We start from the raw sequence: 57,671 nt of genomic DNA, 5'->3' as shown, positions 1-57,671 counted from the left end.
CGTGTGCCAGTTCCGAGGAGACCGTCGCATCGGCAGCCGAGACCGCAGCCTTTGTCGCGGCTTGCTGCGCGGAGGCTGCAGCACCTTGTGCAATGCGCGCAGACTCGGCGGCTTGAGCAGCCGAGGCGGCCGCATCCGCTGCCGACTTACTGGCCTGATCGTCGTAATAGTCAGCAAGATCCGAGGAAGCGGCGGCTGCGTCTTTATACTTCTGGGCATCCTGCGCTGCTTTGCGCGCCAGCGCTGCAACCCGATTTGCCTCGGAAGCGTCCGCTTGGGCGGTTGCTGCCACGCTGGTCGCTCCGAAGATCAACCCCTGAATTTGAGCTACGTGTGTGGCGCTCAAGAGGTCCTTGCGAGCAGCCATGTACTGACCGGACTCGATGAAGTTGTGCAGAAGCTCCGCCGGCCCTTCCAATGCGATGCGGGCAGCCGCCTTCAGCTCGGACCCGCCGCTGGAAACGAGCTGGGCTGCTCGAACGCGCTCATCCTGCTCGCGAGCGACGGTTTGCCCACTACCCAAGAAGTCGCGGTATGCCTGGAGAGTCCCCGCAGCGAGCGCCGCCTGCCCGGCCTCCTTGAGTACGGGGCCCCCGACTGAAGCCACTTGCGCGATGCTGACACGAAAGTCTTCTCGGCCGGCTTCGTACTGACCAGAGGCGAGGAAGGTGGAGATCGTAGTGGCGTCGCCCATGAGCGCCTCCTCCGCAGCGTCACTCACCGATGTGAGAGGGCTGTCCACGGACAGGCGCTCGACCTGGGACCGGTCGTCCGCCTCAGCTGCCTCCGTCCAGCCTGTGCGAACGTATTCCGTAACGTCCTGATCCGTTCCGGCCACGGCTGCTTCCGCCGCTGCTCGGCTCCACGGGCCGCCGTCCTGCATCACCAGAACAGCCAGCTTGCGACCACCCCTTACCACTGCGGTGGGGTCGGCGTCAGGCTTGGCCGCTTCTGTGGCCAAGCGCTGTGCCTCGGCCACGCGGTCCTTGCCCCGCTGAATACTCGCGGCGCGAGCAACCTCGCGGGCTTCGTCTTCTTCCTTGAGATCCTTGGCCCGCTCGATACCGGCGTTCGTTCGTGAGAGAAGTTCAGCCGCCTCAACTTCGCGCGCCAGAGCGGTCACGGACTTTGCTTCTTCGACTGCCGCGAGTGCGGCATCAGCAGCCACCTGGGCCGCTGTGGCATGTGCAGTGGATTTCGTCGCTGCGCTGGCAGCATCGCCCGCGTGGTCCGCCGCTTCATTGGCCGCCGTTGCCGAAGCGCGGGCATGCTTTGCCGCAGATGTGGCCGCATCCCTTGCTTGGCCCGCAGCGACGGCGGATTTGCGGGCCAGTGTCACAGCTGCGTTGGCCGCGCGGGTCGCTTCCTGCGCGTGACGACGCGCTGCTGCTGCAGCTGCTCGGGCCGCAATGGCTCGGCTGTCGCTTTGATCCGCGTAGCTGCTTGCCTCCGTTGCCGCGTTGGCCGCGGCCATCGCGTTGGCCCCGGCGCCGGCAGCAGCCTGGGCAGCGTCACCGGCGGCAGTGGCAGCGATAGTGGCTTGGTCGGCTGCCGCAGCACCCACTTCCGCGCTGTGCGCCGCGGCATTGGCTTCTTCCGCGGACTTTCGAGCTGCTGCGGCCTTGGTGGCGTCGGTAGCAGCGGCGGCAGCGGCGCCCCGTGCGCGTGCCGACGCCCGGGCTGCGCCGGCGGCCGCTGAGGCTGCTTGTGACGCTGCATTGGCGGCGGTGCGCGCAGAGTTGTTCGCTGCTTGCGCAGAGGAAATCGCCTGCCGCGCAGCGGCGGCTGCTTGGCCGGCAGTTGTAGCTGCGCGTGCCGCTGCGCTCGCAGCCTTGTTGGCGTCGCTACCGGCCATGGCAGCCTCGGAGGCTGCTTGAAGCGCCGCCGCCTTGGCCAGTTTCGATGACTCGACTGCACGTGCTGCGGCGTCCGTGGCCGCTACGGTTTCTGCCGTAGCCTGACGTCCTGCCTCTTGGGCCAGTTCGGCCAACTGAGAAACGGTCAGGTGCTCTTGATCACGTGCTCGGGCTACATGTTGGCCCACTTCAAGGAATTCCCGAATCTCATCAGGGGAACCACTCAGAGCGAGCCGACCCGCTGCTTGGACCGCCGGCCCTCCCGTGCTCAAGATCTGAGCGACCTGTATCCGCTGATCCTGATCGCGTTGCGCGTACTGTCCATCGGTCAAAAACTTTCTTACATCTTCGGCCGTGCCATTGAGGGCGGCCCTACCAGCTGTCTGGACACCGGGTCCACCTTCGTCGATTATCTGAGAAGTACGCACTCGCTCGTCCTGCTCGAGAGGGTTCTTCCAGCCGAAATCGAGGAACAACTTTAGGTCTTCTGGCGTTCCGCTCAGCGCCTGCCGGGCTGCTTCGATGGTGTTCTGGCCGCCAACGCTTGCAATTTGGGCGGCATAGACCCGGTTGTCTTGATGTGCATTGTTCGACAACTCGTCCAGGAATCGCTGAACATCTGTATCATCGCCTGACAGCGCCACCTCTGCGGCTGCTTTTACGCCAGGACCGCCTATTTTCCAGAAATTGAGAACACGCCCGCGGTCGGTCGGCTCCACTGAGGTGAGTTCAGTGTGTGAATTAAGTGTGGATTCCTCGGCGGCGGCGGGTGCCGTGCCGATTAGTCCTGAAACGAGAATAAGGGGAAGCAGAGTGAGGGTAATCGCATGAATGGCGCTTTTTGTCTTTGCCATAATAGCCTTGTGGATTGCATGTCTTTGCGAGGCTTGATTCATCTCATCACCTGACGATTGTTCGATGTGGGAACGTGGATTGTGGCCACTTGTTGAGTAGAGGGGTCCTTGTGCAGCCTCTTTTCCCGACGTATTCAGGATTCGCAATGCCTTCAGCCGTGGCTGAGGGTGCAATGATTCTTCGGGCGACTCATGGCAGGCGAGATCCGGCTGGTGGTTTACGATGTGCCGCCTAACCCTCAAGGCGTTGCTCCTGCTGATGCAGTCAGAAGGGGGAACGCTGAGCTGACCTCAGGGCGGCGCACCGATGGTGTCTGGTTGCCGCCGACAGCACTGGTGCCCGGCCGGCGACGGGAATTGCAGGTGTAGTCCAAGCAGTCAGGACCCCGCTGGCCATACGGTGCGGCCGGCTGCGAGTTCTCCAGTGCCATCACCGCGATACAACCGGAAGTTGTGCAGCGGCCATGGCGCGGGAATGGGGGACGGGAATTACTAGTACCCGGTCAAGTCACCCTTGCCATCACCGTCGAAGTCGCCGCTGGTGATCGCTTCCATTGCCTTCCAGCTGCCATCCGGCCACTTGCATTTCCGCTGTATAGATCGAGCCCGCCATCGGGGCTCACTGCGGCGATGCCGTCGCGACCGTCGGAGTTGAAGTCGGCATTTGCGAAATGGGTCTTGACACCCCACATACTGTCTGACCACATCTTTTTCTTGGTGTCCGTAAGAGCGCCGTTGGTGCCTGAGGTGTAGGCGTACAAGGACCCATCCCCCCGGCAGCTGTCAGGCCATCGCGTCCCGAACCGTCCGCCGTGTAGCGCGGTACATGCCTCATGGTTTTCCACGATGCGTCATTCCACATCGGGCTCCGGGGCCCGAGTTGTCCCTCTGATGTACCACAGCCATCAGTGATGCCCCGGCAGCTGTGACAAGTAGCGTTCTGAGAGTACGAATGGCCATCAGAAGTCCTTCCGGGCGTGAAGCCTACGCATCCGGAGGCCCCCACCGAGATGTAATGAACAGGAAAAGAGTTCGCTGAATCCTACTCGTGACCTGAAGAGTGGTCAATGACCGCCCGATTGGCTCCATTTGGGGCCAAGGGTATCCATTTGTGGTGGCACCTTTTGGGGGTGCTATGTCGTATACAAATGCTTTGCTGTGCGTGTTCTTCGAGTAAGCCCTCATGGGGGACTTGGGGTGCTTTGAATGCGTTTCTGATCTGCGAAGAATGTAATGCACTGGTGAATGTCTGGTTTTGGCTCTCGTGGCGAGATGGCGCGGGTGGGCCGGCGCCCAGGGGAAGGGGGCTCCTGGACGTGAGAGAGGGCCGCACCCCCTGCTTGGGGGTGCGGCCCTCTCAGCGCTTAAGAAAGTACCGAATGGCTCAGTAGAGCAGCCGGTAGGTGCTCCAGCCGCCACCGATCTTCACGCGCGCCTTGTACGGGGAGGCCGCGTTGCCGGTGCCGGAGTAGCGCCAGAGGACGCCGTCCTTGTCACGGGCAAGCAGGTCGGCCCTGCCGTCGTAGTCGAGGTCACCCGTCGAGATGAGCACGTTGTACGCGTTCCACCCCGCCCCGACCTTGGTGCGGGCGCCGAACGGGGCCTTGTAGTTGCCGGTGCCCTTGTAGAGCCACAGGACGCCGGACTTGTCCTGGGCGACGAGGTCGTGCTTGCCGTCGCCGGTCAGGTCGCCGTTGCCCGCGATCTGGTTGTACGTGTTCCAGCCGCTGCCGACCTTGTAGCGGGTCGTCAGCTTGCCGTTGCCCGTACCCAGGTAGAGGTAGAGCACGCCCGAGCTGTCGCGGGCCAGCAGGTCGCCGGCTCCGGCGCCGCCGAAGTTGCCCGCCGAGACGATCTTGTTGTAGATGTTCCAGCCGCTGCCGACCTGCGACGCGGCACTCTCCCAGGGGAGGTACATCAGGTGGCCGTAGTAGTCCCGCGCCCACAGGCCGTCGGTCTGGTCGTCCGTGTTGTTGTTGACCTGGGCGAGGTCCTTGACGTCGGACCAGTTGTCCTTACTGTTCGACTTGCGGGCGAGGAAGCCGCCCTTCTGGTCCTGCGTGTAGCCGTACGAGTTGCCCGCCTTGTCGATCCCGTACAGGGCGGACGACACGGTGACGGCCGCTGCTGCCGCGGCGGGCTGCTGAGCGGAGTTGACCGCGCTCGGAGCCACCGGGCTCGGGGAGTCGGCGGCGACGGCGGAGGTGCCGGTGCCGACGAGGGCGGCGGTGATGGCCGCGGCTGCCACGCGGGCGGCTATGTGTCTGTGCTTACGGCCAGAGGTTTTGGCCACGAAGTACTCCATGGATCTAGATGAAGAGTGGCCCGCCCGACCCAGAAGGAAGGGCAGGCCACGGGTTTCATCCGAATCGTGTCATGACTTCGGTTGCGAAACCTTCACTTTTTGATCAGAAGACAAGACGGTAGGTGTTCCAGCCACCGGTACCGATCTGCACGCGGGTTCCGTACGGCGCCGCGGCCTTGCCCGTGCCCTTGTAGAGGTACAGCGCACCCTTGGCGTCCCGGCCGACGAGGTCGGTTGTGCCGTCCAGGTCGATGTCGCCGGGGGCGAAGACGGTGTTGTACGCGTTCCAGCCACCGCCGACCTTGGTGCGGGCGGTGAACGGGGCCTTGTAGTTGCCGGTGCCCTTGTAGAGCCACAGGACGCCGGACTTGTCGGCGGCGACGATGTCGTTCTTGCCGTCGCCGGTCAGGTCGCCGTTGCCCGCGATCTGGCTGTACGCGTTCCAGCCACCGCCGACCTTGTACCGCTGCGTGACGGTGCCGTCCCCGTAACCCAGGTACAGGTACAGGTTTCCGGCGGCGTCGCGGCCGAGGAGGTCACCGGCCTCGCCGCCGCCGAGGTTGCCCGCGGAGACGAGCTTGTTGTAGATGCCCCAGCCGTGACCGACGTTCTTGAGGTCGGAGTTGTCGTTGGCGCCGTAGTGGAGGGTGCCTGACGCGTTGGTCTGCCAGCGGCCGTTGGCGAGGTTGTCCGCGTCCTGGTCCACCCGGCCGACGAACTTGACGTCCTTCGCGTCGGCACCGAGCCAGCCCGCGTCGAGCTGGTCGCGGGGCTGCAGGCCGCCCTCACCGTTCGGTGCGTAGAAATTCACGGCGCCCGCGCTGTCCACGCCGGCGATGCCGTACATGGGCGCGTCGCCCGTGTCCGCCGCGAAGGCGGAGGTGCCGGTGCCGATGAGGGCCGCGGTTATCGCGGCGGCGGCGACGCGGGTGGCTGCCCGCCCGGGCAGACGGCCGGAGATCTTGGCCACGTGTGTTCTCCATGGGTGGTGGGTCGAGGCGTGACGCGCCGCGGGATACGGGGACACGCCACGGAATTGAGGGTGATCCTTTCACGAGTCCCTCACGGCTCCAAGGGTTTGACGGAAAGGCGTCAAAGCGACATCTCCGCCCGCCCGGCCGGGCGTTGCGCCGAGGTCCCCAGGTCAGGGACGGGTGATGGAACCGGCCGCCGCTGGTCCGGCGGACCGCTCTGTGGTCAGCCGGTGAATGCCGTGCAGCTGCGTCATCACATCCCGCAGCGACCGGCAGTCCCGCGGACCCGGGCCCGGCGCAGGCCGGGCGGTGCGGTGGCCGTCCTCCAGTGCGTCCGCCAGCACGGACAGAGCCGTCGTCACCCGCTCCGCCTCACCGGACGAGGGCCGGGGCACCCCGTTCTCGACCCGCAGCGCGCACGCGGTCGCCGCGTCGACGACCAGCTCGGCGGCCACCGTCACCGCCGACCAGTCGTGGTGCCGCCCGCCGAACGGGCCCGGCAACTCGGCCGCCACGGTCTCCGCGGCGGCCCGTGCCTCGGCCAGCGCCCGGTACGCGGCGCCGCGCAGCGCCAGCCCCAGCGCGTCGTCCCGCTGCCGGTTCGCGGCGTCGCCCGGCAGACGTGCGTACCTCGCGTCGCCCGGCAGCCGTGCGTACCTCGCGTCGCCGGGCAGCCGTCCGTCCCCGGCCGGGTCCGGAGTGTCCAGGACATGGCGCAGATACCGCTCCGTGCAGCGCAACGTGACGGCGAACCGGTGGCCCACCCGCACCCGGGGGTCGGCCACCAGCGGCAGATGGCCGACGAGCAGCACGATGACGCAGGCCAGGAAGGTCTCCAGCAGCCGGGACGCGGCCGCCTCGGTGTCGCCCGCGGTGTGCACGAACGACAGCACGAGCACGGTGATCACCGCGGTCTGGAACGCGAAGTGGCGGGTGGACAGGGGCACCAGGGCCCCGGCCACGACGACCGCCGCCACGACCACCGGCGCACCGAGGCCGCCGAGCGCGGCCATGAGGGCGACGAAGGCGAGGACTCCGGCGACGGTTCCGGCGAACCGGTTCACCACCCGGGAGAACAGCGGGCCCATGTCGGGCTTCACCAGGAACGCGGCGGTGGCGGGCAGCCAGTACCAGTGGTTCTCGTGCAGCAGCAGCGCGACAGCCGCCGTGACGGAGACGCAGAGCGCCACCCGCAGCCCGTACTCACGCCCGGCGGAGGTGAACAGACCCGGACGGGGACCGGGGCGCGGGCCCGCAGCACGGGCCTGCCCGGGGCCCTGCGGGGCGTGCCCGGGGTCCTGCGGGTCCTGCCCGCGGTCCTGCGGGGCGTGCGCGCCTGCCGTCGTCCGGTCGAAGACCACCGCGGCCTCCAGCACCGCCCGGTCGAAGGCGAGCCGTTCGACGGTGTCCGGCGGCGGGCCCGGCAGCGTACCCGCCGGTCCGCCGGAACGGACCGCGGCGGCGAGTCGCCGTGGGCCCTCGGCCACCGCGTCCGGGACGGGACGGCCCTCCCACAGCAGCGCGATGCTCGCCTCGCAGAGCGCGACCCCCACGCCGTGGCGTTCGGTGAGGGCGTGCTCCGCCCCGCCGGACCGGTGGGGCCACGGCATCAGCCGCATCAGCCGCAACGCCTCGTCGGCCTGCTGCTGCGCGGCGACCAGGGCACGCCGGGCGGAAGCCGCACCGGGTCCGCCAGAGCCGAGTGCGCCCAGCGCGTCCGCGAGCGCGTCGAACACGGCGGCGACGGCCTCGCGTTCACCGCTCCACCGCGTCGCGCCCGGCGAGCGCGGGGCGCGCAGCAGCAGTCGCAGGAGGACGAGCCAGCCCGCGCCGGAGAGGAAGCACAGCGCCTTCAGCCACGCGGGACCGGCCAGCGGCATCCCCATGCCGATCGTCGTGGCGACCAGCATCTGGAGGGCGGCCGCCGACCACACGGCACCCCGGGCGCTCAGTGCCCCGGAGACCCAGCCCACCAGGAAGAGCGCGGGGACCGCCGCCCACCGCCCCGTCGTGTCCGCGACCAGTGCGCCGACGAGCAGCCCCAGCGCCCCGGCCGCGGCCGGGGCCCCTATGTGGACGAGCCCCTTGCGGCGGGTGCCCGGGCGGTCGTTGACCCCGGCGAGCATCGCCCCGAGCGCGGCGAGGACACCCGGACCCGGCCGGCCGAGGGCGATACCCGCGCAGAGGAGGGGGCCGGCGCCGAGCGCGCCCCGCACCATCGCCGTGCGGGGCACGGGGGCCCGGCGCAGGCGCAGGACATGGGTGAGCCAGGCGGGCGCGTGGCGCCGCGGCCTCGTGCGGTCGGATCGGACGGCCGGAACGTGCACCGCGGACCTCCTCGTTCACCGGCCGGACCACGGGTCCGGGGGGCGGGTGGAGCGGGCAACGGCGGCCGCGTACACCGAACGTAACAGGGGGACTTGTCGGGCGGGCTGCGGTGGTGTTTCGGGCGTGTGATCCTGCCGGGCAGGGGGCCGGAGCGGACGAAACCCGCAGGTCGTCCGCGGGTGCGCGCGCGGCGTGGAACGCCGAGGGCCTACGCTCGAAGGTCTGATGACGACGATCCGACCCACCTCGCCCGGCGCCAAGGCCGGAGCCGAGTCCGTGCGCCGCAACAACCTCGGCCTGGTCCTGCGTGCCGTCCTGGAGGAGGGCGAGGTGACCCGCGCCCGGGTGGCGGCCCGCGTCGGGCTGACCCGGGCCGCGGTCTCCTCACTCGTCGAGGAACTGCTGGCGCTCGACCACCTGACCGAGTCCGGCAAGACGTTCAGCGGGAGCGCGGGACGCCCCGGGACCGTGCTGAAGGTGTCGGAGACCGGCCCGGCCGGGCTCGGCGTCGAGATCAACATCGACTACGTCTCCGTGTGCGCGGTCGGGCTCACCGGCACCGACCGGGTCCGTGTCACCGAGCACATCGACAACCGGAACACCCCGCCGGCGGAGGTCCTCGCCCACGCCGCCCGGCTCACCAACCGGGTCATCACCTCGACCGGCGAGCAGGGGCTGCGCGCCGTCGGCGTCGAACTGGCCCTGCCCGGCCTCGTCTCCGGCGGCATGGTCCGCCAGGCACCCAACCTGGGCTGGTACCGCGTCGCGGCCGAAGGAATCTTCGGCCAGGCGCTGAGTACGCTGCGGCCGGCGGGGCGTGCGCTGGCGGTCAGTTCCGACAACGAGGCCAATCTGGCGGCGCTGGCGGAGCTGTGGTTCGGCGGCCTCGGCGACGCCCGCGGCTTCCTCTACCTCACCGGTGAGATCGGCGTCGGCGGTGCGCTGGTGCTCCGGGGCGAACTGCTGCGGGGTGCCCACGGTTTCGCGGGGGAGGTCGGGCATGTGGTCGTCGACCCGGACGGGCCGCTGTGCGGGTGCGGCGCCCGGGGCTGTCTTGAGCAGTACGCCGGGCAGGCGGCCCTGCTGCGGGCCGCCGGCATCGACCCGGCCGCGGGGGTGCGCGGACTCGGGGAGCTGGAGAAGCGGGCGAGATCGGACGACCCGGACACACGGGAGGTGCTGCGGGCGGCCGGGGACCGCATGGGCGTGGTGCTGGCCGGGGCGGTCAACCTCTTCGACCTGGACACCGTCGTCCTCGGTGGCATCTACCGCGACCTGATGCCGTGGCTCGCCGGGGCGGCCCAGGCACAGCTCGCGGACCGGGTGGTCTCGGGCCGGTGGCGCACCGACGGCGGCGGGCTGCGGGCCTCCTCGCTCTCCGGCGACGCGGCGCGCGGCGCGGCGGCGCGGGTGGTGCGCGGGGTCCTGGCGGACCCGGCGGCGTACGCGGCGCGCTGAGGCGTCCGCGCAAGGAACCGCCCCCGTCCGCAGCAGGGCGAACGGGGGCAGGACCGGACCGGATCGGACTACTTCCGGTGCGCCGCGATCAGCTCCTGATACCAGCGGTAGCTGTCCTTCGGCGTGCGCTCCAGCGTGTCGTAGTCGACCCGGATGATCCCGAACCGCTTCGCGTACCCGAGCGCCCACTCGAAGTTGTCCAGCAGCGACCAGACGTAGTACCCGCGCACGTCGACGCCCGCGTCCATCGCCGACCGCAGCGCCGTCAGGTGCGTCCGCAGGTACTCGACGCGGTCCGCGTCGTGCACCGAGCCGTCGGCGTCCACGGTGTCGAACTCCGCCGAGCCGTTCTCCGTGATGTGCACCGGCGGCAGCGCGTCCCCGTACGTCTGCTTCAGCGCGGTCAGCAGGTCGGTGAAGGACTCGGGCACGACCGGCCAGTTCATCGCCGTCTTGCGGACGCCCCGGTACTCGCCCTCGCTGTACCGGTTGTCGGTGGCGACCCGCAGGGCCGGGTCGGCCTCGCGGTGCGGGGCGGCGGCGACCACGATGGGGCGGTAGTAGTTGATGCCCAGGAAGTCCATCGGCTGGGAGATCAGCTCCAGGTCGCCCTCGCGCCGGAAGTCCTGCGCGGTGATGAGCTCGCCCCAGGTCTCCTCCTCGGTGGACGGGTAGCGGCCCGCCAGGATCGGCTCGGTCCACACGAGGTTGTGCTGGGTGTCCGCGCGGACGACCGCGGCGAGATCGGCGTCCGACTCGGTCGCCGGGACGTTGCGGTCCAGGTTGAGCGTGATGCCCGCCTCGCGGACCCCCGCCGCGCGCAGCGCGGTCATCGCGTGGCCGTGACCGACGAGCAGGTGGTGCGCGGCGGCCAGGGCGCCGCGGCCCTCCTTCGCGCCCGGCGCGTGCCGGCCCACGGAGTAGCCGAGGAAGGCGCTGCACCACGGCTCGTTCAGCGTGATCCAGCGCGGCACCCGGTCACCCAGGTGCTCGGCCATGATCGCCGTGTACTCGCCGAAGCGCTCCGCGGTCTCGCGTACCCGCCAGCCGCCCTTGTCCTCCAGGGCCTGCGGCAGGTCCCAGTGGTAGAGGGTGGCGGCCGGCTCGATGCCCGCTTCGAGGAGTTCGTCGACCAGCCGGGAGTAGAAGTCCAGGCCCTTGGCGTTGACCGCCCCGGCGCCCTCGGGCTGGATGCGTGACCAGGCTATCGAGAACCGGTACGAGTCCACGCCGAGGTCACGCAGCAGGGCCACGTCCTCGGGGTAGCGGTGGTAGTGGTCGCACGCCACGTCGCCCGTGTCACCGCCGTCGGTCTTCCCCGGCGTGTGGCTGTAGGTGTCCCAGATGGAAGGCCCGCGGCCGTCTTCCTGCACGGCGCCCTCGATCTGGTACGAGGCCGTGGCCGCGCCGAAGACGAAACCGGGCGGGAAGACCGGGAAGTCACTCATGGAAACCCTTACTTGACCGAGCCGCCGGTGATCCCGGCGGCGATGTATTTCTGGGACAGGACGAGCAGGACCGCGGCGGGAACGGCCGAGAGGACCGAGGCCGCCATGACCGAACCCCAGTCACCGACGTGGGCGCCGATGTACTGGTAGATGCCCAGTGTGATCGGCTTGACGTCGTCCGTGGTGTTCAGCGTCAGGGCGAACATGAAGTCGCTCCACGCGTACAGGAACGAGAACAGCCCGGCGGTGATCAGTGAGTTGCGGCTCATCGGCAGGACGACCTGGATGAACGTACGGATGCGGCCGGCGCCGTCGACCTCGGCGGCCTCGATGACCTCGCGCGGGATGGACACCATGAACGAGCGCATCAGCACGATCGCGAAGGGGATGCCCAGCGAGGCGTCCGCCAGCATCAGACCGAAGTAGGAGTTGACCAGGCCCATGTCCACGTACGCGCTGTACAGGGCGTTCGCGATGACGATGCCCGGCACCATCTGGGTGATGAGCGTGCCGAAGACGATCGTCTTTCCGCCGCGCAGGTTGAACTGCGCCAGGCCGTACGCCGCCGGTGCGGAGATCGCCAGGCAGATCGCCACGGCGCCGAGCGCCACGGCCAGCGAGGTCAGCAGATTGCCGCCCTGCTCCGTGAAGGCGGAGGTGAAGCCGGAGAAGTCCACGCCGGTCGGGACCGGGCCGACGTCGACCAGGCTCGCGTCCGGCTGCAGCGCGGTGTTGATCATCCAGTACAGCGGGAACAGCATCACCGCGAGGATGACGACGCCGAGGACGGTCGCTCCCCAGCGGCGCTTTTGCCGGTGGACGGCGGGAGCCGGGGCGGCGGGGATCTGGGTGGTGGTCGCCATGCCGGTCACTTCCCCTCGTTGCGGTTGACCCGCAGGTAGAACACCGCGAAGACGGCGGAGATCAGGATCAGGATGTTGCCGACCACGGCACCGGCCCCGAAGTCCATCTGGACGAAGGAGTTCTGGTACGTGAGCGTGCCGAGCGTCTGGGTGGAGTCGGCGGGCCCGCCGTCGGTGAGGGCGAGGACCAGGTCGAGGATCTTCACCGTTGACATGAAGCCGAGCACCAGCACCACGGTGATGACGGGCTTGAGCATGGGCAGGGTGACCGAGCGGAACGTACGCCAGGCGGACGCGCCGTCGAGCGAGGCGGCCTCGTTGAGCTCCTTGGGGACCTCCTGGAGGCCGCCGTAGAGGATCACCATGTTGAACGGGATGCCGATCCAGATGTTCACCAGGATCACCGAGATCAGCGCCATGCTGGTGCTCGTCAGCCACGGCGTGTCACCGGGGAGGCCGATGGTGCCCAGGAAGGAGTTGAGGACACCGGTGTCCTGGTCGAAGATGCGCCGCCACACGATGCCGGAGACGACCATCGGGACGAGCCACGGCAGCAGGATCAGCGAGCGCAGGATCCCGTTCAGCGGGAAGCGGCGGGTGAAGAAGACGGCGAGGCCCAGGCCGATGCAGAACTGACCGACGAGCGATCCGACCGTGAAGAGGATCGTCTGCCACAGGGCCTTGCCGAACAGCCCGTCGTTGAAGACGTTGCTCCAGTTGTCGAAGCCGTTGAACGGCGCCTCGCCGGTGAAGAAGGTGGACGGCGAGTAGTCCTGGAAGCTCATCACGATGTTGCGGACGAGCGGGTAGCCGAAGAACAGGGCCATGAAGATCACGGCGGGGGCGATGAACCCCCACTGGGCGAGCGTGCGGCGGCGCTTGGCGCTCCGCGGGTTCACCGGCTTCTTGACCGCACCGGCCGCGGGGGCCTTCGGGTCGGCCGGCAGCGCGGCGGCCGAGGCTGTGGTGGATGACATGGTTCGTTACCTCAGTTCCCGCTCGTGACCTGCTGCTGGGCACGCTTCAGAGCGGCCTCGCTGGACTCACCGGTGAGCGCGGACTGGAAGGCGCTCTGCAGGGCCAGCGACACGGACGACCACTGCGCGCCGAGCTTGGCGGTACGCGAACGGGCCGTGGCGACCTGGTCGGCGAGGGCGGCCAGCTCCGGCGCCTTCGTGCGCCACACGGCGGCGGCCTTCTCGTTGGCCGGGACCATCCAGCTGTTGATCGCGTAGGTGATCTCTTCCTGCTCGCCCGACATGCAGCCGATGATGCGGGCGGACATCTTCTCCCGCGCCTCGTCACCGGTGTTGGGCACCGTCAGCACGCCGCCGCCCAGCGGACCCACCGAGTCGTCACCGGCCTTCGGGACCGGGATCTGGGCGATGCCCCAGTTCAGCCCCTTCTTGGAGTTGAGGGTCTCCACCTGCCAAGGGCCGTTGATCATCATGGCGGCGTTGCCGGCCATGAACTGGTCGTTCACATCGGCCTGGGTCCAGTTGACCGTCGACTTGGACAGTGAGCCGTCCTTGAGGAGGCTCTTCCAGTAGTCCAGCGCCCCGGCGACCTGTGGGCTGTCGAGCTTGGTCTCGTCGCCGCCGTTGGACCACATGAACGGGGTGAACTGGAAGACGCCGTCCTCCGCACCGCCCGCGCTGAGCGCGAGCCCGTACCGCTTGCCCTGCGTGAGCTTCTTCGCGGTCGCCTGCATCTCGGCCCAGGTGGTGGGCACCTCCAGGCCGGCCTTGGCGAGGGTGTCCTTGTTGTAGAACAGCGCCAGGGTGTTCACGGTGCGGGCCGCACCGTAGTACTTCCCGTCGTACGAGCCGAAGTTGACGATGCCCTCGGGGATGTCCTGCGTCGTCAGACCGAGGTCCTTCAGCGGGATCAGCCCGCCCGCCTCGGCGAACGTCGGCATCTCGGAGGCGTCCAGCTGGAGCACGTCGGGCAGCGACTTCGACGACGCCATCCGCAGGGCCTTCGTCATCACCTGCGAGGCGGGGACACTCTGCTGCTCGATCTTCACCCCGAGCGTCTTGCTGCACCGGGCCAGCGTCTGGGCGTCCCAGCGGTGGTAGGACTCGTCGGTCGACGAGTTCATGACGGTGTACACGTCCGCATCCCGCTGCTGTCCGCAGCCGGACAGGACGACGCCGCCGACCAGCGCGGAGACGACGGTGAGCGGGACGATGACCCGCCGGTGATGACGGCGGCGCGGCTGGCGCACGCCGTCCGGAGAAGGTGCTGTCACGATGGTGCCCTTGCGTGAGAGGGGTGCCGGGCCCGGGGGGACCACTGTGTCCCGACGAGGTGGATCCGTCCGCCCGGGCGCGGGTCCGGCAGGCCCGCGCGCGGGGAGAGTGGGGTGTCCGACGGCGAAGGTCCGCGCCGGACACCCCGGTGGGGTCAGCTGACGCCGAGCAGGTGCTCCATGGCGAGCTGGTCGAGCGCCTCGAAGGCCATCGAGCGCTCGGCGGCGCCGTCCACGTCGAAGTCCTCGAACGCGGAACGGTCCGTGAGCAGGGCCTTGACGCCGTCGGCGGCGGTGGGCTGTGCCAGCTCGTCCAGACGGGAGGCGGCCAGCGCCTCCTGGACGGCCGGGTCGGCGCGGAACGCCAGCGCGCGCTCCTTGAGGATCAGGTAGTTGCGCATGCAGTTCTTCGCGGACTCCCACACCCCGTCGATGCCGTCGGTGCGCACCGGCTTGAAGTCGAAGTGCAGCGGGCCCGCGTAGTCCGAGCTCTCCAGCAGGTCGACGAGCCAGAAGGCCTGGCGCAGGTCGCCGGCGCCGAAGCGGAGGTCCTGGTCGTACTTGATGCCGGACTGGCCGTTGAGGTCGATGTGGAAGAGCTTGCCCGCCCACAGTGCCTGCGCGATGCCGTGCGCGAAGTTCAGCCCGGCCATCTGCTCGTGGCCGACCTCGGGGTTCACGCCGTACATCTCCGGGCGCTCCAGGCGCTCGATGAACGCCAGGGCGTGGCCGACGGTCGGGAGCAGGATGTCGCCGCGCGGCTCGTTCGGCTTGGGCTCGATCGCGAACTTCAGGTCGTAGCCCTGGTCCACGACGTACTCGCCGAGCAGGTCGAACGCTTCCTTCATCCGGTCCAGCGCGACGCGCACGTCCTTGGCCCCGCCGGACTCGGCGCCCTCACGGCCGCCCCAGGCGACGTAGGTCTCGGCGCCCAGCTCGACGGCGAGGTCGATGTTGCGGATGACCTTGCGCAGCGCGAAGCGGCGGACGTCGCGGTCGTTGGCGGTGAAGCCGCCGTCCTTGAAGACGGGGTGCGTGAAGAGGTTCGTGGTGGCCATGGGGACCTTGAGACCGGTGCGGTCCAGGGCGCCCTTGAAGCGCGCGATGATCGCGGCGCGCTCGCTGTCCGAGGACCCGAACGGAATCAGGTCGTCGTCGTGGAACGTCACACCGTGCGCGCCGAGTTCCGCGAGGCGCTCGACGGACTCGACCGGGTCCAGGGCCGGGCGGGTGGCGTCACCGAAGGGGTCGTTGCCTCGCCAGCCGACGGTCCAGAGCCCGAAGGTGAACCGGTCGGCGGGGGTGGGGGTGAAGCGATTCGACATTCTGCTGCCTCTTCGACATGGCCCGGGCGGCTGCTCTGCCGTCCGACCGATTTGTTTGCTGGCAGTACTAATACGGCATCTCGGCGTTTGTTTCTAGACCACTTCTGTGACACATGCGTCACATAGGGACAACATGGCAGCCTGTGAGGGGGTCGTACGGCCCAGGCGGGGCGGGGTGTGGGCGGCTTCTGCGTCAGTCGAAGCGCTTCGAAGAATTATTTGTTTTGTGTACGATCAAAATCGGGACCCACAGGAACGAGGTACGACATGCCGTCGCGACCAGCCAGAAACCCGGCCACGGCACCGGTATCGGCCGTCATAGGAGTGGACAGCTCCACCCAGTCCACCAAGGCCGCCGTCGTCGACACCGCGACCGGCAGGCTGCTCGCCGTGGGCCGCGCCCCGCACACCGTGACCGGCCAGGGCGGCGCCCGCGAGAGCGACCCCGAGCAGTGGTGGCAGGCCCTGTGCACGGCCGTCGTCGCCGCCCTCGCCGAAGCGGGCCTGGACCCGGCAGCCGTCACCGGCATCGCCGTGGCGGGCCAGCAGCACGGGCTCGTGACGCTCGACGCCGACGGCCGCCCCCTGCGCCCCGCCCTCCTGTGGAACGACACCCGTTCCGCCCCGCAGGCCGCCGCCCTCACCGCCGCACTCGGCCGGGATGCCTGGCTGGACCGCACCGGCTCGGTCCCCGTCGCCTCGATGACCGCCGCCAAGTGGATGTGGCTCCGCGAGAGCGAACCGGCGACCGCCGCCGCGACCGCCGCCGTCCGTCTCCCGCACGACTTCCTCACCGAGCGGCTGACCGGCACCGCCGTCACCGACCCCGGTGACGCGTCCGGCACCTGCTGGTACGACCCCGCCACCCAGGGGTACGACCCCGAGCTGCTCGCCCTCACCGGCATGCGGGCGGACATGCTGTCCACGGTCGCCGCCACCGGGGCCACCCGCGCCGGACACCTCACCGCCGAGGCCGCCCGCGCCCTCGGCCTGCCCGCCGGCATCCCCGTCGCCGCCGGCACCGGCGACAACATGGCCGCAGCGGTGGGCCTGGGCCTGGGTGCCGAAGGGCTCCTCGACCACCCCGTCGTCAGCCTCGGCACCTCGGGCACCGTCTTCGCCGCCACCCGCAACCGCCCGCACTCCGCGCTCCTCGCCGGATTCGCCGCCACCGACGGCACCCGCCTCCCGCTGGGCTGCACCCTGAACTGCACCCTCGCCGTGGACAAGGTCGCCGAGCTGCTCGGCCTGGACCGGGAGGACGCCGTGCCCGGCGGCGAGGCCGTGCTCCTGCCCTTCCTGGACGGCGAACGCACCCCGGACCTCCCCGCCGCCTCCGGGCTCCTGCACGGGCTGCGGCACGACACCACCCGGCAGCAGATCCTCGGCGCCGCCTACGAGGGCGCCGTCGTCGCCGTCCTGCGCGCCCTGGACGAACTGCCGCTCGACGCGCCCGACGCGCCGCTGCGCCTGATCGGCGGGGGAGCGAAGGGCACGATGTGGGTCGAGACCGTGCGCCGGCTCTCCGGGCGTGCGGTGATCCTTCCGGACTCCGGCGAGCTGGTCGCGCTGGGCGCGGCCGCCCTCGCCGCGGGCGCCGCCACCGGCCGCGACCCGGTGGCCCTGGCGACGGAGTGGGGCACCGGTGAGGGCCGGGAGCTGCCCGCCGTGCCCCGGTCCACGGCCACCTGGGACCGGGTGACCTCGGTCCTGGACCGGGCGGCGCCCGCACTCCTGACGACGCACTCCTGACGACGTACCCCGCACACCTCCCCGTACCACCGGCCAAGGAAGACCCCCCCCATGAAGTTCACCGACGGCTTCTGGCAGATGCGAGACGGTGTGAACGCCTCGTACGCCACCGAAATCCGCGACCTCCGCCTCGACGCCGACCGCCTGACCGCCTACGCCGCCGTCAAGCGCGTGACACGGCGCGGGGACACCCTCAACGCGCCCCTGATCACGGTGGAGGCGTACGCCGCCGCCGAAGGCGTCATCGGTGTCCGCGTCACCCACCTCGCGGGCAAGAGCCGCCCCGGCCCGGACTTCGTCCTCCCCGGAGTCACCGAGGACACCCCGGCCACCACGCGCGACGACGGCCCGACCGCCGAACTCACCAGCGGCCCGCTCACCCTGCGCCTGCCCACCGAGGGCGACTTCGGCCTGGAGTTCCTGGACGCGGACGGCCGGCTCCTGACCGCCGCCGGCCGCAAGGGCACCGCCTTCGCCACCGTCCAGGACGGCGGCCACCACATGCTCGCCCAGCTCGGCCTCGGCGTCGGCGAGACGATCCACGGACTCGGCGAGCGGTTCACGCCGTACGTCAAGAACGGCCAGGTCGTCGACATGTGGCAGGCCGACGGCGGGACCAGCAGCGAACAGGCGTACAAGAACGTCCCGTTCTACCTCTCGTCGCGCGGCTACGGCGTCTTCGTCAACCACCCCGGCAAGGTCTCCTTCGAGGTCGGCTCCGAGGCCGTCGGCCAGGTGCAGTTCAGCGTCGAGGACCAGGTCCTGGAGTACTTCGTCGTCGCGGGCCCCACGCCCAAGGACGTCCTCACCCGCTACACCGCGCTCACCGGCCGCCCGGCCCTGCCGCCGGCCTGGTCGTTCGGTCTCTGGCTGACCACCTCGTTCACCACCAACTACGACGAGGCGACCGTCACCTCGTTCGTGGACGGCATGTCCGAGCGCGGCATCCCGCTCTCCGTCTTCCACTTCGACTGCTTCTGGATGCGCGAGTACCAGTGGTGCGACTTCGAATGGGACCCGCAGACCTTCCCCGACCCGGAGGGCATGCTCGCCCGGCTCAAGGACAAGGGCCTGAAGATCTGCGTCTGGATCAACCCGTACATCGCGCAGAAGAGCGCCCTGTACGCGGAGGGCGCGGAGAAGGGCTACTTCGTCCTCACGCCCGAGGGCGACATCTGGCAGTGGGACAAGTGGCAGGCCGGCATGGCGCTGGTCGACTTCACCAACCCCGAGGCCACCGCCTGGTTCCAGGCCAAGCTGAAGACCCTCCTGGACCAGGGCGTCGACGGTTTCAAGACCGACTTCGGCGAGCGCATCCCGACCGACGTCGTCTGGCACGACGGCTCCGACCCGGAGCGCATGCACAACTACTACACGCACCTGTACAACAAGGCCGTCTTCGAACTCCTGGAGAAGGAGCGCGGACAGGGCGAGGCCGTCCTGTTCGCCCGCTCCGCCACCGCCGGCGGCCAGCAGTTCCCCGTCCACTGGGGCGGCGACTGCTGGTCCTCCTTCGGCGCCATGGCCGAGTCCCTGCGCGGCGGGCTCTCCCTCTCCCTCTCCGGCTTCGGCTTCTGGAGCCATGACATCGGCGGCTTCGAGGGCACACCCGACCCGGCGGTCTTCAAGCGCTGGCTCGCCTTCGGCCTGCTCTCCTCGCACAGCCGCCTGCACGGTTCCTCGTCCTACCGGGTGCCGTGGGAGTTCGGCGACGAGGCCGTCGCGGTCGCCAAGCAGTTCACCGAACTGAAGCACCGCCTCATGCCGTACCTGTACGGAGCCGCCGTCGAGGCCCACCGCACCGGCGTCCCCACCATGCGCCCGATGCTGCTGGAGTTCCCCGACGACCCGGCCACCCGCACGGTGGACCGCCAGTACCTGCTGGGCGCCGACCTCCTCGTGGCGCCGGTCTTCAGTGAGGACGGCCAGGTCGAGTACTACGTCCCCGAGGGCACCTGGACCCACTTCCTGACCGGCGAGACCGTCACAGGCCCCGCCTGGCACCACGGCACCCACGGCTTCGACAGCCTCCCGCTGCTGGTCCGCCCCGGCGCGGTCCTCCCACTGGGCGCCGACGCCTCCCGCCCCGACGGGGACTGGACGCAGGACCTGGAGCTGCGCGTGTACGCCCCCGAGGGCCTGGGCGACTTCGCCCGCACGGTGACGGTCCCCGACCTCACGGGCGCCCCCGCCGCCACGTACGAACTGGTCCGCGAGGGCGGCACGCTCCGCGTCACGGCGGACACGGACCGGCCGTACGGGGTCGTGGTCGTCGGCGACGCGGCACTGGAGGTCGTCAAGGGCTGAGAACGGGGCCGGCCCCTTCGTTCGCCGCGCCGGATGCGCCCGGGCGGAGGGGCCGTCCGCGGGGTGCGTGGAGGCGTACCGCAGAGTCCCGCTGCTCCGACCGGGCGGTGCCGTTCACGCGGTGCCGTCCTCGGCGCCGAGCGCGGAGAGCCGGGCGAACTGGTCGTCGGAGAGCCGTAGCCGCAGAGCGGCCAGGTTCTCTTCGAGGTGTTGCGGCGAGGAGGTGCCCGGTATCGGCACCAGGGTCGGCGAGCGGTGCAGCAGCCAGGCCAGGGCTGTCTGGGCGGGCGTCGCGCCCAGTTCGCCCGCCACAGCGGCCACCGGGCTCTGCGGGCCTGCGTGGCCGCCCATGGCGACAGGGAAGAACGGCAGGAAGGCGATGCCGAGTTCGGCGGTCAGGTCGACCACCGCCTCGTTCTGCCGGGCGGTCAGGTTGTAGAGGTTGTTCACCGCGGCGATCGGAGTGATGGCCACGGCCTCGCGCAACTGCCCGGCGGAGGCCTCGGAGAGCCCGATGTGCCGGACCTTGCCCTCGTCCTGCAACTGCCTCAGCGCGCCCAACTGGTCGGCCAACGGGTATGCCGGGTCGATCCGGTGCAGCTGGAGCAGATCGATCCGCTCCACCCGCAGCCGGCGCAGGCTCAGTTCGGCCTGCTGGCGAAGGTACGCGGGGTGCCCCAGAGGCACCCACTCGGCGGGACCCGGCCGCACCACACCGACCTTGGTGGCGACGGCCACCCCGTCGTACGGGTGCAGGGCCTCGGCGATCAGCTCCTCGCCCGCGCCGAGGGCGTACGCGTCGGCGGTGTCGATCAGGTCGACGCCCTGCTCAACTGCCCGGCGAAGTTGCGCAATGGCTGCGGTCCGGTCGGTGGGGGCCCGCCAGATGGCGGCGGCCGCGGGGTCGGAGCCGGGGGTTGCGGGTCCGTCGGCCAGACGCATGGCGCCGTAGCCGATCCGTCGGACGGTCAGGTCGCCGCCCAGGTCGAATGTGGTCCTGATGGTGGTGGGGCTCTCGTTCGTCATGGCTGCGACGCTACGATCTGACACCGATGTGAGATTCAAGCAGATGTGAGGGGGGTCACATGAAGATCGGAGATCTCGCCCGGGAGACCGGGGTCAGCCCGCGGCTGCTGCGCTACTACGAGGAGCAGGGACTGCTCGTCTCCGAGCGTCCATCCGGGGGGCACCGCAGATACGGTCCGGACGCGCCGGAGACCGTACGCCGGATCCGCCACCTGCTGGCGGCCGGCCTGCCGACGGCGGTGATCCGCGAGGTGCTGCCCTGTGTGGAGGGCACGGGGCCGGACGACGCACCTGCGCTCGCCGCCTGCACCTGGGACTACTTGCGCGGGCAGCTGACCGGTGTGAACGAGCGGATCACCGACCTGGAGCGCAGCCGCGCCTCGCTGGTCGCCCTGCTGGACCTCAGCGAGCGCACGGCGGTCTGACACGCGGCCGGATCCTGTCCCGCTCTCATCGCCGACGGCGACAGCCGTCGGCCGGTGTTCCGGAAAGGCGTTGACGGGCGGATCCCCGCCGAGGTCGTATGTCCGCGGACCAGGGAGACCTCTTGATCCGGAAGGTGTCGATGAGCGGGGGCAGGATGCACGCCGACGAGCCCGAGACCGACGACGCCCTCGTCCGCCGGCTGATCACCGCGCAGTTCCCGCGCTGGTCCGGCCTCCCCGTCGAGCGCGTGGGTGCCGCCGGTACCGCCAACGCGATGTACCGGCTCGGCGCTGACCTGGTCGTACGGCTTCCCCGTACAGCGGGCTCGGCCGAGGACACCGCCAAGGAGCACCACTGGCTGCCGCGCCTCGCGCCCTCGCTCCCGGTCGCGATCCCCGCACCGCTGGGCGCGGGCGTGCCCGGCGAGGGCTACCCCTACCCGTGGTCCGTCTACGGCTGGCTCGACGGGAGCTGCCCGACGGTCGGCGACACGGCCGAAGCCGCCCCGCTCGCCCAGGACCTGGCCCGCTTCGTCACCGCGCTCCACCGCGTCGACCCCACCGGCGGGCCCCCGTCCTACCGCAGCGAGCCGCCGGCCGCCCGGGACCGCGCAGTCCGCAAGGCCCTCGCGGACCTGACCACCGAGATCGACACCGCGGCGGCCGTCGAGATCTGGCGGACGTCCCTGCGCGTACCCGCACCGGCCGGTCCTCCCGTCTGGATCCACGCCGATCTGCAACCCGGGAACATGCTGACGGCCGACGGCCGGCTCACCGCCGTCATCGACTTCGGCTGCCTCGGCCTGGGCGACGCCGCCGTCGACCTGATCGCAGCCTGGTACGTGCTGCCCGCCGGGGCCCGCGACACCTTCCGTGCCGCGGCGGAGGCGGACGACGCCGCTTGGGCACGGGGCATCGGCTGGGCGCTGTCGATCGCACTGATGGAGCTCCAGTACTACCGGGAGACCAACGCGTTCATGGCGGACACCGCGCGGCACGTCATCGCGGAGATCCTCGCCGATCAGCGGCAGCGCGCGTAGCCGCATCCGGGCACTCCCGGGCGCGCCCGCCCGCCTCGTCACCGCAAGGAATGCGATCGTGGACCAGCGGGTTCGCACCATCGACAGCACGTGAGCGGTAACAGCACTGAGAGCGGATGGCCTTGACATGGGCGAGTTGATCCTGATCCGGCACGGCGAGACCGAATGGTCCCGCAACGGACAGCACACGAGCCACACCGACCTGCCCCTGACGCCCCTCGGCGAACGACAGGCCCGGGCCCTCGCACCCCTGCTCGCCGACCGGCGCATCGCGCTCACCCTGGTCAGCCCGTCGGTACGGGCCCGGCGCACCGCCGAGCTCGCCGGACTGGCCGCACCCCGCATCACCCCCGAGCTGCGCGAGTGGGACTACGGCGGCTACGAGGGCATCACCACCCACGACATCCACCTCACCCGCCCCGACTGGAACCTCTGGACCGACGGCGTCACGGCCGGCCCCGACGCGCACCCGGGCGAGACCCCGGCGGCCGTCGGTGAACGGGCCGACCGGATCCTGGCCGAGGTCAGGGAAGCCGCCGGACGGGCCGGGGACGAGGACATCGTCCTGGTCGCGCACTCCCATTTCCTGCGCGTCCTGACGGCCCGCTACCTCGGCCTCACGCCGGCGGAGGGCACGCTCTTCCAGCTCGCCACGGGTGCCGTGTCCCGGCTCGGCACGGAGCACGGCCAGCCGGTCATCACGGCGTGGAACGTGACCCTGCCGGAGAGCCTGTTCCCCACCGCGGTCCCGGACACCCCGTAGCCCTGAGGGGGCTTGCAGGTCGTCAGCCCTCGTCGGCGAGCTCGTCCTCCTCGTAGAGGTCCGCCAGGTCGCGGATGGTCTCCTCGGCGACCGCAGCCGCGAACCGCGGGCAGGTCCAGGACTCCGCGCTGCGGGAGTCCTCGCCCGGCGGGAACTCCTCCGGGGCCCAGAAATGGGACATGCCGGCGCGGAACTCCGCGCGCCGCATCACTGGATGCTCGTCGTCGTGCAGGCACTCGGCGGGCAGGGGAGCCGCAGCGACTGCGCGCATGGTGGCCAGGACGCCCCGGACGACGGAGAGCGGAGGGCTCGGGTAGGAGATGGCCGTCGCCTGGTGGGCCACGAGCAGCAGTACGGTGCGATCCCGATCGTCGGCGGACTGCCCGTGACGACGGGCGGCCCACAGACCCAGATCGTCGGCGTACTCCTCGTTCCAGCTCTTGTTGTCCGTCCGCTCCACGAGCTTCCCGATGTCCAGCCTGCCGTCCGCACGCAGGTATTCGGCGTCTGCGTGCGAGGTGTCGCGCTCCCCGAAGAGCTCGTCGCGCCGCTTGCGCAGCAACGACAACGTCTCCTGTGCGACCTCCGCGATGAGCACCGGGCACACGACTTCGTCGAGCGGGGTGTTCCGGCCCGCGGCGATGCGACGCCGTTCGAAGATCTCCCGGCCGCCGGCACTGCTCAGCATGATGCCGAGCTCCGCGGCGTTCGGCCCGCTGTTCGGCAGGGCCGGATGCCCGTCGTGGGCGCAGTCGCGGTCGGTGAAGTGGGGCAGCGCCTCCTCCACCGCCCCTACCAGGCGGTCGAGTACGGACTTCGCACGCACCGTGCCGGAGACCGCGTACCAGGTCACGGCCCTGACCACCATCAGACGCCCGGCGCGGTCCGCCGGGGCCGCCCAGGACAGCTCCGACGCCTGACCGCTGATCTCCTCGTTGATGTCGGTCCACGGCTTCGCGTACCCGTGCAGCAGCGCCGACAGCGTATCGATGCTGTCCTTCGCCTCCAACGGCAGACGGGGCGGTATGTCCGTGGCCGATCCGGGGTGGACGATGTCCAGAGCGATCCGCGCGAATCCGGCCGCGTTGCGGGGGCAACGCCACTCGTCCCGAGGACGCTCCTCGTTCCAGTCCGCCGTCTCGTCGGCGAGTGCCGGCAGCAGCCCGGCGAGGTCCTCGTCCGCCTCGTCGTCGTGGCTCTCGTAGGGATGCGAGCTGTGCGGGCAACTGCGGTCCCGCAGAGCCCTGTCAGCCGCCTCCAGCGCCGTCACGGCCTGCTGTGCGACGCCTGCACTCGGCAGCCAGGTGAGGTAGGGGGCCATCATGACCAGCCCGATCGCCCACGCATAGGCCGAATCGCCACCGGGATCGGCGGCGAGATCGGCGGCGCAGTCGAGCACCGTCCGGTCGTAGGCGCTGTTGTTGGACGTGTCGTAGTTCTCGCGTATGTCGTCCCAGATCTCGCTGAGTTCGTCGAGCATCATGTCGTCCATGTCCGTCACGATCTTCATGACGCGCGACGGGCCCGGGGGAGTTCCCGTCAGAGCGAGCTGTCCCTGAGGGCCGCGACGAAGGACGCCCAGTGGCTCGTCGCGAAGGTGATCGCCGGCCCCTCGGGGCCGGTCTTGCTGTCGCGTACGGGGACGATGCCGGGGAGGTTGTCGGCGATCTCGACGCAGTCGCCGCCGTCGCCATTGCTGTACGACGATGTGCGCCAGGCAGCGGTGGTCAGGTCAGGTGTGGTGCTCATGGCGTCGCGAACTCCTTCGCCGCCGAGACGATCCGGACCAGGGATGCCTCCGGCGACAGCGCGGCAGCCCTGGCCAGATCGTATGCGGTGCTGTACTGCTCCACCAGCAGCGGTTCTTCCACGAGTTGGCCGCTGTACGCGCTCTCCGTGTACACCACAGCCGGGGCGTCGGTGAACTGCATCAGCAGCATGGAAGCGTGCAGGAAGGGATGAGCCCCGGCGGAGAACGGGAGCACCTGAGTGACGATACGGGGGCGGGAAGCCGTCTGCTCGGCAAGATGGTTGAGCTGCTCCGCCATGACGGCACGCCCACCGACGGGCACGAGCAGGGCAGCCTCGTGAATCATGACCCACAACACCGGTGCTGCGGGCGAATCGAGGAGCTGGGCGCGCTCCATGCGCGCTGTGACATGGCCTTCGACCACCTCTGTGGTGGCGAAGGGATGCGCGGCCCGGGTGAGCGCCCGTGCGTAGGGGCCGGTCTGCAACAGGCCAGGCACGAGCATGGCGGTGTAGCTGTCGATGGACGAGGACCGCGCCTGGAGTTCGACCGCGTCCGCGAAGTACCCCGCCACCTTCGACGTCCGTGCCAGAAGGCACAGCCGCTGAAGATGCTCCCGCTCGCCAGCAACTCGTCGAGCGTGCGCGACAGTTCCAGCTGAGGTCGTCGTTCCCCCGCTTCGAACAGCCCGATGTACGTACCGGAACAGAACGCCCGGGAGCCCAACTCGCTCTGCGACATACCGGCCGCCTCGCGCAGCCGCCGCAACTCGGCGCCGTAGAAGGCGCGGGGATTGGTGTACGGGTCCGGATCCTTCGGCTGAGGCATGAGCAGAATGTAGCGACGGCCCGGCCTGCCCCGCCCTCGAACGGCCCGGACCCATCCCCACGGGTGACGGACAGAAGGCGGCAGCGGCCCGTGGGCCGCCCGGGATCACCGGGCGGCCCACGGCCTCGGGGTGGTCGGACCTCAGCCGAGGCTGTCGGTCATCGCGTTGAGCAGTGTGCCCGACGCGTCGTCGTTCTCCAGGGAGAAGGCGAACATCCCGGCCAGCCCCTTGCTCTTGGCGTAGGCGGCGCGTGCCTTGATGGCCTGGGGGGTGTCACCGGTCCAGAAGTTGGTTCCGTCGTAGACCCAGGAGCTCTCGGTGACCGGGTCCCAGTGGGTCTGGGCCGCGGTGGGCTGGAGTTCCTTCCAGGCCGCGAGCCCGGATTCCTGGCTCAGCGGCTTGGCGGCGGTGGGGCCGGTGGCGCTCTGGTAGAGGCCGTAGTTCGGGCCGGCCGGCACGCCCGTCCAGCCGCGCCAGTAGAAGGGGACTCCGAGCACCAGCTTGGAGGCGGGGAAGCCGCCGGCGATGCCGTACTCCGGGAGCCCGTCGGTGTAGGCGGTGACGGCCGTGTCGAGGTTGTACCTGGCGGTGCCGGGCTGCACCGGGGTGGCCGGATCGTCGGGGCTGTCGTGCAGCGGGTCCTGGTGGTTGGTGGGCCCGGTGGCGTCCCAGGCGCCGTGCATGTCGTAGGTCATCACGTCGGCGTAGTCGAGGTAGTCGCCGATCTTGTCGGTCTCCAGGAACGCGATCTTGTCCTGGCCGCTGGGAAGGGCGGCGGTGAGCAGGAACCGCTTGCCGAGGGTGGCACCGTACGCGTCGAGCTGGGTGCGGAACTCCTTGAGCAGCAGGGTGAAGTTGGCCTTGTCCGCGGGGGAGTAGTGGTTTCCGGTGTGGCCTCCGGCCGATCCCGGGTACTCCCAGTCGATGTCGATGCCGTCGAAGATCCCTGCGGCCGACGCGATGCCGCCGGACGGGTCGCCCGAGATGTTCTTCGGAAGGTTCCCCTTCATGAACATGTCGATGCAGGAGGAGACGTACGCCGCGCGGGACGCGGGGGTGGCCGCGGCGTCGGAGAAGTACTTGGAGTAGGTCCAGCCGCCCAGAGACACGGTCAGCCGCAGGTTCGGATACTTCGCCTTGAGCGCGCGCAACTGGTTGAAGTTGCCCTTCAGCGGCTGCTCGTAGACATCGGCGGTGCCGTCCACACTGTCCGCGGCGGAGACGTCGGCCTGGTAGTCGGCGTAGGCGTCACCGGCACCGTCACCCGCGTTCGGGTTGTCCTCGTTGCCGGCGTCGGAGGCCTTGATCGCCTCGAAGCACTTGTGGGTCGTGGGGTGGACGTTCTCGAACGCGTAGGTGACCACGTCGAGTCCGGCAGCGGCGCCGCTGGTTCCGATCTGCTTCGGGTAGTACGCGTTCTCGTAGATCCCCCACTGGTCGAAGTAGGCGGAGGAGTAGGGCTTCTTCGCGGGCGCCGTCCCGGTGGTGACGGTGACCGCCGCGGACTGGGCCGAGGCATGACCGCCGCTGTATCCCTGCACGGTAAACGTGTAGGTGCGCTGGGGCAGCAGCGAACTCACGGCGACTGTGGTCCCCATGGAGGTGGCCACGAGCTGGTTCTGCGCCCACACCTTGTACGACGCCACGCTGCCGTTCTGCGAGGAGACCGTGGACGGGTTCCACTTCAGTACGGCCGCGTTGCCGGTGACCTCGGTCGAGGCGAACCCGGTGGGGGTGCTGACCTTGCCGTCACCCGCGGGTCCGTTCGGGGGTGTGGTCGGCGGCGGGGTGGTGGGCGGTGTGGGCGGTGTGGTCGGAGGTGTCGTGGGTGGCGTGGTGGGGGGTGTCGTGGGGCCGCCGGTGGGGCCGGTCAGGCTCAGGTCGTCCGCGCGGTACGTGCCCTGCCCGTACCAGCCGTGGGTGAAGACGGTCACCGACGTCGTGTTCGCGCCGGTCCTGAACGTCGTGGACAGCTGCTGCCACGAAGGGGCCGAGGCCGCCCAGGTGTTGGCGTTGACCCCGGTGCCGGTGGCGCCGAGGTAGACGTACGAGCCCTGGACCCAGCCGGCCAGGGTGTAGGACGTGTTCGGCTGTACGGCCACGGTCTGGCTGCACTGTCCGGTGTCGGACGCGGTGGCGGTGCCGGCCAGCGCGCCCGTGCCGCTGTGCGCGGTGGTGGAGACCGTCGAACCGGTCGTACAGGTCCACCCGTTCAGGGAGCCGGCCTCGAATCCGGCGTTGGTGAGCAGTTCCGAGTCCGCGGCGGAGGCGTGCCCCGGGACGGCCGCGAGAGCCGCCCCCGAGGCGACGAGTACGGCGGCAACGGCCAGGGCTCCGTTGCGTCTTGCTCGTGCTGCAGGACCGCGGACCTTCGCGGTCCCTGAGCCGACCGGGCTTGCGGGCATGGTTCTACCTCCGTGGGTGCGGGGAGCCGGTGCGCCCGATATCTCCCCGCGTGACGTCGCGGTTGCCGGGACGGCGCCGCGACGTCTCCGAGCGGCGGGCCGGATCTCGGAAGCGCTTTAAGCGTTCATGCCACGTGGTACTACATCCGCGAGATTGGACTGGACCAATGCGCCGGGTCAAGGGCGCGCACCGAATTGGGGAAAACTTGGTGTAGACCAATTTCGGGATCGGCGGCCTGGGCAACACGCCGTCGGGGGCGGAACCGCCCGCGTGTGCGGGCGGCCCGCCCCCGACGGGACCGGACGTACGGCTCAGCCGGTCAGGAGATCAACTCCACCTCCGCGAGCGTCGACTCACCGCTGAGCACCAGCCGGTAGTGCGCGTACGAACCGCGCCCGTTCACCGTGAAGGCCCTCGTCTGCTTGTCCCAGGCGAACGACTGGCCGGACCGCTTGTCGAGGTCCTTCCACGTCGTGCCGTCCGACGAGCCCTGCAGCACCCAGCCGCTCGGCGCCTCGGCGGCCTTGCCCGACGTCAGCGTGTACTGGACCGCGTTCGTCGCCGAGGGAACCGGCAGCTCCACCGTGGAGGCCGTGGCCGTCGTGGCCGAGGTGTTGTCGAACAGCGCGCCCTCGCCCTTCAGGACGTCCTTGTTCGGCGTCGGCACCTTGTCGTCCTTGGTGAGGGAGACCGGGGCGGCGTCCTCGCCGGTGCCCCAGGCGGACGGCTTCGAGCCCATGTCGAACTCCAGCACCCCGCCCTTGGCCAGCAGGTCGTGCGGCAGCGAGGTGGAGGTCCACTTCTTGCCGTTGACCTTCAGGCCCTGCACGTAGATGTTCTTCGCGCTGTTCTTCGGCGCCCTGACGACCAGGTCGTGGCCGTTCTCCAGGTGCACGGTGGTCTTGGTGAAGAGCGGGGAGCCGATCGCGTACTCGCCACTGCCCATGACCAGCGGGTAGAAGCCGAGGGAGGAGAAGAGGAACCAGGCCGACTGCTCGCCGTTGTCCTCGTCGCCGTGGTACCCCTGGCCGATCTCGCTGCCCGTGTACAGACGGCTCAGGACCTCGCGGACCTTCTCCTGCGTCTTGTACGGCTGCGAGGCCGCGTCGTACATGTACGTGACGTGGTGCGCGACCTGGTTGCTGTGACCGTACTGGCCCATCCGTACGTCACGGGCCTCCGTCATCTCGTGGATGACGCCGCCGTAACTGCCGACGAACTCGGGGCCCGCCGTCTCGGGGGTGGAGAAGTACGTGTCCAGCTTCTTGGCCAGACCGTCCCGGCCGCCGTACAGGTTGGCGAGGCCCTTGCTGTCCTGCGGAGCGGTGAAGGCGTAGCCCCAGCCGTTGGTCTCCGTGTAGTCGTAGCCCCAGACCCGCGGGTCGTACTGGTCGGACGGGAGCCGCCAGTCGCCCTTGGCGTCCTTGCCCTGGAAGAAGCCGGCCTTGTCGTCGAAGAGCTCGACGTAGTTACGGGCCCGGTTCAGGAAGTACTCGGACTCGTCCTTGTAGTGCTGCTTGTGCGTCTTCTTGTAGAGGGCCTGGCCCATCTGCGCGATGCCGTAGTCGTTGAGGTAGCCCTCCAGCGACCAGGACAGGCCCTCATGGGTGGAGGTGTTGGCGTACCCGTCGAACGGGGACGTCTCCATGCCCTTGCGGCCCACGCCCGAGGACGGCGGGACGACCGTGGCGTTCTTCAGGGCGGCGTCGTACGCGGCCTCCGCGTCGAAGTCCACGCCCTTGACGTACGCGTCCGCGAACGCGACGTCCGAGGAGGTGCCCGCCATCAGGTCCGAGTAGCCCGGCGAGGACCAGCGGGAGATCCAGCCGCCGTCCTTGTACTGCTGGACGAAGCCGTCGACCATCTCGCCGGCCTTCTTCGGCGTGAGGAAGGAGTACGCCGGCCACGTCGTCCGGTAGGTGTCCCAGAAGCCGTTGTTGACGTACACCTTGCCGTCGACGATCTTCGCGCCGGTGTGCGTCGGGGTGTCCGAGCCGACCTGCGGGGAGAACGGGGAGGCGTACTGGTCCTTGCCGCCGATCCTCTCGAAGCCCGAGTTCGGGTAGAGGTAGAGGCGGTACATGCTGGAGTACAGCGTGGTCAGCTGGTCGGCGGTCGCGCCCTCGACCTCGACCTTGCCCAGCAGGTCGTCCCAGGCGTCCTGTGCCTTGTCCTCGACCCGGTCGAAGGAGCGCGAGGCGGGGATCTCGGCGGCGAGGTTCTGCTTCGCCTGGTCGATGCTGATCAGCGAGGTCGCGAGCCGCAGGTTGACGGTGCGGTCCTTGCCCGCGTCGAAGCGCAGGTAGCCCGTGACGTCGTCACCGCCGCCGGAGAGCTTGCCGCTGCCGGTGACGGGGGCGTCAAAGACGCCGTACACGAAGAGCCGGGTGGCTCCGGTCGAGCCGCCGCTCTTCACGTCGGAGAAGCCCGTGAAGGAGCTCGTCCCCGGGTCCAGGGTCAGACCGCCGTCGTTGGAGACGTTGTCGAAGACCATGCTCGCGTCCTTGCCCGGATACGTGAACCGCATCCGTGCCGCGTGGTCGGTCGGCGTCATCTCGGCCTTGAGACCGTTCTCGAACGTCACCCCGTAGTAGTGGGGCCTCGCCGTCTCGTTCTCGTGCTTGAACGGCAGGGCGCGGGCCGTGCGTGAGGCGTCCGGGGTGCCGGAGGCCGCCGACGGCATCAGCTGGAAGGTCTGCCGGTCGCCCATCCAGGGGCTCGGCTCGTGGCTGGCGCTGAAGGCCTGCAGGGTGGGCAGGTTGTCGTCGTTGTTGCCGCGCGCGTAGTCGTACAGCCAGCTGGTCGATCCGGCGTTGGTGACCGGGGTCCAGAAGTTGAAGCCGTTGGGGACCGCGGTGGCGGGGAAGTTGTTGCCCCGCGAGAAGCCGCCGCTGGAGTTGGTGCCGCGGACGGTCGAGGCGTAGTCCGAGAGGTGCTTCTTGCGCTTCTCGGGCGCCTTCGGGGCGATCTTGACGTCGTCGATCCAGCCCTGGAACTTCGACGGGCCCTTGGGGGAGTCGTACGCGACGAGGATCCGGTCGACGGTCTTGCCGGCCGCGACCGTGCCGATCCGCGCGTCGACCTTGTTCCACTGGTTGACGTACAGCCGCTTGGCGTCGGCCTGGCCCCCGGGGGTCAGCAGCCCGCCGTTGGTGTCGGTGGCGCGCAGGTCGCTGAGGTAGGTGCCGTCCGTGAACGCGAGGTCCACCGCGACGTGCGTGGCCGGGTAGGACAGGTCCGTCTCGCCCATCTGGGGGTACACCAGGTAGGAAAGTTCGGTGTCCCGGGTGACGGCCGTGTTGACGTCGAAGATCTTGTTGTACGAGTACGCCCGGCCGTCGGCCTTGTGCGTGCCCGCGTACCGCAGCGCCTTCTTTCCGGTGAAGCCCGCACCGGCCTTGGCGGTGGGGGAGCCGGACGGGCCGCGGTCGATCTGGCTTCGCATGTCGTCGGGGGCGGGGGCGGAGGTGTCCCCGTCGGAGAACTGGACGTCGGCGAGCTGGGTCGCGTCCGGGGCGCCGTTGTTCTTCGTGATGTCCAGGCGGAAGTGCTGGTAGGCCTTGTCCGCCGTGAAGTCGTACGACTTGGTCTGGAAGCGCTCGCTGAACGTCTGGCCGGTCCGGGTGTCCAGGTCCGTCCAGGTCGTGCCGTCCTCGGAGCCCTGAAGGGTCCAGTCCTTCGGGTCGCGCTCGTCGTGGTCGTCGGCCGAGGTCAGCGCGTACGTCACGACCTTGACCGGCTCGACCAGGTCGAACTCGGCCCAGGCGGTGGGCTCGAACGACAGCCACTTCGTACCGGATTCGCCGTCGACGAGGTTTTCCTTCACCTCGCCGCCGCCGGAGTTCTCGTCGCTGGCGCGGACATCCGTGACCTTGTCGGTCACATTGCCCGGTATTCCGGCGGAGAAGCCGCCATCGATACCCGATGCCCGCTTCTTTCCGTCAGGGCCTTCTTCCACGGTATTGCGCCAGTCCGGCTGCTTTTCGTCCGCCTCGAAGGACGAGCTGAAAGTCCGGTCACCGGCGGCCTTCTGGCCCTTCGCGCCCGCACCGGACGAGGTGGCGGCGGCCGCGGTGGGGGCGGTCACGAGCAGGACGAGTGAGGCCGCGATCAGCGCGGCCGTGCTGCTTTGTCTCTTACGAGAACCATGTCGGGGCTGCATGCCGAGCCATTCCTCCCGAGGAAGTGCGCTTGGACAACGTTGTCAGGGGTGAGCGCAGGAACCAGTAGGGAGTGAAGTGGCGGTTGGTGTCAAGGGTGTTGGATCAGAGCCGGTGTTCGAATCGACCGGAATGCGGAAATCGTTACATCCGAAGGAGGCCGTGCGGTGCCGAAGTATCCGCGAGGTCTCAACTCGGGAAAGACTGCCGTCCAAACCTGCATTCGATCTTGCTCAGTTGGCGGCAAGTGGACTATACCTGTCGGCGTCTGCACAGCTTCTTTCCAACTGTGCGGTCAGGGGAGACACGGGGGCAGGACAACAGGGCGGCGCAGGTGCGTCCGCTGTTCGGTCTCCCCGTGCCCCCCACTGCAATGGCTAGCCTGAAATCTGTACCACCCAAGCGCAACTGACCGCGGTGGCGGGGCCCTTCGCCTGAGGCGAATATCGACGGGCGACCGGTACACACCGCCTGAGTCCTGGAGAAGGCGAGGACTTGAGCATGGGATCCACCTCCGCCCACAAGAATGAGGGCCTTGGCCGTCGCGATGTGATCAAGCGTTCTGCCGCACTCGGTCTGATCACCATCCCGACGATGAGCTTCCTGTCGGCCTGTGCGAGCAGCGACGACGGCGGCGACAAGCAGGTCGAGAAGGGCAAGACCAGCGCGAAGAACCCGCTGGGCGTCAACGAGACGGCCGCACTCGACGTGGTCATCTTCGACGGCGGCTTCGGTCAGCAGTACGCGATCGACGCCGAGAAGAAGTACACCGCGGCCTTCCCGAAGGCCAAGGTCAAGCACTCCGCGACCCAGAAGATCCAGTCGCAGCTGCAGCCGCGCTTCAACGGTGGCACCCCGCCGGACCTGATCGACAACTCGGGTGCCGAGCAGATGGACATGGGTGTCCTCGTCGACAAGAAGCAGCTGATGGACCTGACGGCGCTGATGGACGCCCCGTCCATCGACGACCCGAGCAAGAAGGTCCGCGACACGCTGCGCCCGGGTGTCCTGGAGATGGGTCAGTTCGACGGGGACCCGGTCTGGATCATGTACTACGCGTACACCGTGTACGGCGTCTGGTACTCGCAGACCAACCTGGAGAAGCTGGACGCCGAGTATCCCGAGGACTGGGATGCCATGCTCGCCCTGTGTGCGAAGGCGAAGAAGCAGGGTGTCGCCGGCTGGACGTACCCGGGCAAGTACCCGTACTACCTGCCGTTCTCGCTCTACCCGTTCATCGCCAAGATCGGTGGCCGGGAGGTTCTCGACAAGATCGACAACCTGGAGCCGAACGCCTGGAAGGACCCCGCGGTCAAGGCGGCGTTCGAGGCGTACTACGAGCTTCAGCAGAAGGGCTACATCCTCAAGGGGACCCCGGGTCTGACCCACATCCAGTCGCAGACCGAGTGGACCAAGGGCAAGGCGCTCTTCATCCCGAACGGTTCGTGGGTGGAGAACGAGGCGGCCCCGACCACGCCCAAGGACTTCAAGATGATGGTCTCGGCCCCTTCGGGCCTGGACTCGTCGGACAAGCTGCCCTTCGGCACCATCTGGGCGTCCGGCGGCGAGCCCTTCGTCGTCCCGGCCAAGGCGAAGAACCCGCAGGGCGGCATGGAGCAGCTGCGCATCATGCTCTCCGAGGAGTCCTCGAAGAACTTCACCAAGCAGGTCAAGTCCCTGAGCGCCTTCAACGGCGGCACCGACGGCCTGACTCTCTCCACCGCCATGCAGGCCGGTGTCGACGCGCTGAAGAAGGCCGGCGACAACGTGGTCAACCCGCGACTGCAGGACTGGTACGTGAAGCTCCAGAAGGAGCAGATCGGCACCGCCGGCATCGGCGAGATGATGGCCGGGCGTCTGACGCCCGCCGAGGCCATCAAGAAGATCCAGGGCTACGCGGACGCCGCGGCCAAGGACTCGTCCGTCAAGAAGTACAGGCACCAGTGAGCAACCGTCACCAGCGGCGGCACCCGCGGAAAGATCGGGGTCGGTAAACGATGCAGCACGGCAAGTACCGGTTCATTGTGGGGTTCCTCGTAGCCCCACTGGCGTTGTATGCGGTCTTCGTCATCTGGCCGTTCATCCAGTCCATCTACTACTCGTTCACGGACTGGACCGGCCTGAGCCCGGACTTCAAGATGGTCGGCCTCGACAACTACACGAGGATGTTCAAGGACGACATTTTCTGGAAGTCGCTGCAGCACAGCGTGCTGCTCGTGCTGCTGCTGCCGTTGGTGACGCTGGGCCTCGCGCTCTTCTTCGCCTTCATGCTCAACGTCGGAGGCCGCCGGCGTAAGAACGCCGCGGTCTCCGGCGTGCGGGGCTCGGGGTTCTACAAGATCGCCTATTTCTTCCCGCAGGTGCTTTCGATCGTCATCGTCGCCCTGCTGTTCCAGTTCGCGTACAACCCGCGCAGTGGAATGCTGAATTCGGCGCTCAAGGGAGTCGGGCTCGACTCCATCCAGCCGGACTGGCTGGGTGACCCGAACCTGGCGCTCATCTGCGTCATGGTGGTCCTGGTCTGGTCGACGGTCGGATTCTTCGTCGTCCTCTTCTCCGCCGGAATGGCCTCCATCCCGAAGGACTTCTACGAGGCCGCGCTCCTGGACGGGGCCAGCCGCGTCACGACGTTCTTCAAGATCACCCTGCCGCTGCTCTGGGACACCGTGCAGTCCGGGTGGGTCTACATGGGCATCCTGGCGCTCGGCGTCGAGGCGTTCACGGCCGTCCAGGTCATGACCGTCGGCCCCGGCGGCCCCGACTACGCGACCTCGGTGCTGCCGCTGTACGTCTACCAGACGGCCTTCCGCGACGGTCAGGCCGGATACGCGACCACGATCGGTGTGGGGCTGCTCATCGTCACCATGGTGTTCGCCGCCATCGTGATGCGTCTGGGCCGGCGCGAGCGGCTGGAGTTCTGATGCTGTGCCTCCCGGGACGCGTTGCCCGGATCCCCAGCAGGCAAGACAGCCCGGTCCCGGCGGCCGGCTCGACAGTACGAGGTGAGCACACGTGAAGGCCACTGAAACCCCTCCCGTGGTCACGGTGACGGAACCGGCCCCCGTGTCCAAGGCGCCCGCGCAGGACGGCGAGAAGAAGAGCGGCGAGGGCAAGGTCCTCAACGTCTTCTCGCACGGTGTGCTGATCATCTGGGCGATCCTGGTGGTCATGCCGCTGCTCTGGGCGGTCATGACCTCGTTCAAGACCGACGACTCGATCCTGTCGACGCCGTGGGCGCTGCCGGACAAGCTTCACTTCGAGAACTGGTCACGCGCCTGGAGCCAGGCGCACATGAGTGAATACTTCTTGAACACCATCGTGGTGGTCGGGGGTTCGCTCATCGGCACTCTGCTGCTGGGTTCGATGGCGGCCTACGTGCTGGCCCGGTTCGACTTCCCGGGCAACCGCTTCGTGTACTACCTGTTCATCGGCGGGATGAGCTTCCCGATCATCCTGGCGCTGGTCCCGCTGTTCTTCGTCATGAACAACATGGGGCTGCTGAACACGACGCACGGACTGATCCTGGTCTACATCGCCTACTCGCTGCCCTTCACCGTCTTCTTCCTCACCGCCTTCTTCCGGACGCTTCCGGGCTCCGTGGCGGAGGCGGCGATGCTCGACGGGGCCTCGCACACCCGGACGTTCTTCCAGGTGATGCTGCCGATGGCGAAGCCGGGCCTGATCAGCGTCGGCATCTTCAACTTCCTGGGGCAGTGGAACCAGTACATGCTGCCCACGGTGCTGAACAGCGACCCCGACCACCGGGTGCTCTCCCAGGGCCTGGTCGAACTGGCCAACAGCCAGGGCTACAAGGGCGACTGGTCCGGACTCTTCGCCGGTCTGGTGATGGCGATGCTCCCGGTCCTCGTGGCCTACATCGTCTTCCAGCGCCAGGTCGTGGCCGGTCTGACCGCGGGAGCGGTGAAGTAATACGCGGAACACCTCCCGCACGCACACAGACGAACCGCCCGTCGGCAGATGCCGACGGGCGGTTCGTCTGTGTAAGGGGGATTTCGCGGAGCGTGCCGTGCGAGGGTCCGGTGCTCATCCGAGGCTTCGACTGCTCAAGGTCTTGACGGGGCGCACCCCAAAACGGTCAGCTTAGGGTTCACATGTTGGAGAATATGGCAGGAGTGAGTGAGTCGATGGAGACTCCGGGGTCGCAGACATCTCTGCATCGCGCCAACCTTGAGCGGGTCGTGCGCGCCGTACGTATGGCGGGCTCGCTCACCCAGGCGGAGATCGCCAGGAGTACGGGCCTCTCCGCGGCCACCGTCTCCAATATCGTTCGTGAACTGAAGGAGGGCGGCACCGTCGAGGTGACCCCCACCTCGGCCGGCGGCCGCCGGGCCCGCAGCGTCTCGCTCAGCGGGGACGCGGGCATCGTCATCGGCGTCGATTTCGGACATACGCACCTGCGGGTGGCGGTCGGGAACCTGGCCCATCAGGTGCTCGCCGAGGAATCCGAGCCACTGGACGTGGACGCCTCGTCCGCCGAGGGCTTCGGGCGGGCGGAACAGCTGGTCAACCGGCTGATCGAGACCACGGGGATCAGCCCCGGCAAGGTCATCGGGGTGGGCCTCGGTGTTCCCGGCCCGATCGACGTCGAGTCCGGCACGCTGGGCTCCACGTCGATCCTGCCGGGCTGGACGGGCATCAACCCCAGCGAGGAGCTCGCCGGACGCCTGGGCGTGCCGGTCTACGTCGACAACGACGCCAACCTCGGGGCGCTGGGCGAGCTGGTGTGGGGGAGCGGCCGGGGGGTGCGGGACCTCGCGTACATCAAGGTCGCGAGCGGTGTCGGCGCCGGTCTGGTGATCGACGGGCACATCTACCGGGGGCCCGGCGGCACGGCCGGCGAGATCGGCCACATCACCCTCGACGAATCGGGCCCTGTCTGCCGCTGCGGCAACCGCGGGTGCTTGGAGACCTTCGCGGCCGCGCGGTACGTCCTGCCCCTGCTCCAGCCCGGCCACGGGCCCGATCTCACCATGGAGCGGGTGGTCCAGCTGGCCCGCGAGGGCGACCCGGGCTGCCGCCGGGTGATCGGCGACGTCGGGCGGCACATCGGCAGCGGGGTGGCCAACCTCTGCAATCTGCTGAACCCGAGCCGGGTCGTGCTCGGCGGCTCGCTCGCGGAGGCCGGCGAGCTGGTCCTGGGGCCCATCCGCGACTCCGTGTCGCGCTACGCCATCCCCAGCGCCGCACGACAGCTCTCGGTGCTCCCCGGCGCCCTCGGCGGACGGGCGGAGGTGCTGGGTGCCCTGGCCCTCGTCCTGAACGAGATGGGGGATTCAACCCTTTTGGAGAGCACCCTCCCCGCGGCGACGCCTGCCTTCACTTAGATAACGAATGGCACCGTTGTCATCTCGTTAAGAATTTACTCCTTGACGCCAAGCCTGGGGCCGAGTTGACTCCAATCCACCTCGGCCGCAACGTTGCGGCCTCGTCAGGGAGGCACACCCGCAATGAACGCAATGACGCGACGCATCGTCATAGGCACGGCCGCCGTTTCGATGGCCGTCTCCCTCGCCGCTTGTGGCAAGGCGGGCGACGACAAGAAGGACTCGGCGGACTCGGGCAGCAAGACCAAGATCGGCCTGCTGCTCCCGGAGAACAAGACCGCTCGCTACGAGACGCTGGACAAGCCGCTGTTCATCGAAGCGGTCAAGAAGGACTGCCCGGACTGCGAGGTTGTCTACAACAACGCGGCCGGTGACGTCGGCCAGCAGAAGCAGCAGTTCGAGCAGCAGATCGCCGACGGCATCAAGGTCATCGCGATCTCCTCCGTCGACGCCGAGAAGTCCGCCGCGTGGGTTGGCGACGCACACAAGAAGGGCGTCAAGGTCGTCGCGTACGACCGCGCCATCGTCGGTGCCGACGCCTACGTCAGCCACGACAACGAGAAGATCGGCAAGCTCCAGGGCCAGGCCGTCCTCGACGCGCTCGGCTCGAAGGCGGCAGGCGCCAACCTCGTCATGATCAACGGTGACGAGAAGGACCCGAACGCCGGCCTGTTCAAGAAGGGCGCTCACTCGTCCCTCGACGGCAAGATCAAGATTGCCTACGAGGCGTCCGGCGAGTGGGACCCGAAGATCGCCGGCGAGAAGATGACCGCCGCGATCTCCTCGGTCGGCAAGGGCAAGATCGACGCGGTCTACTCCGCCAACGACGGCATGGCCGGCGGCATCATCACGTCCCTGGGCAACGCCGGTATCAAGGACATCCCGGTGGGTGGCCAGGACGCCGAGCTCCCCGGTATCCAGCGGATCATCGCCGGCACGCAGACCTTCACGATCTACAAGTCGCCGAAGCAGCTCGCCCCGGCGGCCGCCCAGTTCGCCGTCAACCTGCTCCAGGGCAAGGACATCGGCGCCCAGGGCGAGACGGACGGCGTTCCGTCCACGCTGCTCGAGCCGACCGTGGTGAACAAGGACAACATCGAGTCCACCGTGGTCAAGGACGGCATCTACCAGGCCTCCGCGATCTGCGTGAAGGACATCGCCGCCAAGTGCACCGCACTGGGCATCAAGTAGTCCCTCCTCGCGCCAGGGCCAACAGGCCCTGGCGCGTACGGGTTTGATCCGCGCCGCACGGCGGGAGTCCGCCCGCCCCATGACTGTCCGGCCCCGGTCGGCCCACACCCCGCTGCCGCCCGGGTGCCGGACATTTTCCCCAGTACTTCCAGTACGTCGACGCTGCCCGTTGTGGCGCGGCGTCTCCGCCGGTCAGGCGGCACATCCCCGCCGGTCAGGCGGCGAAGGAGATGGTTCACGTGTCACAGACGCCCGTGCTGGCGTTGCGTGGAGTCTTCAAGCGATTCGGAGCGGTGCAGGTCCTCTCCGGTGTCGATCTCGAAGTCCACGCCGGAGAAGTGGTCGCCCTGGTCGGCGACAACGGTGCAGGAAAGTCCACGCTGGTCAAGACGATCGCCGGCGTGCACCCCATCGATGAGGGCGTCATCGAGTGGGAGGGCACGAAGGTGGACATCAACCGTCCGCACGACGCCCAGAACCTCGGCGTCGCCACCGTCTACCAGGACCTCGCGCTCTGCGACAACCTGGATGTCGTCGCCAACCTCTTCCTCGGTCGCGAGATCAAGAAGGGTGGCGTCCTCGACGAGGTCGCCATGGAGAAGCGGGCGCAGGACCTCCTGTCCACGCTCTCCATCCGTATCCCCAGCGTCCGTATCCCGGTTGCCGCGCTCTCCGGCGGCCAGCGCCAGGTCGTGGCCATCGCCCGCGCCCTGGTCGGCAACCCCAAGATCGTGATCCTGGACGAGCCCACCGCGGCCCTCGGCGTCGAGCAGACCGCACAGGTGCTCGACCTGGTGGAGCGGCTGCGCGAGCAGAACCTCGGCGTCATCCTCATCAGCCACAACATGGCCGACGTGAAGGCTGTCGCCGACAAGGTCGCCGTGCTGCGACTCGGCCACAACAACGGCATCTTCCCGGTGGCGACGACCAGCCACGAAGAAATCATCGCCGCGATCACGGGCGCCACGGACAACGCCGTGACCCGTCGCAAGTCCCGCAGCGCGGAGGCATCCAAGTGAGCAAGATCAGCAAGACTTCGGCCGAGGTCCCGGCCCAGGCAAAGGCCACCGAGACCACCGAGATCACCGAGGCTCCCGTAGCGGCGGCCGGCGCGGTCAAGGTCGTCGACCCCCGCCTGCTCGTCCGCGAGCAGGGCTTCAAGGGCTACTGGACCGAGTTCAAGCGCAAGGTGCGCTCGGGCGAGATCGGCTCGCTGCCCGTCGTGGTGGGCCTGATCATCATCGGGATCGTCTTCCAGCTCGAGACCGGCAACTTCCTCACCTCGTACAACCTCGACCAGATCACGCTGTACGCGGCGGGCCCGGGCATCATGGCCGTGGGCATCGTCTTCGTCCTGCTGCTCGGCGAGATCGACCTCGCGGTCGGTTCCGTGGCGGGTCTCGCGGGTGCGGTCTGGGCCGTGGTCGGCACGGACATGCCCGACGGCCTCGCCATCGTGGTCGGCATCCTGTCCGGCACGGTCATCGGCGCCTTCCACGGCATCGTCTTCGCCAAGATCGGCGTGCCCGCGTTCGTCGTGACCCTGGCAGGCTTCCTGGGCTGGGCCGGTCTGCAGACCTGGGTGATGGGCGACAAGTCCACCATCACCACCCCGCTCGGCAGCTTCGTCCGCGACCTGACCAGCTACTACTTCGCCGACGTCGCGGCCGCCTACGGTCTCGCCGTGTTCGTGATCGTCGCCTTCTACCTCGCGCAGCTGCGCGACTCGAGCCGCCGCAAGGCCGCGGAGCTGCCGCACCGCCCGCAGAGCGAGATCATCCTGCGCACCGTGCTGCTCGCCGTACTGTGCCTCCTCGCCGCGTACGCGTTCAACCAGGAGCAGGGCCTCCCGCTCTCCCTGGTGATCTTCCTCGCGATCCTGGTCATCACCGACTTCGTTCTGCGCCGCACCACGTACGGCCGTCAGATCTTCGCGGTCGGCGGTGGCATCGAGGCTGCGCGTCGTGCCGGTATCAACGTGTCCTGGATCCGCATCTCGGTGTTCATGATCTCCGGCACGCTCGGTGCGGTCGGCGGTCTCTTCCTGGCCTCCGCGACCGGCGGCGCCGACCGTTCGCTCGGTGGCGGCAACCAGCTCATGATGTGCATCGCCGCAGCCGTCATCGGCGGCACGTCCCTGTTCGGCGGACGCGGCAAGGTCTGGTCCGCGCTGCTGGGCATCCTGGTCATCCAGTCGATCGTCCAGGGCCTCAACCAGATGAACCTGTCGTCGAACGCGATCCAGTACATGATCACCGGTGGAGTACTCCTCATCGCCGTGATCATCGACTCGGTCTCGCGCAAGACCCAGAAGACCGCAGGCCGCGCGTAACCTCACCGGGCCCGGCGGGGCCCGGTGACACGCAACGCCCGACCGTGCCCGGCGCCCTTTTTCCAGGGCTCCGGGCACGGTCACGTACCGGCCCTGGTGGGACAGCACACGCACGCCCGATGTCCGACAGGGCGGACGGAACATTAGACTCATCGGATCGGCATGCTCGACCAGCACAATCGCAAGGAGGCACGGTGACACAGCCGCGCGAAGCGCGTCAGGCGGTGACGGGCGAGGGATGGGATCTGCTGGCCCGCATCGGCGGACCGCGTGACCTGGACCGTCTCACCCCCGAGCAGCTGGAGCAGCTCGCCGAAGAGATCCGGACCTTCCTCGTCGACGCCGTCTCCAAGACCGGCGGACACCTCGGACCCAACCTGGGTGTGGTCGAGCTGACCATCGCCCTGCACCGGGTCTTCGACTCCCCGAAGGACAAGGTCCTCTTCGACACCGGCCACCAGAGCTATGTGCACAAGCTCCTCACCGGCCGCCAGGACTTCTCGAAGCTCAAGAGCAAGGGCGGCCTCTCCGGCTACCCCTCGCGTGCCGAGTCCGAGCACGACATCATCGAGAACTCGCACGCCTCCACCGTGCTCGGCTGGGCCGACGGCCTCGCCAAGGCCAACGAGGTACTGGGCAAGGACGACCACGTCGTCGCGGTCATCGGTGACGGCGCCCTCACCGGAGGCATGGCCTGGGAGGCGCTGAACAACATCGCCGCCGCCAAGGACCGCCCCCTCGTCATCGTCGTCAACGACAACGAGCGCTCCTACGCCCCGACCATCGGCGGCCTCGCCAACCACCTGGCGACCCTGCGCACCACGGACGGCTACGAGCGCTTCCTGGCCCGCGGCAAGGACCTCCTGGAGCGCACCCCCGTCGTCGGGAAGCCGCTGTACGAGACGCTGCACGGCGCCAAGAAGGGCCTCAAGGACTTCATCGCCCCGCAGGGCATGTTCGAGGACCTCGGTCTGAAGTACGTCGGCCCGATCGACGGCCACGACCTGGAGGCACTGGAATCCGCCCTCCAGCGCGCCAAGCGCTTCGGCGGGCCCGTCATCGTGCACTGCCTCACGGAGAAGGGCCGCGGCTACACCCCGGCGCTGCTCGACGAGGCGGACCGCTTCCACGCCGTCGGCAAGATCCACCCCGACACCGGCCTTCCCGTCGCCACCTCCGGCCTCGACTGGACCTCCGTGTTCGGCGAGGAGATGGTCAAGCTCGGCCGGGAGCGCGAGGACATCGTCGCGATCACCGCGGCCATGCTCCAGCCCGTCGGCCTGACCAAGTTCGAGAAGGCCTTCCCGGACCGGATCTACGACGTGGGCATCGCCGAGCAGCACGGCGCGGTCTCCGCCGCCGGGCTCGCCACGGGCGGCCTGCACCCGGTCTTCGCGGTGTACGCCACGTTCCTCAACCGCGCCTTCGACCAGGTCCTGATGGACGTCGCCCTGCACAAGTGCGGTGTGACGTTCGTCCTCGACCGGGCCGGAGTCACCGGTACGGACGGCGCCTCGCACAACGGCATGTGGGACATGTCGATCCTCCAGTGCGTGCCGACGCTCCGGATCGCCGCCCCGCGCGACGCCGACCAGGTCCGCGCCCAGCTGCGCGAGGCCGTCGAGGTCGACGACGCCCCGACGGTCGTCCGGTTCTCGAAGGGGGCGGTCGGCCCGTCGGTCAAGGCCGTCGGCACGGTCGGCGGCATGGACGTGCTCCGCAAGCCGGCCGCCGCGCGGCCGGACGTCCTGCTCGTCTCCATCGGGGCGCTCGCCCCGATGTGCCTGGAGATCGCGGACCTGCTCGACGCCCAGGGCATCTCGACCACCGTCGTCGACCCGCGCTGGGTCAAGCCCGTGGACGAGGCCATGGCCCCGCTCGCGGCGAAGCACCGGGTCGTCGTCACCGTCGAGGACAACAGCAGGGCCGGCGGCGTCGGCTCCGCGGTCGCCCAGGCGCTGCGCGACGCCGACGTCGACGTACCGCTGCGCGACTTCGGCATCCCGCCGGTCTTCCTCGACCACGCCTCCCGCAAGGAGGTCATGGCCGAGATCGGGCTGACCGCGCCGGACATCGCCCGTCAGGTCACCGGCCTGGTCGCCAGGCTCGACGGCCGCTACGACACGGACGCGGAGAGCCGCTCCGTGGTGGAGCCGGTCCGGGACTGACCCGGCTGCCGCCGCACTCCGATTGGGCCGGTCGCCCACCCCGTACGGGTGGTCCGACCGGCCCATTCGCGTGAAACAAGGCCGCGTGCGGCGTGCTGCGGGCGTCCGGGGGGCCGGCGGGTCCGAATCATGGCGTACACGACGAGTGCGTGGAGGTACGCCGGTGAGCACCCAGCAGGACCTGCCCCCCAGCGGAGACGGACTGTTCAGGACCAAGACGGTCGAACAGTCGATCCGCGACACCGAGGAGCCGGAGCACGCCCTCAAGAAGTCGCTCTCCGCCGTGGACCTCACGGTGTTCGGCGTGGGCGTAGTCATCGGTACCGGCATCTTCGTGCTCACCGGAAAGGTGGCCAAGGAGACCGCGGGACCGGCGACCGCCCTCGCCTTCGTGGTCGCCGGGGTCGTCTGCGCCCTGGCGGCGCTCTGCTATGCGGAATTCGCCTCCACGGTTCCGGTGGCCGGCTCCGCCTACACCTTCTCCTACGCCTCGCTGGGCGAACTGGTGGCCTGGATCATCGGCTGGGACCTGGTCCTGGAGTTCGCGCTGGGTACGGCGGTGGTGGCGGTCGGCTGGTCCGGCTACGTCCGCTCCTTGATGGACAACGCGGGCTGGCACCTGCCCGACGCGCTCTCCGGCCCGGATGTGGCGGACGGCTTCGGCTTCGACATCCTCGCCTTCGTGCTGGTGCTGGTCCTGACCGTCATCCTGGTGCTGGGCATGAAGCTCTCGGCCCGGGTCACCACGGTCGTCGTCGCCATCAAGGTGGCCGTGGTCCTGATCGTGATCATCGCGGGGCTGTTCTTCATCGACAGCTCGAACTACTCGCCGTTCATCCCGGACGCGCAGCCCCAGCCCTCCGGATCGGGCCTGGACGCCCCGCTGGTCCAGCTGATCTTCGGCTACGAGCCCACGAACTTCGGCGTCATGGGCATCTTCACCGCCGCCTCCGTCGTCTTCTTCGCCTTCATCGGCTTCGACGTGGTGGCCACGGCCGCCGAGGAGACCAAGCTCCCGCAGCGGGACATGCCGCGCGGGATCCTGGCCTCGCTCCTGATCTGCACGGTGCTCTACGTCGCCGTTTCGATCGTCGTCACCGGAATGCAGCACTACACCGAACTTTCCGTGAGCGCCCCGCTGGCCGACGCCTTCAAGGCCGTCGGGCACCCCTTCTACGCCGGTGTCATCAGTTTCGGCGCGGCCGTCGGTCTCACCACGGTCTGCATGATCCTGCTGCTCGGCCAGACCCGGGTGTTCTTCGCGATGAGCCGTGACGGCCTGCTTCCGAGGTTCTTCTCCAAGACGCACCCGCGCTTTCGCACCCCGTACCGCCCGACCATCCTGCTCGGCGTGCTCATCGCGGTCATCGCGGGCTTCACCAGCATCAACGAGCTCGCGACGCTGGTGAACATCGGCACGCTCTTCGCCTTCGTCGTCGTCGCCCTGGGCGTCATCGTCCTGCGCCGCACCCGCCCCGACCTCCACCGCGCCTTCCGCACGCCGTGGGTTCCGCTGATCCCGATCCTGTCGGTGGCCGCCTCGGTCTGGCTGATGCTCAACCTGCCGGCGGAGACGTGGCTGCGGTTCGGTATCTGGATGGTCATCGGTGTGGTCATCTACTTCGCGTACGGACGCGGGCACAGCCGGATCAACCGCACGCGGGTGTGACGACGGCCCCGCCTGCCCGTGCGGGCAGGCGGGGCCGTGTGGTCTGTCGCCGTGTCAGCCGCCGGTGGCGGGGGACTTCTTGGCGGACTCCGGTATGGCGGAGTCCGTGCGGACCGCCTTCCAGAGGGTGTCCGCCTGCGGCTGCGCGGCCACCACCCGGTTCGGGTCGATCCTGTCGTAGGCGACGGGGAGCATGATGGTCTCCATCGTGGCCGGGTCGACGCCGTTCATCGAACGGGCGAAGCTGGTCAGCGAGGTGAGCGAGGCGAGGCCCTCGTCGGTGGTGAGGGACTTGGTCGCGGAGTTGGCGATCTTGTAGGCACTCGTCGGACTGCCCAGCAGATCCTGCTTCTTGACCTCGCTGAGGAGCGCGAACAGGAACTGCTGCTGGAGCCCGATGCGTCCGAGGTCGCTGCCGTCACCGATGCCGTGCCGGGTGCGTACGTAGGCGAGCGACTGGGTGCCGTCGAGCTTCTGGGGCCCGGCGGCCAGGTCGAGGCCGGAGGACGTGTCGTGGATGTCCTGGGGGACGTCGACGGTGACGCCGCCGATGGCGTCCACGAGCCCCTTGAACCCGGCGAAGTTGATCTCCAGGTAGTGGTCGATGCGGACGCCGGACATCTTCTCGACGGTCTTGACGACGCAGGCGGGGCCGACCTGGGAGTAGACGGAGTTGAACATCTTGCGTTCCGCGGAGGGCACCTTGGTCCCGTCGGCCTTGGTGCACTCGGGCCGGGTCACCAGGGTGTCGCGGGGGATGGAGATGGCGACGGCCTTGCTGCGGCCCTCGGGGATGTGCACGACCATCGCGGTGTCGGACCGGGCCCCGCTGACGCTGCCCCCGCCGCCCAGCTCCTTGTTCTCGGTCCCGGCGCGCGAGTCCGAGCCGAGGACCAGGAGGTTCTGCCCACTGGTCGGGAGCTTCTCTGGCCGGTCCTCGCCCAGCGCCTTGTTGATGTCGACGCCCTTGATGTTGCCGTCGAGTCGGCTGTAGAGCCAGTAGACGGTGCCGCCGCCCGCGAGCAGCAGGACGAGCAGGACACCGAGGGTGATCTTGAGGCCGCGGCGGCGCTTGCGGGGGCCCTGCCCGCGCTTCCGTCCGCCGCCATGAGAGGCCGGACGACCTTCGGGTGTGTCCTGGGGCGTGGCGTCGTGGCTCATCGTGGTCGAGTCCTCAAATCTCGTGGCCCCAGAGGGGCTGTGGAGTGCGTGGGACTCGGGTGGGGGGTGTGGCCGGTCCGTGTGTGCATGACTGAGCGTGCACTATAGAACAGAGGATCGTGCGCATGGGCGTTCTGGCCGCGGGGAGGGCGTCTTCGCGCGGGAGCGCGGAGCGCCGACGACCTGCCGTGGGGCGCCCCGGCGCTGAGCATATGATGTTGTCGGCCCCGTGCGGGCGCGATGAAGAACCGGTGAAGTGGAGAGGGTGTAGCGGGTCATGCGGAGAAGAGGATCGGACTCCGCGAGCAGCACCCCCCCTCGCGCGCCGGCCGGACGCCACCAGGTCTCCGGAACGCCACGCGGACGCTGGATGCCGCTCGGTAAGGACGGCAGGCTCACGCTCTACGCCCGCACGGACGGCGGTCTGCTGCGCTGGACGCAGCGGAGCCCCGGCGGAGAGCACTGGGACGGCCCGGACTTCGTACCGATCGCGGACCTGACGGACCTCACCGTCGTCCAGGGGGCCGACTCGTACGTGCACTTCCTCGGGCGGCGTGAGCGCCGGGGCCCGGACGGGCCGAGTGTGGACTTCGTCCACGCCGTCCAGTACCAGACCGGCCGCCCCGTGGCGGAGTGGCGCTCCCTGGGCAACTTCTACAAGGACGCGGAGACGGGCCGGAAGGTCGGTCCGCCGGCCGGGGTCGTCGACGCGAAGGGGACGGTCTTCGTCTTCGTGCGCAACGCGGGCCGCGGACTGCAGATGCGCCGCGAGGGCAAGGGTGGCAAGTGGCAGGCATGGCAGGACCTCAAGGGGGCCGGGCTCGCCGCTGAGATCGTGCCGTCGGTCACCGCGAGCGGGCTCGTCGAGGTCTTCGCGCCCAGCGAGCAGGGGGTGCGGCAGTGGCGTCAGGAGGAACCGGACGGCAAGCCGCTCATTGCTCCGCCCGTCCCGTTCCACGCTCTCGAAGGTTCCGTGGCGGCTCTGGAGACGGCACCCGACCGCCTCACGTACTACTGGACCGATCCGAACAGGTCAGGGGTCGTCTCCTACCGTGCGGGCGCCTGGCCCGTACCGGTGGGCGGACAGCCGGGGGACGGTGCGGTCGTGGCGTTGCGTGCCCCGCTCGACGGCTATGACTGCACGGTTCTCGCCCAGCGCGGGGCCGGCGGCACCCTGCTGATCGGGGTCTGCGGGACCGAGGCGGAGCAGGGCGGCGTCTGGTGGTCGGACAGTGCCGAGGAGTGTGTGGGTGATCCCGTGCTCGCCCTCGACGGACTCGGCCGCGTCGTGGTGGCGGTTCCTGGGCGGGACGGGGCGATGTCCCTCGCCCGTCAGGAGCCGGGTCCGGGGCTCACGCTGTCGCCGCGCTGGCACCGTCTCTGATCTGACGTCACCTTCTGGAGCGCGGGCGACACCTGTGTGTCGCCTCGAATTCATGTGCCGTTTCCGTGAAGCCGTAAAAGGTTGTACGAATGCCTGGTGGGATTCATCACGGGCATATGTCGGGTATGTCCGCCGTAATGGCTGGACGTTGATCCCTTCTTTATGTGAAGGTTCTGTGACTTGCTCACAGGGTGAGCAAGTGTGACCGTTCCGTGGGGCGGTTTTAACGGGGATGACAGGTTTCGGTCTCGTGCCGTCCGTCGTCCGGGCACGAGGTGGTGCCCGGACGTGACAGACGCTGGACCGCAGTGGCGTGGGTGGTGGATGCCTCGTGGTCGGTTCCGGGAATCCGGAGGCGGGATCGCTGGTTTCGGCGTACCGGTCCGTGGTGCCGGCGGGCGCGCGGAGGGGCATCGTCCGCAAGGTTCCGGCACCGCTGCGCTCCGTCGTGAAGTCCTCGTTCACCTCCGTCGACGCCATCAGGTCGGCGACGGTCGTCTGGGCCATGGGGGGCCGTCGCAACGCGCCCCGGCACAGCGCCGCATCCATGCGCCGGGTGGTACGTGTCAAGGGGCGGCACATGCACGCCCTGATCGTCGACGGCGCCACGGCGTGGGCTGCCCGGGCCCGCAATCTGCACATCCTCATCGCCGCGCTGGAAGCCGGGGGGATCGACTACTTCTGTCTCCGCGGGGCCACGAGCGACGTTCCGACGGTCGCGGTGCCGGCCGGCCAGCGCGATGCGGCGGAGGAGATGCTCCAGATCGCCTTCGAGCAGACTCCGGGCTACGTGGGCCCGGCCACCGCGCTGGAATCGGCCATGCGGCCCGGCGAGGAAGGCAAGTCCTGGCGCCAGCTGCGCAGGCAGGACGCCCTCCGCATCGCCTGGTACGTCACCGACCCCACGCAGGAGCTGGTCTTCGGCGCTGATCAGGGCTGCGACCTGGAGTTCTGGGTGGAGGAGGCCGGCCGGCTGGTGGCCCCCCGCCCCAACCGGGTGGTCGAGGAGGTGCCCGTCGACGCACCACGCCACACCGTCCCTCAGGCCCTGTTCGCCCTGGTGCCCGGCGCCTACACGACGGGCAGTGCGCGCACCGTGGCCGAGTTCACCCAACCCCTGGCGGAGGACCACCTCTTCCCCATCGACGTCGTCTACACCTGGGTCGACGACTCCGACCCCGAATGGAGCGCCGAACGTGACGCCGTCCGCTCGGGACGGATGGGCGGCCCGCCGCAGACCCTGCACGCCCAGGCAGCGAACGACGCGCGCTTCACGAGCCGCGACGAACTGCGCTACTCGCTGCGCTCCCTGCACCAGTACGCACCCTGGGTCCGTACCGTCTACCTCGTGACCGCCGGACAGGTACCCGGCTGGCTGGACACCGAGGCACCGGGCATCCAGGTGGTCGACCACCGAGACATCTTCTCGGACCCCGACGCGCTGCCCACGTTCAACTCGCACGCCATCGAGAGCCAACTGCACCACATCGAAGGCCTGTCCGAGCACTTCCTCTACCTCAACGACGATGTGTTCCTCGGCCGCCCGGTCGGCGCCGACCGCTTCTTCCACACCAATGGCCTGACCAAGTTCTTCCAGTCCAAGGCACTCATTCCGAGCGGCCCCGCGGGCAAGGGCGACCTGCCGGTGAACGCCGCGGGGAAGAACAGCCGGGCGCTGATCGAGCGGTCCTTCGGTACCCGTATCGCGCAGAAGATGAAGCACACCCCGCATCCACTGCGCCGCAGCATCCTCGCCGACATCGAGCTGGTCTACAGCGAGGAGCACCACCGCACGCAGCACTCCCGCTTCCGGTCACCCGACGACGTGCCGATCGCCTCGTCCCTGCACCACTACTACGGCTTCCACACGGGCCGTACGACCTCAGGGAACCTGCGGTACCAGTACATCGACCTTGCCGCCGACCAGGCCCGGCGCCGCCTGAACAACCTCCTCGCTCACCGGAACTTCGACACGTTCTGCCTGAACGACACCGTCGAGCATCCCGACCCGGAGGCTCAGGAACACATGGTCAGGGACTTCCTCGACGCGTACTTCCCCGTCCCCAGCCGCTTCGAGCGGGTGGACTCGGACGAGTACCGCAACGCGAACCGGCCGATCCGGTCACAGAAGGCCGAAATCAGGCGGTGAGCGCATCGCTCCTCCTGCCGCAGCACCCATCCCGTAACGAAAGTGAACCGCGTGTTTGACACCTCCAGCCGAGAAACGGCTGGCGAGACCGCCGTGGGCACCGGCCCCCGCCCGGAGCCCACGCCGGCGCAGCTGCGCAGGGGCCGTACGGAGCGGCAGGTCATCGTGGACATGCACAAGCGTGTCGCCCTGGTGCACGACCGTCTCACGCCGCTCTCAGCGCGTGAGCTGAACAACCTGGAAGTCCGTCGCGCCCTGGAAGCCGAGCAGATCGACTGGTTTGCGGTGCCGGGCCTCGACGACACCGCCTCCGCGGTCGGTGTCGACGCGCGTCGACGCCCCCAGGCCCTGGCGGCGTTGCGCGCCCGCCTGTCCAACAGCAAGGGCTACATCGCCCGTCCCAAGGCCGGCATGGCCCCCGGCGACGGTGCGTGGGAAGGTTCCTCGGACAAGACCTGGGAGCGGGCGAAGGACCTGCCCGTCGTACGCGCCTTCTGGTTCCGCACGACCGAGCAGGGCCACCTGACCCACGGTGCCGACACGGGCTGTGACATCGAGTTCTGGGAGCCCGCGGAGAGCGTGCCCGGCCAGGGAGTCGACCGCCTCGTCGCACCCCGCCGCAATCGCGCCAGCGAGCACGTCTTCCTCGGTCACGAGCAGCTCGTTGTCCCCGGGGAGCAGATGACCAGGCTCGTGGGCCGGGCCCACGGGTCCGAAGTGCCTCAGCTGCGCCCGACCCGCACCCGCCCCGAACTGGACATCCCCTTCCCTGACGAGCACCCCTTCCCCATCGACGTCGTGTACACGTGGGTGGACGGCGACGACCCGGCCTGGCAGCGGCGCCGTGCCGAGAGCCGGGGCGAGGTCTTCCACGCGGAGGCGGCAAGCCTGGCCCGCTATGTCTCCCGCGACGAGCTGAAGTACAGCCTGCGCTCCGTGCGGATGTTCATGCCGTGGGTGCGGAACATCTACATCGTCACCGACCAGCAGACCCCGCACTGGTGGGCCCCCGGCGACGGCAGGGCCCGTGTGGTGGACCACCGGGAGATCTTCGACGATCCCTCCCACCTGCCCACCTTCAACAGCCACGCGATCGAGTCCAGGCTGCACCACATCCCCGGACTTTCGCGCCACTTCGTCTACTTCAACGACGACATGTTCATCGGGCGGACGCTCACTCCCTCCGCGTTCTTCCACCCGAACGGCATCGCCAAGTTCTTCCCGTCCCCGGCGCAGGTCCCTCACGGCCCCCCGGAGCCCGAGGAGGTGCCCACCTCGGTCGCCGCCAAGAACAACCGCCGGCTCATCCAGCAGCGGTTCGGCCGCACGCTCGTACAGAAGATGAAGCACGTGCCGTACGCGCTCAACCGCGACATCCTCGCCGCCATTGAACGCGACTTCCCCGAGGACCACCGGCGTACCTCCGCCAGCCCCGTGCGGAGCGTCTCCGACCTGTCCATAGCGTCCTCGCTGCACCACTACTACAGCTACTACTCCGGGTGCAGCCTGCCCGGCGACCTCCGGTACGGCTACTTCGCGCTGGACGACCCCGAGCTGGAGCACAAGCTGGAACTGCTGCTGCTGCGCAGGGACCGGGACACCTTCTGCCTCAACGACTCGGCGAGCGACCCCGCCGAGATCGAGCACCAGAGCCAGCTGCTCCACCGATTCCTCGAGGCCTTCTACCCGGTGCCGAGCCCGTACGAGAAGGCGGGGGCCTGAGCCATGAACATCGAGATCCTGGTCCACACCCTGGCCACCGACTCCATCGGCGCACGGGCGGCCGCCCGGCTCGCCCAGACCCTCGTCGCCAGGCACCGGGTCACCGTCGTCACCGTACGAGGCGCCGCCGCACCGAACCCGGCGCTGCGGCTCCCGGCGCACGTCGACGTCCTGGCCCTGGCCCCCGCTGTCGCGGCCGGGGACCGGGACGACGACGAGACCTCCCAGCTCGTCATCGCCGGCGACCCCGAGTTCCGGCGTTACAACCGCGCCGACGACGGAAGGCTCCGCAAACACCTGTCCGCGAGCGGCGCCGACGTGGTGATCGCCCTCACCTCGGCGCTCGGCGCCGCCCTGGCTCAGTGCCGCGTACCTCACGCGCGGCGTATCGCCCGCCAGCCGGCCCCTGTCGAGCGGCTCCCGGAATCGGTGCGTGCCCGCTGGGCGGAGCTCTACAGCGAACTGGACGCGGTCATCCCGCTCACCCAGAGCGACGCCGCCGCCCCCGAGTACCGGTCGCTGCGTGCCTCCGGCGTCGAGGTACGCCACATCGCCGAGCCGGTGCGGCTCGCCGAAAGCCCGGACAAACCGACGACGGGCGTGGTGATCAGCGCCGGGCGGCTGGTCTCGCACCGGCGCGTCGAGCTGGCGCTTCACGCTTTCGCACGGACCCGTGAAGCTCAGCCGGGCTGGCAGCTGAGGGTGGTCGGCACCGGTCCGCTGCGTCGTGAGACCCGGGAGCTGGTCACCGCGCTGGGACTCCATGACCACGTGCTGCTGTTCGACCGGGAAGCCGGCGAAGAGGACTTCTACGACGCCGACATCGCCCTGCTGACCGCCGAGCGCATGGACAGTGCCCGCCCTGTGGTGGAGGCCCTCGCCCAGGCCACGCCCGTGGTCGCCACGGACGCGCCCTTCGGAGCTCCCGAGGTGCTGGCCGAGGGGCCGGGCGGGCTTCTGGTGCCGGTCGGTGACGTCGATGCCACGGCCCGCGCGCTGGAGCGCTACATGGCGGACGAGGGACTGCGCTCCGCGCACCGGGCCCAGGCCCTGCGGACCGCGCAGTCCGCGGGCATGGAGCAGGTCGGTGACGCCTACGAGGAACTTTTCAGGACGGTCAAGGCCGGAGTACGCGGCCGCTGGGGCAAGGGGCGGCGAAGTGGTGGCGGCGCGCCCGCCGAGGAGCGCACCCTCCCCACCGCCGACTGCCGGGTGCTGGCGGACGGTGCCTGGGAGATCACCTTGCGGGGCGTCTCCGGCGCCCGCACCGTGCGCGTCAAGGAGCAGGGCAAGGGCCGCAAGGAAGTCGTCGACTTCGCCGTCGGCGGCGATGGGACCCGTGCCCGGATCGACGCTCGCGCGCTGGCCGTGCTGGGCGAAGGCCGCGCCGACTTCTACGCGGTGGACGGCAAGGGCAAGGAGAGCCGCCTGCGCTACGGGCTGTGCACGCTCGGCGGGGCACGCGACGTCGGACACCTGAGCGACCTGGACCACTTCCACTGGGTGCTGCCGTACGCGAGTGAGGGCGGCTATCTGCGCCTGCGTATCTGGTCCCGGCAGAGCCACGCCGAGCTGGTGACCATCGACTACAGCGACACCAGCCTGTGGCTGACGGGCTGGCTCCAGGGGGACTGGCACCTCGGCGGTGACCTCTTGTTGCTGCTTCGCCGGCGCCAGGAACCCGCCCGCACGCTGGCAGCCGGCCGGGTGCGCTTCGAAGGCGGCTGGTTCGGTGCGGAGCTGCAGATGGACGAGGCCATGAGGGCCCGGCTGCTCCTGCGCGAGAACTGGGACGTACTGCTGACGGACAGCAGCGGCAGCGAACCGGTCAGGGTGGCACGCATCGCCGACGACCAGGTGGTGAGGCGCGATGTGCAGCGCTTCCCCGAGCTGGTGCAGGAGGAGCCGACGGACCTGTTCGGCCCCGACGTAGGCCGTGCCGTCGTTGGACTCCGCCCCTACTTCACCGCGGACAACGAACTTTCGCTCGTGGTGACCGAGCATCACTGACAGCGGCCCCTCACGGACCCCGAGAATCCCGAAGGACACTTGTGCGGATCTCCTTCCTGCTCCACAGCATCGACAATTTCGGCGGGGTACCGCGGGCGACCAGCAGCCTTGCCTCGGCGCTGGCGGTTCACCACGAGGTGGAGATCGTCTCGGTCTTCCGTACGGCGGACCAGCCGTCCTTCCGGCCCTCCAGCAGCGTGACCCTGCGCTATCTGGCCGACCGACGCGAGGGGCAGGTGAAGCTCCCGGGCGGCAAGCCGCCCCGGATCATGCCGCGGGAGGACGGCTGGGCCGACCAGTACACGCCGGAGGTCGATGACCTGATACTCGGTCACCTCGGCAGATGCGGTGCCGATGTCGTGATCGCTGCCCGGCCGGGGTTCGCCGCGTACTTCATCGCCCATGGACGGCACTCCTACGGGCGCGTGGTCATCGACCACGAGAGCTCGATGGTGCCTTCCCAGGCGCTGCGCGAGCGCACTCTCGAGCTGTACCGCGAGATGGACGGAGTCGTCTGCCTCACCCAGGCCGACATGAACAACTATCAGCGACAGCTGGGCGATCAGGCGCCCCTGCTCGCGGGCATCGGCAACATCGTGCCGCCGCCGGGACGGCGTGTCCCGGTGCGCGGCCTGCCGTTGATCGCCGCGGCGGGACGGCTCGTGCCGCTCAAGGGGTTCGATACGCTGATCAACGCGTTCGCCCAGGTGGCCCCCCACCACCCGCAGTGGCGGCTGCGCATATTCGGCCGCGGCCCCGAGCAGGGACGGCTGCAGGACCTCGTGCACGCACACGGGCTCAGCGACGCCGTCCGTCTCATGGGCGCGCTGCCCGACCTCACGGCGGAGTGGGACAAGGCCGCGTTCTCGGTGAGTGCGGCCCGCCGCGAATCCTTCGGCCTGACCCTGGTAGAGGCCATGCACCACGGGCTTCCGGTTCTCGCGGCCGATGCTCCCTTCGGCCCCGGCGAGATCGTCGTCCCCGGCAGCAACGGCATCCTGGTTCCGATCGGTGACGAGGACGCCATGGCTCAGGGGATGCGCTACCTCATCGAGCAGCCGGCCGAGCGGGAGAAGCTGTCGCAGGGTGCCTACGCCACAGCCCCGCTCTTCAGCGCCGAGCACATCGCCTTCCGCTACGACGCGTTCCTGCGGGATGTCGTGGCCTCGGTGCCGAAGGAGACCGTTGCCGTCACCCCGACGGTCGTCCCCTCCGGAGTTCCGGCGGAGGTGCTGGTACGAGGCGACGGAGCGATCGAGGTCCGCGCCGTGCTGCAGCCCGGCGCAGAGCCTTCCGCCCTGTGCGTTACCCCGCGCCGGGGCGAGACGCTGATCAGGCTGGCAGCCCTCGGCACGGCGGCGGACGAGACGACGGGCACGCTGCGGGCGGTGTACGCGGTCCCCGCCGAGCCACCGGTCCTGGCCGAGGGCCGCTATGACATTGACCTGGAGCTGCCGGACGGCCGACGTACGCCGCTCGCCGTGGAGGGCGTCCACACCGGCGGTCTGCTGGTCCGCCGGATCCCGGCGGGAGGTCCCGCGTACTGGCCCGTGCCCTATCGCACCGCGGACGGCCACCTGTCGGTCTTCGTGCGTCATCGGGTGGAGCATGCCGAGGTGCATGCCGTGCTGGTGGGGCAGGACGGCTGGCTCGTGCGCGGCGCCCTGATCGTTCCGCCGGGTAACGACCTCACCGGGCTGCGTCTGGGGGCCGTGCCCCGCAAGGGAAGTGTCGCGTCCACCGTCGCAGGCCAGGTCTCCGTGGGGCACGACGGCGCGTTCGAGGCGCACCTGCCGTTCGCCGGGGTCGTGGCCGCCTCCTCGGGCGGTCACGACGACTGGGACCTGTGGCTGGAGCGTGAACCCGGTCAACCGCGCATCCGGCTCGCGCGCTTCTTCGACGACATCCTGGAACGCAAGCGGATCGATGTCTATCCCACGCAGCGCTGGCACCACCCGACGCAGGGCCCGGCCCGAGGAAGGGTCTTCTTCACACCCGGCAACGAGTTGTCCTTCACGGTCAGCCCCGACAAGGCCTGACACCGCTTCGCTCCGGCCCCGGCGTGCCGGCCACCGGCTCCGGACCCCTGCCTGTCACATCTGGCACGAGCGAGGATGAATCAGCGAGGGCCGTACGGGAGCGATCCCGTACGGCCCGGCCGCGAGACCGGCGGGCCGGCCGTTCGCACATGACTCAGGCGACACCGACGCTTTCGATCATCACGTGGTGGTCCGAGTACGCCGAGTCGGCCACCACGCACCAGCGTCTGGCCTCACTGCTGAAGAGGTAGTCGATCTTCCCGCCGAATCCGTGCGTCGGCCGCCCCGCCCGCACCGTTCCCGTCTGGTCGCACTCCTGATAGCCCGCCGTGCCGGGCCCCGACGAATAGAGGTCGGCCGGCCACACCCAGGCGTCGGTGTTGTTCGGGTCGTCCGGCGGAAGGCTGTTGAAGTCCCCGCCGAAGACGGTCCTCGGGAACGTGTTCACGACGGCCTTGATCTCCACGAGCTGGTCGTCCCGGTAGTCCCAGGTGGGGTGGTCCGGATTGACGCCGGGGCCCGCGAAGTGGACGACGCAGAGCCGGGTGTCCCAGTAGGCCGCTGTCGCGCAGTGGAAGGGATACTGCAGCCCGGTCCACGGCTGGGTCGTGGGATACCGCTGAGCGTCCGTCATCTGCCCCTTGACGACGATCGCCGTTCCGATGCGGTCGCTGCGCCCGTCGTCGTTGCCGCAGCGGCTGTTCCACTTCACCCCGTCCTGCGACCACTGGTACGGCTGGAAGCTCTTGCTCCACCCTGCGCCCAACTCGCCCATCAGCAGGGTGAGATCGTCCTCGCACACCTCCTCCAGCAAGGCGGCGTGAACCCAGGTGTTCAGCACGTGCTGCTTGACGACGCCGACCTTCTGCTGAGGCGTCCCCGTACCTTCGCAGTGCCAGCCCGACCGCTGAGAACCGCACATGTTCCAGGACATGACCTGGAGATTCTTCGGCTCCGCGGCCGCGGCGGGAGATGCCGTCGGAACGGCGGTGAAGATCAGTGCGGCCAGAGCCCCGGCACACCCCCGGATCATGCCGATACCTGACGCTCTCACAAGGGCCCCCACTCTGTGCAAAGTCTTCGGTGGGGGCACTTTACGGGCTTGCCGCGCAGGCCGGGGGCGGTGCCCGGTCACCGGACACACGCGCGGGCCGTACGGAAGCGACTTCCGCACGGCCCGGCTGCGATGAGTGTTACGCCGGAACGCTCGCCACGCCCCGCTCCAGGAACTTCTTCCCGTTGACCCGCTCGGACACGCCCTCACGGTCCAGGTACGGCGTGATGCCGCCCAGGTGGAAGGGCCAGCCCGCGCCGGTGATCAGGCAGAGGTCGATGTCCTGGGCCTCGGCGACGACGCCCTCGTCCAGCATCAGGCCGATCTCCTGCGCCACCGCGTCCAGGACGCGGTCACGCGCCTGCTCCTCGGACAGGACGGTGTCGCCCTGCTTCAGGAGTGCGGCGACCTCGGGGTCCAGCTCCGGCTTGCCGGAGTCGTAGACGTAGAAGCCGCGCTTGCCGGCCTTGACTACCGCGGCGAGGTTCTCGGAGACGGTGAAGCGCTCCGGGAAGGCGCGGTTCAGGGTCTCGGAGACGTGCAGGCCGATCGCCGGGCCGACCAGCTCCAGGAGCACCAGCGGGGACATCGGCAGGCCGAGCGGCTCGACGGCCTTCTCCGCGACCTCGACCGGGGTGCCCTCGTCGATGATGTTCTGGATCTCGCCCATGAAGCGGGTCAGGATGCGGTTGACGACGAACGCCGGAGCGTCCTTCACCAGCACCGCGGTCTTCTTCAGCTTCCGCGCGACACCGAAGGCCGTGGCCAGCGAGGCGTCGTCCGTCTGCTCGCCGCGGACGATCTCCAGGAGCGGGAGGATCGCGACCGGGTTGAAGAAGTGGAAGCCGACGACCCGCTCGGGGTTCTTCAGCTTCGACGCCATCTCGGTGACGGAGAGGGACGAGGTGTTGGTGGCGAGGATCGCGTGCGCCGGGGCGACCGCCTCGACCTCCGCGAACACCTGCTGCTTGACGCCGATCTCCTCGAAGACGGCCTCGATGATGAAGTCGGCGTCGGAGAAGCCCTCCGCCTTGTCCAGCACACCGGAGACCAGGGCCTTCAGGCGGTTGGCCTTGTCCTGGTTGATGCGGCCCTTGCCCAGCAGCTTCTCGATCTCGGCGTGGACGTAGCCCACACCCTTGTCGACGCGTGCCTGGTCGATGTCGGTGAGGACGACCGGTACCTCGAGGCGGCGCAGGAACAGCAGGGCGAGCTGGCTGGCCATCAGGCCCGCGCCCACCACGCCGACCTTGGTGACCGGACGGGCCAGCGCCTTGTCCGGGGCACCGGCCGGGCGCTTGGCGCGCTTCTGGACCAGGTTGAACGA

The 57,671-nt window shown here is 69.2% G+C and carries 39 protein-coding genes and 1 pseudogene (2 of these 40 running past the window's edge); 20 read left to right on the top strand and 20 right to left on the bottom strand.

The window, feature by feature from the left end; all coding sequences use genetic code 11:
- The 5 genes from OG959_RS06445 to OG959_RS06425 form a co-directional block, all read right to left on the bottom strand.
- Positions 1 to 2,752, bottom strand: partial view of a polymorphic toxin-type HINT domain-containing protein gene (locus OG959_RS06445; protein WP_326657182.1) — the 5' portion only. 1,271 nt of this gene lie to the left of the window's left edge; the window shows 2,752 of its 4,023 coding nt (coding positions 1–2,752); the start codon lies at positions 2,750 to 2,752; the stop codon falls past the left edge of the window.
- A gap of 461 nt (positions 2,753 to 3,213) precedes the next feature.
- Positions 3,214 to 3,471, bottom strand: a complete 258-nt coding sequence (locus OG959_RS06440; RefSeq protein ID WP_326657181.1) for a hypothetical protein — start codon at positions 3,469 to 3,471, stop codon at positions 3,214 to 3,216.
- 623 nt (positions 3,472 to 4,094) lie between these two features.
- Positions 4,095 to 5,003 carry an FG-GAP repeat domain-containing protein gene (locus OG959_RS06435; RefSeq protein ID WP_326657180.1) on the bottom strand — a complete coding sequence of 303 codons (909 nt, stop codon included), beginning with the start codon at positions 5,001 to 5,003 and terminating at the stop codon, positions 4,095 to 4,097.
- A gap of 115 nt (positions 5,004 to 5,118) precedes the next feature.
- Positions 5,119 to 5,985, bottom strand: a complete 867-nt coding sequence (locus OG959_RS06430) for an FG-GAP repeat domain-containing protein (protein ID WP_326657179.1) — start codon at positions 5,983 to 5,985, stop codon at positions 5,119 to 5,121.
- A 174-nt stretch (positions 5,986 to 6,159) separates the two neighbouring features.
- A complete protein-coding gene (locus OG959_RS06425) occupies positions 6,160 to 8,316 on the bottom strand; it encodes an FUSC family protein (protein WP_326657178.1) in 2,157 nt (718 codons plus the stop codon).
- Between the two features lie 226 nt (positions 8,317 to 8,542).
- On the opposite strand from OG959_RS06425, the gene OG959_RS06420 reads away from it, so the two are divergent.
- Entirely contained in the window at positions 8,543 to 9,775 is a 1,233-nt protein-coding gene (locus OG959_RS06420; RefSeq protein WP_326657177.1) for an ROK family protein, read from the top strand.
- Positions 9,776 to 9,843: 68 nt separating this feature from the next.
- On the opposite strand, the gene OG959_RS06415 is transcribed toward OG959_RS06420, so the two are convergent.
- The 5 genes from OG959_RS06415 to xylA form a co-directional block, all read right to left on the bottom strand.
- A complete protein-coding gene (locus OG959_RS06415; protein ID WP_326657176.1) occupies positions 9,844 to 11,223 on the bottom strand; it encodes a GH1 family beta-glucosidase in 1,380 nt (459 codons plus the stop codon).
- Between the two features lie 8 nt (positions 11,224 to 11,231).
- Entirely contained in the window at positions 11,232 to 12,086 is an 855-nt protein-coding gene (locus OG959_RS06410) for a carbohydrate ABC transporter permease (protein WP_326657175.1), read from the bottom strand.
- 5 nt (positions 12,087 to 12,091) lie between these two features.
- Positions 12,092 to 13,063: a carbohydrate ABC transporter permease gene (locus tag OG959_RS06405; RefSeq protein WP_326657173.1), complete on the bottom strand. Its 972-nt coding sequence runs from the start codon at positions 13,061 to 13,063 to the stop codon at positions 12,092 to 12,094.
- A gap of 11 nt (positions 13,064 to 13,074) precedes the next feature.
- On the bottom strand, positions 13,075 to 14,337 hold the full coding sequence (locus tag OG959_RS06400; RefSeq protein ID WP_326657172.1) for an ABC transporter substrate-binding protein: 1,263 nt from the start codon (positions 14,335 to 14,337) through the stop codon (positions 13,075 to 13,077).
- 155 nt (positions 14,338 to 14,492) lie between these two features.
- Complete coding sequence (gene xylA, locus OG959_RS06395) at positions 14,493 to 15,662, bottom strand: xylose isomerase (RefSeq protein WP_326657171.1); 1,170 nt, start codon at positions 15,660 to 15,662, stop codon at positions 14,493 to 14,495.
- Between the two features lie 267 nt (positions 15,663 to 15,929).
- On the opposite strand from xylA, the gene xylB reads away from it, so the two are divergent.
- Together xylB and yicI are read left to right on the top strand one after the other, a co-directional pair.
- The gene (xylB, locus tag OG959_RS06390; protein ID WP_326657169.1) at positions 15,930 to 17,414 is read left to right on the top strand and encodes a xylulokinase; all 1,485 of its coding nucleotides are present in this window, start codon (positions 15,930 to 15,932) and stop codon (positions 17,412 to 17,414) included.
- Positions 17,415 to 17,465: 51 nt separating this feature from the next.
- The gene (yicI, locus tag OG959_RS06385) at positions 17,466 to 19,721 is read left to right on the top strand and encodes an alpha-xylosidase (protein WP_326657167.1); all 2,256 of its coding nucleotides are present in this window, start codon (positions 17,466 to 17,468) and stop codon (positions 19,719 to 19,721) included.
- Positions 19,722 to 19,835: 114 nt separating this feature from the next.
- Here the strand turns inward: yicI and OG959_RS06380 are convergent, their stop codons facing one another.
- Positions 19,836 to 20,747, bottom strand: a complete 912-nt coding sequence (locus tag OG959_RS06380; RefSeq protein WP_326657166.1) for an aldo/keto reductase — start codon at positions 20,745 to 20,747, stop codon at positions 19,836 to 19,838.
- A gap of 59 nt (positions 20,748 to 20,806) precedes the next feature.
- Between OG959_RS06380 and OG959_RS06375 the strand changes: the two genes are divergently transcribed.
- From OG959_RS06375 to OG959_RS06365, 3 genes are all read left to right on the top strand, one after another.
- Positions 20,807 to 21,172, top strand: coding sequence for a MerR family transcriptional regulator (locus OG959_RS06375; RefSeq protein ID WP_326657165.1), 366 nt, complete (start codon positions 20,807 to 20,809; stop codon positions 21,170 to 21,172).
- Positions 21,173 to 21,312: 140 nt separating this feature from the next.
- On the top strand, positions 21,313 to 22,212 hold the full coding sequence (locus tag OG959_RS06370) for an aminoglycoside phosphotransferase family protein (RefSeq protein WP_326657164.1): 900 nt from the start codon (positions 21,313 to 21,315) through the stop codon (positions 22,210 to 22,212).
- Between the two features lie 127 nt (positions 22,213 to 22,339).
- Positions 22,340 to 22,975 carry a histidine phosphatase family protein gene (locus tag OG959_RS06365; protein WP_326657162.1) on the top strand — a complete coding sequence of 212 codons (636 nt, stop codon included), beginning with the start codon at positions 22,340 to 22,342 and terminating at the stop codon, positions 22,973 to 22,975.
- 22 nt (positions 22,976 to 22,997) lie between these two features.
- Here the strand turns inward: OG959_RS06365 and OG959_RS06360 are convergent, their stop codons facing one another.
- The 6 genes and pseudogenes from OG959_RS06360 to OG959_RS06335 form a co-directional block, all read right to left on the bottom strand.
- On the bottom strand, positions 22,998 to 24,485 hold the full coding sequence (locus OG959_RS06360) for a hypothetical protein (protein WP_326657160.1): 1,488 nt from the start codon (positions 24,483 to 24,485) through the stop codon (positions 22,998 to 23,000).
- Between the two features lie 29 nt (positions 24,486 to 24,514).
- Positions 24,515 to 24,724, bottom strand: a complete 210-nt coding sequence (locus OG959_RS06355; RefSeq protein WP_326657158.1) for a DUF397 domain-containing protein — start codon at positions 24,722 to 24,724, stop codon at positions 24,515 to 24,517.
- Positions 24,721 to 25,299 (bottom strand): DUF5753 domain-containing protein, encoded by a 579-nt coding sequence (locus OG959_RS06350; RefSeq protein WP_326657156.1) that lies wholly within the window; start codon positions 25,297 to 25,299, stop codon positions 24,721 to 24,723. The genes OG959_RS06355 and OG959_RS06350 overlap by 4 nt, the downstream gene beginning before the upstream one ends.
- Positions 25,300 to 25,409: 110 nt before the next feature.
- A pseudogene (locus OG959_RS06345) lies at positions 25,410 to 25,466 on the bottom strand (hypothetical protein); the annotation flags it as partial.
- Positions 25,467 to 25,694: 228 nt separating this feature from the next.
- Positions 25,695 to 27,959, bottom strand: coding sequence for a glycosyl hydrolase family 18 protein (locus tag OG959_RS06340; RefSeq protein ID WP_326657154.1), 2,265 nt, complete (start codon positions 27,957 to 27,959; stop codon positions 25,695 to 25,697).
- Between the two features lie 320 nt (positions 27,960 to 28,279).
- Complete coding sequence (locus OG959_RS06335; protein ID WP_326657152.1) at positions 28,280 to 32,122, bottom strand: GH92 family glycosyl hydrolase; 3,843 nt, start codon at positions 32,120 to 32,122, stop codon at positions 28,280 to 28,282.
- Between the two features lie 499 nt (positions 32,123 to 32,621).
- Here OG959_RS06335 and ngcE point away from each other — a divergent pair, with 499 nt between their 5' ends.
- The 9 genes from ngcE (at position 32,622) to OG959_RS06290 (ending at position 44,825) form a co-directional block, all read left to right on the top strand.
- Positions 32,622 to 34,067, top strand: coding sequence for an N-acetylglucosamine/diacetylchitobiose ABC transporter substrate-binding protein (gene ngcE / locus OG959_RS06330; RefSeq protein ID WP_326657150.1), 1,446 nt, complete (start codon positions 32,622 to 32,624; stop codon positions 34,065 to 34,067).
- A gap of 50 nt (positions 34,068 to 34,117) precedes the next feature.
- Positions 34,118 to 35,041 carry a carbohydrate ABC transporter permease gene (locus OG959_RS06325; protein WP_219566483.1) on the top strand — a complete coding sequence of 308 codons (924 nt, stop codon included), beginning with the start codon at positions 34,118 to 34,120 and terminating at the stop codon, positions 35,039 to 35,041.
- A 142-nt stretch (positions 35,042 to 35,183) separates the two neighbouring features.
- A complete protein-coding gene (locus OG959_RS06320; protein ID WP_442805729.1) occupies positions 35,184 to 36,050 on the top strand; it encodes a carbohydrate ABC transporter permease in 867 nt (288 codons plus the stop codon).
- A 215-nt stretch (positions 36,051 to 36,265) separates the two neighbouring features.
- Complete coding sequence (locus tag OG959_RS06315; RefSeq protein WP_148022260.1) at positions 36,266 to 37,465, top strand: ROK family transcriptional regulator; 1,200 nt, start codon at positions 36,266 to 36,268, stop codon at positions 37,463 to 37,465.
- A 123-nt stretch (positions 37,466 to 37,588) separates the two neighbouring features.
- On the top strand, positions 37,589 to 38,656 hold the full coding sequence (locus OG959_RS06310) for a sugar ABC transporter substrate-binding protein (protein ID WP_442805543.1): 1,068 nt from the start codon (positions 37,589 to 37,591) through the stop codon (positions 38,654 to 38,656).
- A 230-nt stretch (positions 38,657 to 38,886) separates the two neighbouring features.
- Positions 38,887 to 39,675 (top strand): ATP-binding cassette domain-containing protein, encoded by a 789-nt coding sequence (locus OG959_RS06305; RefSeq protein ID WP_219566490.1) that lies wholly within the window; start codon positions 38,887 to 38,889, stop codon positions 39,673 to 39,675.
- Positions 39,672 to 40,988, top strand: coding sequence for a sugar ABC transporter permease (locus OG959_RS06300; RefSeq protein ID WP_326657145.1), 1,317 nt, complete (start codon positions 39,672 to 39,674; stop codon positions 40,986 to 40,988). The genes OG959_RS06305 and OG959_RS06300 overlap by 4 nt, the downstream gene beginning before the upstream one ends.
- A 194-nt stretch (positions 40,989 to 41,182) precedes the next feature.
- Positions 41,183 to 43,156 (top strand): 1-deoxy-D-xylulose-5-phosphate synthase, encoded by a 1,974-nt coding sequence (dxs, locus tag OG959_RS06295; RefSeq protein ID WP_326657144.1) that lies wholly within the window; start codon positions 41,183 to 41,185, stop codon positions 43,154 to 43,156.
- Between the two features lie 163 nt (positions 43,157 to 43,319).
- Positions 43,320 to 44,825 (top strand): amino acid permease, encoded by a 1,506-nt coding sequence (locus tag OG959_RS06290; RefSeq protein ID WP_326657143.1) that lies wholly within the window; start codon positions 43,320 to 43,322, stop codon positions 44,823 to 44,825.
- A gap of 54 nt (positions 44,826 to 44,879) precedes the next feature.
- Here the strand turns inward: OG959_RS06290 and OG959_RS06285 are convergent, their stop codons facing one another.
- Positions 44,880 to 45,986, bottom strand: coding sequence for an LCP family protein (locus OG959_RS06285; RefSeq protein ID WP_326657140.1), 1,107 nt, complete (start codon positions 45,984 to 45,986; stop codon positions 44,880 to 44,882).
- 370 nt (positions 45,987 to 46,356) lie between these two features.
- On the opposite strand from OG959_RS06285, the gene OG959_RS06280 reads away from it, so the two are divergent.
- The 5 genes from OG959_RS06280 (at position 46,357) to OG959_RS06260 (ending at position 55,290) form a co-directional block, all read left to right on the top strand.
- Positions 46,357 to 47,370: a hypothetical protein gene (locus OG959_RS06280; RefSeq protein WP_326657139.1), complete on the top strand. Its 1,014-nt coding sequence runs from the start codon at positions 46,357 to 46,359 to the stop codon at positions 47,368 to 47,370.
- A gap of 331 nt (positions 47,371 to 47,701) precedes the next feature.
- Positions 47,702 to 49,519: a stealth family protein gene (locus OG959_RS06275; protein WP_326657138.1), complete on the top strand. Its 1,818-nt coding sequence runs from the start codon at positions 47,702 to 47,704 to the stop codon at positions 49,517 to 49,519.
- A 51-nt stretch (positions 49,520 to 49,570) separates the two neighbouring features.
- Positions 49,571 to 51,241 (top strand): stealth family protein, encoded by a 1,671-nt coding sequence (locus OG959_RS06270; protein ID WP_326657136.1) that lies wholly within the window; start codon positions 49,571 to 49,573, stop codon positions 51,239 to 51,241.
- 3 nt (positions 51,242 to 51,244) lie between these two features.
- Positions 51,245 to 53,251 carry a glycosyltransferase gene (locus tag OG959_RS06265; protein ID WP_326657135.1) on the top strand — a complete coding sequence of 669 codons (2,007 nt, stop codon included), beginning with the start codon at positions 51,245 to 51,247 and terminating at the stop codon, positions 53,249 to 53,251.
- Positions 53,252 to 53,292: 41 nt separating this feature from the next.
- Complete coding sequence (locus OG959_RS06260; protein WP_326657134.1) at positions 53,293 to 55,290, top strand: glycosyltransferase; 1,998 nt, start codon at positions 53,293 to 53,295, stop codon at positions 55,288 to 55,290.
- A 154-nt stretch (positions 55,291 to 55,444) separates the two neighbouring features.
- Here OG959_RS06260 and OG959_RS06255 read toward each other — a convergent pair whose 3' ends face one another.
- Both OG959_RS06255 and OG959_RS06250 read right to left on the bottom strand, forming a co-directional pair.
- Complete coding sequence (locus tag OG959_RS06255) at positions 55,445 to 56,323, bottom strand: endonuclease/exonuclease/phosphatase family protein (RefSeq protein ID WP_326657133.1); 879 nt, start codon at positions 56,321 to 56,323, stop codon at positions 55,445 to 55,447.
- Between the two features lie 160 nt (positions 56,324 to 56,483).
- Positions 56,484 to 57,671: the 3' portion of a 3-hydroxyacyl-CoA dehydrogenase NAD-binding domain-containing protein gene (locus OG959_RS06250; protein ID WP_326657132.1), read on the bottom strand. Its footprint extends 942 nt past the window's final position; the window shows 1,188 of its 2,130 coding nt (coding positions 943–2,130); its start codon lies off the right edge, out of view; the stop codon is at positions 56,484 to 56,486.

Source organism: Streptomyces sp. NBC_00385, from assembly GCF_035917155.1.
In the GTDB taxonomy this organism is placed as follows: domain Bacteria; phylum Actinomycetota; class Actinomycetes; order Streptomycetales; family Streptomycetaceae; genus Streptomyces; species Streptomyces poriferorum.
The sequence above is the reverse complement of the archived record's forward strand: the minus strand, read 5'-3'. Positions and strand labels throughout refer to the sequence as shown.

Coding starts and splice junctions, on each gene's coding strand:
- OG959_RS06415 (WP_326657176.1), bottom strand. CDS start 11,223: ATGAGTGACTTCCCGGTCTTCCCGCCCGGTTTCGTCTTCGGCGCGGCC.
- OG959_RS06305 (WP_219566490.1), top strand. CDS start 38,887: ATGGTTCACGTGTCACAGACGCCCGTGCTGGCGTTGCGTGGAGTCTTC.
- OG959_RS06325 (WP_219566483.1), top strand. CDS start 34,118: ATGCAGCACGGCAAGTACCGGTTCATTGTGGGGTTCCTCGTAGCCCCA.
- OG959_RS06255 (WP_326657133.1), bottom strand. CDS start 56,323: ATGATCCGGGGGTGTGCCGGGGCTCTGGCCGCACTGATCTTCACCGCC.
- OG959_RS06285 (WP_326657140.1), bottom strand. CDS start 45,986: ATGAGCCACGACGCCACGCCCCAGGACACACCCGAAGGTCGTCCGGCC.
- yicI (WP_326657167.1), top strand. CDS start 17,466: ATGAAGTTCACCGACGGCTTCTGGCAGATGCGAGACGGTGTGAACGCC.
- OG959_RS06375 (WP_326657165.1), top strand. CDS start 20,807: ATGAAGATCGGAGATCTCGCCCGGGAGACCGGGGTCAGCCCGCGGCTG.
- OG959_RS06365 (WP_326657162.1), top strand. CDS start 22,340: ATGGGCGAGTTGATCCTGATCCGGCACGGCGAGACCGAATGGTCCCGC.
- OG959_RS06310 (WP_442805543.1), top strand. CDS start 37,589: ATGAACGCAATGACGCGACGCATCGTCATAGGCACGGCCGCCGTTTCG.
- OG959_RS06380 (WP_326657166.1), bottom strand. CDS start 20,747: ATGACGAACGAGAGCCCCACCACCATCAGGACCACATTCGACCTGGGC.
- OG959_RS06355 (WP_326657158.1), bottom strand. CDS start 24,724: ATGAGCACCACACCTGACCTGACCACCGCTGCCTGGCGCACATCGTCG.
- OG959_RS06265 (WP_326657135.1), top strand. CDS start 51,245: ATGAACATCGAGATCCTGGTCCACACCCTGGCCACCGACTCCATCGGC.
- OG959_RS06335 (WP_326657152.1), bottom strand. CDS start 32,122: ATGCAGCCCCGACATGGTTCTCGTAAGAGACAAAGCAGCACGGCCGCG.
- OG959_RS06410 (WP_326657175.1), bottom strand. CDS start 12,086: ATGGCGACCACCACCCAGATCCCCGCCGCCCCGGCTCCCGCCGTCCAC.
- xylB (WP_326657169.1), top strand. CDS start 15,930: ATGCCGTCGCGACCAGCCAGAAACCCGGCCACGGCACCGGTATCGGCC.
- xylA (WP_326657171.1), bottom strand. CDS start 15,662: ATGTCGAATCGCTTCACCCCCACCCCCGCCGACCGGTTCACCTTCGGG.
- OG959_RS06405 (WP_326657173.1), bottom strand. CDS start 13,063: ATGTCATCCACCACAGCCTCGGCCGCCGCGCTGCCGGCCGACCCGAAG.
- OG959_RS06360 (WP_326657160.1), bottom strand. CDS start 24,485: ATGAAGATCGTGACGGACATGGACGACATGATGCTCGACGAACTCAGC.
- OG959_RS06370 (WP_326657164.1), top strand. CDS start 21,313: ATGAGCGGGGGCAGGATGCACGCCGACGAGCCCGAGACCGACGACGCC.
- ngcE (WP_326657150.1), top strand. CDS start 32,622: ATGGGATCCACCTCCGCCCACAAGAATGAGGGCCTTGGCCGTCGCGAT.
- OG959_RS06280 (WP_326657139.1), top strand. CDS start 46,357: ATGCCGCTCGGTAAGGACGGCAGGCTCACGCTCTACGCCCGCACGGAC.
- OG959_RS06420 (WP_326657177.1), top strand. CDS start 8,543: ATGACGACGATCCGACCCACCTCGCCCGGCGCCAAGGCCGGAGCCGAG.
- OG959_RS06315 (WP_148022260.1), top strand. CDS start 36,266: ATGGAGACTCCGGGGTCGCAGACATCTCTGCATCGCGCCAACCTTGAG.
- OG959_RS06340 (WP_326657154.1), bottom strand. CDS start 27,959: ATGCCCGCAAGCCCGGTCGGCTCAGGGACCGCGAAGGTCCGCGGTCCT.